The organism is Escherichia sp. E10V5, from assembly GCF_004212315.1.
Lineage (GTDB): Bacteria > Pseudomonadota > Gammaproteobacteria > Enterobacterales > Enterobacteriaceae > Escherichia.
Genome location: NZ_RHJM01000034.1, coordinates 57672 through 114559, shown reverse-complemented (window position 1 = coordinate 114559; position 56888 = coordinate 57672). Strand labels below are relative to the sequence as shown.

The 56888-nt window shown below is 50.0% G+C and carries 59 protein-coding genes and 1 other annotated feature (1 of these 60 only partly in view); of the genes, 40 read left to right on the top strand and 19 right to left on the bottom strand.

All coding sequences use genetic code 11. The features are described from left to right. The 18 genes from mnmG to phoU form a co-directional block, all read left to right on the top strand. Positions 1-436: the 3' portion of a tRNA uridine-5-carboxymethylaminomethyl(34) synthesis enzyme MnmG gene (gene mnmG / locus D9738_RS21365; protein ID WP_130206830.1), read on the top strand. The gene continues 1454 nt to the left of window position 1, outside the view; the window shows 436 of its 1890 coding nt (coding positions 1455-1890); the start codon falls outside the window, past its left edge; the stop codon is at positions 434-436. A gap of 63 nt (positions 437-499) precedes the next feature. Beyond that, entirely contained in the window at positions 500-1123 is a 624-nt protein-coding gene (rsmG, locus tag D9738_RS21360; protein ID WP_130206828.1) for a 16S rRNA (guanine(527)-N(7))-methyltransferase RsmG, read from the top strand. 616 nt (positions 1124-1739) lie between these two features. Beyond that, positions 1740-2120 carry a F0F1 ATP synthase subunit I gene (gene atpI / locus D9738_RS21355; protein WP_130206826.1) on the top strand — a complete coding sequence of 127 codons (381 nt, stop codon included), beginning with the start codon at positions 1740-1742 and terminating at the stop codon, positions 2118-2120. Between the two features lie 8 nt (positions 2121-2128). Continuing rightward, a complete protein-coding gene (atpB, locus tag D9738_RS21350; protein WP_000135618.1) occupies positions 2129-2944 on the top strand; it encodes a F0F1 ATP synthase subunit A in 816 nt (271 codons plus the stop codon). 46 nt (positions 2945-2990) lie between these two features. Further along, positions 2991-3230: a F0F1 ATP synthase subunit C gene (gene atpE, locus D9738_RS21345; protein WP_000429386.1), complete on the top strand. Its 240-nt coding sequence runs from the start codon at positions 2991-2993 to the stop codon at positions 3228-3230. A gap of 61 nt (positions 3231-3291) precedes the next feature. Beyond that, positions 3292-3762, top strand: coding sequence for a F0F1 ATP synthase subunit B (atpF, locus tag D9738_RS21340; RefSeq protein WP_001052219.1), 471 nt, complete (start codon positions 3292-3294; stop codon positions 3760-3762). Between the two features lie 14 nt (positions 3763-3776). Beyond that, entirely contained in the window at positions 3777-4310 is a 534-nt protein-coding gene (atpH, locus tag D9738_RS21335; RefSeq protein ID WP_001288587.1) for a F0F1 ATP synthase subunit delta, read from the top strand. A 12-nt stretch (positions 4311-4322) separates the two neighbouring features. After that, entirely contained in the window at positions 4323-5864 is a 1542-nt protein-coding gene (gene atpA / locus D9738_RS21330; RefSeq protein ID WP_001176745.1) for a F0F1 ATP synthase subunit alpha, read from the top strand. A gap of 50 nt (positions 5865-5914) precedes the next feature. Then, entirely contained in the window at positions 5915-6778 is an 864-nt protein-coding gene (atpG, locus tag D9738_RS21325; RefSeq protein ID WP_000896501.1) for a F0F1 ATP synthase subunit gamma, read from the top strand. A 26-nt stretch (positions 6779-6804) separates the two neighbouring features. Next, complete coding sequence (gene atpD, locus D9738_RS21320) at positions 6805-8187, top strand: F0F1 ATP synthase subunit beta (protein WP_000190506.1); 1383 nt, start codon at positions 6805-6807, stop codon at positions 8185-8187. 20 nt (positions 8188-8207) lie between these two features. Then, positions 8208-8627 (top strand): F0F1 ATP synthase subunit epsilon, encoded by a 420-nt coding sequence (locus tag D9738_RS21315; protein ID WP_001251965.1) that lies wholly within the window; start codon positions 8208-8210, stop codon positions 8625-8627. 387 nt (positions 8628-9014) lie between these two features. Continuing rightward, positions 9015-10385, top strand: coding sequence for a bifunctional UDP-N-acetylglucosamine diphosphorylase/glucosamine-1-phosphate N-acetyltransferase GlmU (glmU, locus tag D9738_RS21310; protein ID WP_130261122.1), 1371 nt, complete (start codon positions 9015-9017; stop codon positions 10383-10385). Between the two features lie 162 nt (positions 10386-10547). Further along, positions 10548-12377: a glutamine--fructose-6-phosphate transaminase (isomerizing) gene (gene glmS / locus D9738_RS21305; RefSeq protein WP_130261121.1), complete on the top strand. Its 1830-nt coding sequence runs from the start codon at positions 10548-10550 to the stop codon at positions 12375-12377. Positions 12378-12821: 444 nt separating this feature from the next. Beyond that, entirely contained in the window at positions 12822-13862 is a 1041-nt protein-coding gene (gene pstS / locus D9738_RS21300) for a phosphate ABC transporter substrate-binding protein PstS (RefSeq protein WP_130261120.1), read from the top strand. A gap of 85 nt (positions 13863-13947) precedes the next feature. Beyond that, the gene (pstC, locus tag D9738_RS21295) at positions 13948-14907 is read left to right on the top strand and encodes a phosphate ABC transporter permease PstC (RefSeq protein WP_000741620.1); all 960 of its coding nucleotides are present in this window, start codon (positions 13948-13950) and stop codon (positions 14905-14907) included. Then, entirely contained in the window at positions 14907-15797 is an 891-nt protein-coding gene (pstA, locus tag D9738_RS21290; RefSeq protein WP_001251991.1) for a phosphate ABC transporter permease PstA, read from the top strand. The genes pstC and pstA overlap by 1 nt, the downstream gene beginning before the upstream one ends. Before the next feature lie 90 nt (positions 15798-15887). Next, positions 15888-16661, top strand: coding sequence for a phosphate ABC transporter ATP-binding protein PstB (gene pstB, locus D9738_RS21285; RefSeq protein WP_000063126.1), 774 nt, complete (start codon positions 15888-15890; stop codon positions 16659-16661). 14 nt (positions 16662-16675) lie between these two features. Continuing rightward, positions 16676-17401, top strand: coding sequence for a phosphate signaling complex protein PhoU (phoU, locus tag D9738_RS21280; RefSeq protein ID WP_130206818.1), 726 nt, complete (start codon positions 16676-16678; stop codon positions 17399-17401). Positions 17402-17494: 93 nt separating this feature from the next. Here the strand turns inward: phoU and yieH are convergent, their stop codons facing one another. After that, entirely contained in the window at positions 17495-18160 is a 666-nt protein-coding gene (gene yieH, locus D9738_RS21275; protein ID WP_130261119.1) for a 6-phosphogluconate phosphatase, read from the bottom strand. 166 nt (positions 18161-18326) lie between these two features. Between yieH and adeP the strand changes: the two genes are divergently transcribed. Beyond that, positions 18327-19664: an adenine permease AdeP gene (gene adeP / locus D9738_RS21270; RefSeq protein ID WP_064525932.1), complete on the top strand. Its 1338-nt coding sequence runs from the start codon at positions 18327-18329 to the stop codon at positions 19662-19664. Between the two features lie 53 nt (positions 19665-19717). On the opposite strand, the gene yieF is transcribed toward adeP, so the two are convergent. From yieF to rpmH, 12 genes are all read right to left on the bottom strand, one after another. Beyond that, the gene (yieF, locus tag D9738_RS21265; RefSeq protein WP_130235770.1) at positions 19718-20284 is read right to left on the bottom strand and encodes a class I chromate reductase YieF; all 567 of its coding nucleotides are present in this window, start codon (positions 20282-20284) and stop codon (positions 19718-19720) included. A gap of 21 nt (positions 20285-20305) precedes the next feature. Beyond that, complete coding sequence (locus tag D9738_RS21260) at positions 20306-21055, bottom strand: 4'-phosphopantetheinyl transferase superfamily protein (protein ID WP_130206812.1); 750 nt, start codon at positions 21053-21055, stop codon at positions 20306-20308. Between the two features lie 155 nt (positions 21056-21210). Further along, a complete protein-coding gene (gene yidZ, locus D9738_RS21255; RefSeq protein WP_130261118.1) occupies positions 21211-22170 on the bottom strand; it encodes an HTH-type transcriptional regulator YidZ in 960 nt (319 codons plus the stop codon). Then, positions 22145-23320, bottom strand: a complete 1176-nt coding sequence (gene mdtL / locus D9738_RS21250) for a multidrug efflux MFS transporter MdtL (RefSeq protein ID WP_130261117.1) — start codon at positions 23318-23320, stop codon at positions 22145-22147. Before mdtL ends, yidZ begins: the two co-directional genes overlap by 26 nt. Before the next feature lie 307 nt (positions 23321-23627). Continuing rightward, positions 23628-24875, bottom strand: coding sequence for a low affinity tryptophan permease TnaB (gene tnaB, locus D9738_RS21245; RefSeq protein WP_130261116.1), 1248 nt, complete (start codon positions 24873-24875; stop codon positions 23628-23630). Positions 24876-24966: 91 nt separating this feature from the next. After that, positions 24967-26382 (bottom strand): tryptophanase, encoded by a 1416-nt coding sequence (tnaA, locus tag D9738_RS21240; RefSeq protein WP_130206804.1) that lies wholly within the window; start codon positions 26380-26382, stop codon positions 24967-24969. Between the two features lie 222 nt (positions 26383-26604). Then, entirely contained in the window at positions 26605-26679 is a 75-nt protein-coding gene (gene tnaC / locus D9738_RS21235) for a tryptophanase leader peptide (RefSeq protein WP_001364348.1), read from the bottom strand. Between the two features lie 243 nt (positions 26680-26922). Beyond that, entirely contained in the window at positions 26923-28287 is a 1365-nt protein-coding gene (mnmE, locus tag D9738_RS21230) for a tRNA uridine-5-carboxymethylaminomethyl(34) synthesis GTPase MnmE (protein WP_001282361.1), read from the bottom strand. Positions 28288-28392: 105 nt separating this feature from the next. After that, positions 28393-30039: a membrane protein insertase YidC gene (gene yidC / locus D9738_RS21225; protein WP_064525945.1), complete on the bottom strand. Its 1647-nt coding sequence runs from the start codon at positions 30037-30039 to the stop codon at positions 28393-28395. A gap of 2 nt (positions 30040-30041) precedes the next feature. Beyond that, positions 30042-30299 (bottom strand): membrane protein insertion efficiency factor YidD, encoded by a 258-nt coding sequence (gene yidD, locus D9738_RS21220; protein WP_001307474.1) that lies wholly within the window; start codon positions 30297-30299, stop codon positions 30042-30044. Further along, positions 30263-30622, bottom strand: coding sequence for a ribonuclease P protein component (rnpA, locus tag D9738_RS21215; RefSeq protein WP_000239730.1), 360 nt, complete (start codon positions 30620-30622; stop codon positions 30263-30265). The genes yidD and rnpA overlap by 37 nt, the downstream gene beginning before the upstream one ends. A gap of 16 nt (positions 30623-30638) precedes the next feature. Further along, positions 30639-30779, bottom strand: a complete 141-nt coding sequence (gene rpmH / locus D9738_RS21210; protein ID WP_000831330.1) for a 50S ribosomal protein L34 — start codon at positions 30777-30779, stop codon at positions 30639-30641. Positions 30780-31385: 606 nt separating this feature from the next. Between rpmH and dnaA the strand changes: the two genes are divergently transcribed. From dnaA to yidA, 6 genes are all read left to right on the top strand, one after another. Then, complete coding sequence (gene dnaA, locus D9738_RS21200) at positions 31386-32786, top strand: chromosomal replication initiator protein DnaA (RefSeq protein ID WP_000059100.1); 1401 nt, start codon at positions 31386-31388, stop codon at positions 32784-32786. Positions 32787-32790: 4 nt separating this feature from the next. Beyond that, positions 32791-33891, top strand: a complete 1101-nt coding sequence (gene dnaN / locus D9738_RS21195) for a DNA polymerase III subunit beta (protein ID WP_000673464.1) — start codon at positions 32791-32793, stop codon at positions 33889-33891. Next, positions 33891-34964, top strand: a complete 1074-nt coding sequence (gene recF / locus D9738_RS21190) for a DNA replication/repair protein RecF (RefSeq protein ID WP_130261115.1) — start codon at positions 33891-33893, stop codon at positions 34962-34964. The genes dnaN and recF overlap by 1 nt, the downstream gene beginning before the upstream one ends. Positions 34965-34992: 28 nt before the next feature. Beyond that, positions 34993-37407, top strand: coding sequence for a DNA topoisomerase (ATP-hydrolyzing) subunit B (gene gyrB / locus D9738_RS21185; RefSeq protein WP_130206798.1), 2415 nt, complete (start codon positions 34993-34995; stop codon positions 37405-37407). Positions 37408-37646: 239 nt separating this feature from the next. Continuing rightward, complete coding sequence (locus D9738_RS21180; RefSeq protein ID WP_205712815.1) at positions 37647-38045, top strand: YidB family protein; 399 nt, start codon at positions 37647-37649, stop codon at positions 38043-38045. Positions 38046-38159: 114 nt separating this feature from the next. After that, positions 38160-38972 carry a sugar-phosphatase gene (yidA, locus tag D9738_RS21175; protein ID WP_130206794.1) on the top strand — a complete coding sequence of 271 codons (813 nt, stop codon included), beginning with the start codon at positions 38160-38162 and terminating at the stop codon, positions 38970-38972. Positions 38973-39015: 43 nt separating this feature from the next. Here the strand turns inward: yidA and D9738_RS21170 are convergent, their stop codons facing one another. Then, the gene (locus D9738_RS21170) at positions 39016-39672 is read right to left on the bottom strand and encodes a hypothetical protein (protein ID WP_130261134.1); all 657 of its coding nucleotides are present in this window, start codon (positions 39670-39672) and stop codon (positions 39016-39018) included. A gap of 277 nt (positions 39673-39949) precedes the next feature. Here D9738_RS21170 and dgoR point away from each other — a divergent pair, with 277 nt between their 5' ends. From dgoR to D9738_RS21135, 7 genes are all read left to right on the top strand, one after another. Next, positions 39950-40639 (top strand): D-galactonate utilization transcriptional regulator DgoR, encoded by a 690-nt coding sequence (gene dgoR / locus D9738_RS21165; protein WP_130261114.1) that lies wholly within the window; start codon positions 39950-39952, stop codon positions 40637-40639. 75 nt (positions 40640-40714) lie between these two features. Then, entirely contained in the window at positions 40715-41863 is a 1149-nt protein-coding gene (gene dgoD / locus D9738_RS21160) for a galactonate dehydratase (protein ID WP_130261113.1), read from the top strand. A 57-nt stretch (positions 41864-41920) separates the two neighbouring features. Beyond that, entirely contained in the window at positions 41921-42976 is a 1056-nt protein-coding gene (locus tag D9738_RS21155) for an alcohol dehydrogenase catalytic domain-containing protein (protein WP_130261112.1), read from the top strand. Between the two features lie 10 nt (positions 42977-42986). Then, entirely contained in the window at positions 42987-43754 is a 768-nt protein-coding gene (idnO, locus tag D9738_RS21150) for a gluconate 5-dehydrogenase (RefSeq protein ID WP_130261111.1), read from the top strand. 64 nt (positions 43755-43818) lie between these two features. After that, the gene (locus D9738_RS21145) at positions 43819-44838 is read left to right on the top strand and encodes a TRAP transporter substrate-binding protein (RefSeq protein ID WP_130261110.1); all 1020 of its coding nucleotides are present in this window, start codon (positions 43819-43821) and stop codon (positions 44836-44838) included. An 89-nt stretch (positions 44839-44927) separates the two neighbouring features. Further along, entirely contained in the window at positions 44928-45434 is a 507-nt protein-coding gene (locus D9738_RS21140) for a TRAP transporter small permease (protein WP_130261109.1), read from the top strand. A gap of 177 nt (positions 45435-45611) precedes the next feature. Beyond that, entirely contained in the window at positions 45612-46892 is a 1281-nt protein-coding gene (locus tag D9738_RS21135; RefSeq protein WP_130261108.1) for a TRAP transporter large permease subunit, read from the top strand. A gap of 2 nt (positions 46893-46894) precedes the next feature. On the opposite strand, the gene cbrA is transcribed toward D9738_RS21135, so the two are convergent. Then, positions 46895-47965, bottom strand: coding sequence for a colicin M resistance lipid reductase CbrA (cbrA, locus tag D9738_RS21130; RefSeq protein ID WP_130261107.1), 1071 nt, complete (start codon positions 47963-47965; stop codon positions 46895-46897). 100 nt (positions 47966-48065) lie between these two features. Between cbrA and D9738_RS21125 the strand changes: the two genes are divergently transcribed. Then, on the top strand, positions 48066-49280 hold the full coding sequence (locus tag D9738_RS21125; RefSeq protein ID WP_205712961.1) for a DUF3748 domain-containing protein: 1215 nt from the start codon (positions 48066-48068) through the stop codon (positions 49278-49280). Position 49281: 1 nt separating this feature from the next. Here the strand turns inward: D9738_RS21125 and D9738_RS21120 are convergent, their stop codons facing one another. Continuing rightward, positions 49282-49614 (bottom strand): YceK/YidQ family lipoprotein, encoded by a 333-nt coding sequence (locus tag D9738_RS21120; RefSeq protein ID WP_130206784.1) that lies wholly within the window; start codon positions 49612-49614, stop codon positions 49282-49284. Between the two features lie 238 nt (positions 49615-49852). Then, positions 49853-49925: a sequence feature (ROSE (Repression Of Heat Shock gene Expression) occurs in the 5'-region of heat shock genes and acts as an RNA thermometer to modulate expression.), on the top strand. On the opposite strand from D9738_RS21120, the gene ibpA reads away from it, so the two are divergent. From ibpA to D9738_RS21105, 3 genes are all read left to right on the top strand, one after another. Then, complete coding sequence (ibpA, locus tag D9738_RS21115; RefSeq protein WP_001243437.1) at positions 49919-50332, top strand: small heat shock chaperone IbpA; 414 nt, start codon at positions 49919-49921, stop codon at positions 50330-50332. Its footprint overlaps the feature before it by 7 nt. Positions 50333-50442: 110 nt before the next feature. After that, positions 50443-50871: a small heat shock chaperone IbpB gene (gene ibpB / locus D9738_RS21110; RefSeq protein ID WP_001243426.1), complete on the top strand. Its 429-nt coding sequence runs from the start codon at positions 50443-50445 to the stop codon at positions 50869-50871. 195 nt (positions 50872-51066) lie between these two features. Beyond that, positions 51067-52728: a putative transporter gene (locus D9738_RS21105; protein WP_130206782.1), complete on the top strand. Its 1662-nt coding sequence runs from the start codon at positions 51067-51069 to the stop codon at positions 52726-52728. 77 nt (positions 52729-52805) lie between these two features. On the opposite strand, the gene yidI is transcribed toward D9738_RS21105, so the two are convergent. Continuing rightward, on the bottom strand, positions 52806-53255 hold the full coding sequence (yidI, locus tag D9738_RS21100) for a protein YidI (protein ID WP_130261106.1): 450 nt from the start codon (positions 53253-53255) through the stop codon (positions 52806-52808). A 108-nt stretch (positions 53256-53363) separates the two neighbouring features. Between yidI and D9738_RS21095 the strand changes: the two genes are divergently transcribed. From D9738_RS21095 to D9738_RS21085, 3 genes are read left to right on the top strand one after another with little or no spacing between them, the layout of a single operon-like run. After that, positions 53364-53711 (top strand): YidH family protein, encoded by a 348-nt coding sequence (locus D9738_RS21095; protein WP_000703955.1) that lies wholly within the window; start codon positions 53364-53366, stop codon positions 53709-53711. Beyond that, positions 53701-54063, top strand: a complete 363-nt coding sequence (locus D9738_RS21090) for a DUF202 domain-containing protein (RefSeq protein WP_130206779.1) — start codon at positions 53701-53703, stop codon at positions 54061-54063. The genes D9738_RS21095 and D9738_RS21090 overlap by 11 nt, the downstream gene beginning before the upstream one ends. Then, entirely contained in the window at positions 54060-54557 is a 498-nt protein-coding gene (locus D9738_RS21085) for a radical SAM protein (protein ID WP_130261105.1), read from the top strand. Before D9738_RS21090 ends, D9738_RS21085 begins: the two co-directional genes overlap by 4 nt. A gap of 7 nt (positions 54558-54564) precedes the next feature. On the opposite strand, the gene emrD is transcribed toward D9738_RS21085, so the two are convergent. Both emrD and tisB read right to left on the bottom strand, forming a co-directional pair. Next, positions 54565-55749 carry a multidrug efflux MFS transporter EmrD gene (emrD, locus tag D9738_RS21080; RefSeq protein ID WP_130261104.1) on the bottom strand — a complete coding sequence of 395 codons (1185 nt, stop codon included), beginning with the start codon at positions 55747-55749 and terminating at the stop codon, positions 54565-54567. Between the two features lie 296 nt (positions 55750-56045). Next, entirely contained in the window at positions 56046-56135 is a 90-nt protein-coding gene (tisB, locus tag D9738_RS21075) for a type I toxin-antitoxin system toxin TisB (RefSeq protein WP_130261103.1), read from the bottom strand. 563 nt (positions 56136-56698) lie between these two features. Here tisB and ivbL point away from each other — a divergent pair. Then, a complete protein-coding gene (ivbL, locus tag D9738_RS21070; RefSeq protein WP_001300753.1) occupies positions 56699-56797 on the top strand; it encodes an ilvB operon leader peptide IvbL in 99 nt (32 codons plus the stop codon). Positions 56798-56888 lie beyond the last annotated feature (91 nt).

The window sequence follows — 56888 nt, the reverse complement described above, 5'->3', positions numbered from 1 at the left end:
AACGCCGTCAGCGGAAGCTGCAGCCGAAGTGAATGCTCACCTGACTGCGCCGCTTTCCCGTGAAGCCAGCGGTGAAGATCTGCTGCGTCGTCCGGAAATGACTTATGAAAAATTAACCACGCTGACGCCGTTTTCCCCTGCGTTGACAGACGAACAGGCGGCGGAACAGGTTGAGATTCAGGTTAAATACGAAGGTTATATTGCGCGCCAGCAAGATGAGATCGAAAAGCAACAGCGTAACGAGAACACGCTGCTGCCTGCGACGCTGGATTACCGCCAGGTATCCGGTCTGTCTAACGAAGTGATCGCCAAACTTAACGATCACAAACCGGCCTCTATCGGTCAGGCTTCGCGTATTTCTGGCGTTACGCCTGCGGCCATCTCCATTCTTCTGGTGTGGCTGAAAAAACAGGGTATGCTGCGTCGTAGCGCATAACGCATTAAAAATGCCAGGTAAGCACCCGCTTACCTGGCAACGCATCAAGAACAGGTAATCACCGTGCTCAACAAACTCTCTTCACTGCTGAAAGACGCAGGAATTTCGCTTACCGATCACCAGAAAAATCAGCTTATTGCCTACGTAAATATGCTGCATAAATGGAATAAAGCGTACAACCTGACCTCGGTCCGCGATCCTAACGAGATGCTGGTACGCCATATTCTCGACAGCATTGTTGTTGCTCCATATCTGCAAGGTGAGCGTTTTATCGATGTGGGAACCGGACCGGGGTTGCCTGGCATACCGCTTTCCATCGTGCGTCCTGAAGCCCATTTCACATTGCTGGATAGCCTTGGTAAACGCGTTCGTTTCCTCCGTCAGGTGCAACATGAGCTTAAACTGGAGAATATTGAGCCAGTACAGAGCAGGGTAGAAGAGTTTCCGTCAGAGCCGCCATTTGATGGCGTAATTAGCCGCGCTTTTGCCTCTCTGAACGATATGGTGAGCTGGTGCCATCATCTTCCTGGTGAGCAAGGCCGTTTCTACGCGCTGAAAGGGCAAATGCCGGAAGATGAAATCGCTTTGTTGCCCGAAGAATATCAGGTTGAATCAGTGATTAAACTTCAGGTTCCAGCCCTGGATGGCGAACGTCATCTGGTGGTTATTAAAGCAAATAAAATTTAATTTTTATCAAAAAAATAATAAAAAATTGACCGGTTAGACTGTTAACAACAACCAGGTTTTCTACTGATATAACTGGTTACATTTAACGCCACGTTCACTATTTTGTATCAACAAAGTAACGTGGCTTTTTTTGGTAAGCAGAAAATAAGTCATTAGTGAAAATATCAGGCTGCTAAAAATCGGCGCTAAGAACCATAACTGCCTGTTAAAATTTTATTAAGAATGTCAATGGGTGGTTTTTGTTGTGTAAATGCTATTTTTGAAAAGAGTATCTGTTTTTAGAGTTAAATATCAGAAGCTTGCAAAGGCATCATTTGCCAAGTAAATAAATATGCTACGGGTGAACATGCTCGATATGTGATCTGAAGCACGCTTTACCACTAGTGTTTACGCGTTATTTACAGTTTTTCATGATCCACCACGGTTAGCAGAAAAGTCGCAATTGTATGCACTGGAAAAATATTTAAACATTTATTCACCTTTTGGCTACTTATTGTTTGAAATCACGGGGGCGCACCGTATAATTTGACCGCTTTTTGATGCTTGACTCTAAGCCTTAAAGAAAGTTTTATACGACACGCGGCATACCTCGAAGGGAGCAGGAGTGAAAAACGTGATGTCTGTGTCGCTCTTGAGTCGAAACGTTGCTCGGAAGCTTCTGCTCGTTCAGTTACTGGTGGTGATAGCAAGTGGATTGCTGTTCAGCCTCAAAGACCCCTTCTGGGGCGTCTCTGCGTTAAGTGGAGGCCTGGCAGTCTTTCTGCCTAACGTTTTTTTTATGATATTTGCCTGGCGTCACCAGGCGCATACACCAGCGAAAGGCCGGGTGGCCTGGACGTTCGCATTTGGCGAAGCTTTCAAAGTTCTGGCTATGTTGGTGTTACTGGTGGTGGCGTTGGCTGTTTTAAAGGCGGTATTCTTGCCGCTGATCGTTACGTGGGTTTTGGTGCTGGTGGTTCAGATACTGGCACCGGCTGTAATTAACAACAAAGGGTAAAAGGCATCATGGCTTCAGAAAATATGACGCCGCAGGATTACATAGGACACCACCTGAATAACCTTCAGCTGGACCTGCGTACATTCTCGCTGGTGGATCCGCATAACCCCCCAGCCACCTTCTGGACAATTAATATTGACTCCATGTTCTTCTCGGTGGTGCTGGGTCTGTTGTTCCTGGTTTTATTCCGTAGCGTAGCCAAAAAGGCAACCAGCGGCGTGCCAGGTAAGTTTCAGACCGCGATTGAGCTGGTGATCGGCTTTGTTAATGGTAGCGTGAAAGACATGTACCATGGCAAAAGCAAGCTGATTGCTCCGCTGGCCCTGACGATCTTCGTCTGGGTGTTCCTGATGAACCTGATGGATTTACTGCCTATCGACCTGCTGCCGTACATTGCTGAACATGTACTGGGTCTGCCTGCACTGCGTGTGGTTCCGTCTGCGGACGTGAACGTAACACTGTCTATGGCTCTGGGCGTATTTATCCTGATTCTGTTCTACAGCATCAAAATGAAAGGCATCGGCGGCTTCACGAAAGAGTTGACGCTGCAGCCGTTCAATCACTGGGCGTTCATTCCTGTCAACTTAATCCTTGAAGGGGTAAGCCTGCTGTCCAAACCAGTTTCACTCGGTTTGCGACTGTTCGGTAACATGTATGCCGGTGAGCTGATTTTCATTCTGATTGCTGGTCTGTTGCCGTGGTGGTCACAGTGGATCCTGAATGTGCCGTGGGCCATTTTCCACATCCTGATCATTACGCTGCAAGCCTTCATCTTCATGGTTCTGACGATCGTCTATCTGTCGATGGCGTCTGAAGAGCATTAATTTACCAACACTACTACGTTTTAACTGAAACAAACTGGAGACTGTCATGGAAAACCTGAATATGGATCTGCTGTACATGGCTGCCGCTGTGATGATGGGTCTGGCGGCAATCGGTGCTGCGATCGGTATCGGCATCCTCGGGGGTAAATTCCTGGAAGGCGCAGCGCGTCAACCTGATCTGATTCCTCTGCTGCGTACTCAGTTCTTTATCGTTATGGGTCTGGTGGATGCTATCCCGATGATCGCTGTAGGTCTGGGTCTGTACGTGATGTTCGCTGTCGCGTAGTAAGCGTTGCTTTTATTTAAAGAGCAATATCAGAACGTTAACTAAATAGAGGCATTGTGCTGTGAATCTTAACGCAACAATCCTCGGCCAGGCCATCGCGTTTGTCCTGTTCGTTCTGTTCTGCATGAAGTACGTATGGCCGCCATTAATGGCAGCCATCGAAAAACGTCAAAAAGAAATTGCTGACGGTCTTGCTTCCGCAGAACGAGCACATAAGGACCTTGACCTTGCAAAGGCCAGCGCGACCGACCAGCTGAAAAAAGCGAAAGCGGAAGCCCAGGTAATCATCGAGCAGGCGAACAAACGCCGCTCGCAGATTCTGGACGAAGCGAAAGCTGAGGCAGAACAGGAACGTACTAAAATCGTGGCCCAGGCGCAGGCGGAAATTGAAGCCGAGCGTAAACGTGCCCGTGAAGAGCTGCGTAAGCAAGTTGCTATCCTGGCTGTTGCTGGCGCCGAGAAGATCATCGAACGTTCCGTGGATGAAGCTGCTAACAGCGACATCGTGGATAAACTTGTCGCTGAACTGTAAGGAGGGAGGGGCTGATGTCTGAATTTATTACGGTAGCTCGCCCCTACGCCAAAGCAGCTTTTGACTTTGCCGTCGAACACCAAAGTGTAGAACGCTGGCAGGACATGCTGGCGTTTGCCGCCGAGGTAACCAAAAACGAACAGATGGCAGAGCTTCTCTCTGGTGCACTGGCGCCAGAAACGCTCGCCGAGTCGTTTATCGCAGTTTGTGGTGAGCAACTGGACGAAAACGGTCAGAACCTGATTCGGGTTATGGCTGAAAATGGTCGTCTTAACGCGCTCCCGGATGTTCTGGAGCAGTTTATTCACCTGCGTGCCGTGAGTGAGGCTACCGCTGAGGTAGACGTCATTTCCGCTGCTGCATTGAGTGAACAACAGCTCGCGAAAATTTCTGCTGCGATGGAAAAACGTCTGTCACGCAAAGTTAAGCTGAATTGCAAAATCGATAAGTCTGTAATGGCAGGCGTTATCATCCGAGCGGGTGATATGGTCATTGATGGCAGCGTACGCGGTCGTCTTGAGCGCCTTGCAGACGTCTTGCAGTCTTAAGGGGACTGGAGCATGCAACTGAATTCCACCGAAATCAGCGAACTGATCAAGCAGCGCATTGCTCAGTTCAATGTTGTGAGTGAAGCTCACAACGAAGGTACTATTGTTTCTGTAAGTGACGGTGTTATCCGCATTCACGGCCTGGCCGATTGTATGCAGGGTGAAATGATCTCCCTGCCGGGTAACCGTTACGCTATCGCACTGAACCTCGAGCGCGACTCTGTAGGTGCGGTTGTTATGGGTCCGTACGCTGACCTTGCCGAAGGCATGAAAGTTAAGTGTACTGGCCGTATCCTGGAAGTTCCGGTTGGCCGTGGCCTGCTGGGCCGTGTGGTTAACACTCTGGGTGCACCAATCGACGGTAAAGGTCCGCTGGATCACGACGGCTTCTCTGCTGTAGAAGCAATCGCTCCGGGCGTTATCGAACGTCAGTCCGTAGATCAGCCGGTACAGACCGGTTATAAAGCCGTTGACTCCATGATCCCAATCGGTCGTGGTCAGCGTGAATTGATCATCGGTGACCGTCAGACCGGTAAAACCGCACTGGCAATCGATGCCATCATCAACCAGCGCGATTCCGGTATCAAATGTATCTATGTCGCTATCGGCCAGAAAGCGTCCACCATTTCTAACGTGGTACGTAAACTGGAAGAGCACGGCGCTCTGGCTAACACCATTGTTGTGGTAGCAACCGCGTCTGAATCCGCTGCACTGCAATACCTGGCGCCATATGCCGGTTGCGCAATGGGCGAATACTTCCGTGACCGCGGTGAAGATGCGCTGATCATTTACGATGACCTGTCTAAACAGGCTGTTGCTTACCGTCAGATCTCCCTGCTGCTCCGTCGTCCGCCAGGACGTGAAGCATTCCCGGGCGACGTATTCTACCTCCACTCTCGTCTGCTGGAGCGTGCTGCGCGTGTTAACGCCGAATACGTTGAAGCCTTCACCAAAGGTGAAGTGAAAGGGAAAACCGGTTCTCTGACCGCACTGCCGATTATCGAAACTCAGGCGGGTGACGTTTCTGCGTTCGTTCCGACCAACGTAATCTCCATTACCGATGGTCAGATCTTCCTGGAAACCAACCTGTTCAACGCCGGTATTCGTCCTGCGGTTAACCCGGGTATCTCCGTATCCCGTGTTGGTGGTGCAGCACAGACCAAGATCATGAAAAAACTGTCCGGTGGTATCCGTACCGCTCTGGCGCAGTATCGTGAACTGGCAGCGTTCTCTCAGTTTGCATCCGACCTTGACGATGCAACTCGTAAGCAGCTTGACCACGGTCAGAAAGTGACCGAACTGTTGAAACAGAAACAGTATGCGCCGATGTCCGTTGCGCAGCAGTCTCTGGTTCTGTTCGCAGCAGAACGTGGTTACCTGGCGGATGTTGAACTGTCGAAAATCGGCAGCTTCGAAGCCGCTCTGCTGGCTTACGTCGACCGTGATCACGCTCCGTTGATGCAAGAGATCAACCAGACCGGTGGCTACAACGACGAAATCGAAGGCAAGCTGAAAGGCATCCTCGATTCCTTCAAAGCAACCCAATCCTGGTAACGTCTGGCGGCTTGCCTTAGGGCAGGCCGCAAGGCATTGAGGAGAAGCTCATGGCCGGCGCAAAAGAGATACGTAGTAAGATCGCAAGCGTCCAGAACACGCAAAAGATCACTAAAGCGATGGAGATGGTCGCCGCTTCCAAAATGCGTAAATCGCAGGATCGCATGGCGGCCAGCCGTCCTTATGCAGAAACCATGCGCAAAGTGATTGGTCACCTTGCGCACGGTAATCTGGAATATAAGCACCCATACCTGGAAGAACGCGACGTTAAACGCGTGGGCTACCTGGTGGTGTCGACCGACCGTGGTTTGTGCGGTGGTTTGAACATTAACCTGTTCAAAAAACTGCTGGCGGAAATGAAGACCTGGACCGATAAAGGCGTTCAATGCGACCTCGCAATGATCGGCTCGAAAGGTGTGTCGTTCTTCAACTCCGTGGGCGGCAATGTTGTTGCCCAGGTTACAGGCATGGGGGATAACCCTTCCCTGTCCGAACTGATCGGTCCGGTAAAAGTGATGTTGCAGGCCTACGACGAAGGCCGTCTGGACAAGCTTTACATTGTCAGCAACAAATTTATTAACACCATGTCTCAGGTTCCGACCATCAGCCAGCTGCTGCCGTTACCGGCGTCAGATGATGATGATCTGAAACACAAATCCTGGGATTACCTGTACGAACCCGATCCGAAGGCGTTGCTGGATACCCTGCTGCGTCGTTATGTCGAATCTCAGGTTTATCAGGGCGTGGTTGAAAACCTGGCCAGCGAGCAGGCCGCCCGTATGGTGGCGATGAAAGCCGCGACCGACAATGGCGGCAGCCTGATTAAAGAGCTGCAGTTGGTATACAACAAAGCTCGTCAGGCCAGCATTACTCAGGAACTCACCGAGATCGTCTCGGGGGCCGCCGCGGTTTAAACAGGTTATTTCGTAGAGGATTTAAGATGGCTACTGGAAAGATTGTCCAGGTAATCGGCGCCGTAGTTGACGTCGAATTCCCTCAGGATGCCGTACCGCGCGTGTACGATGCTCTTGAGGTGCAAAATGGTAATGAGCGTCTGGTGCTGGAAGTTCAGCAGCAGCTCGGCGGCGGTATCGTGCGTACCATCGCAATGGGTTCCTCCGACGGTCTGCGTCGCGGTCTGGATGTAAAAGACCTCGAACACCCGATCGAAGTCCCGGTAGGTAAAGCGACTCTGGGCCGTATCATGAACGTACTGGGCGAACCGGTCGACATGAAAGGCGAGATCGGTGAAGAAGAGCGTTGGGCGATTCACCGCGCAGCACCTTCCTACGAAGAGCTGTCAAACTCTCAGGAACTGCTGGAAACCGGTATCAAAGTTATCGACCTGATGTGTCCGTTCGCTAAGGGCGGTAAAGTTGGTCTGTTCGGTGGTGCGGGTGTAGGTAAAACCGTAAACATGATGGAGCTTATTCGTAACATCGCGATCGAGCACTCCGGTTACTCTGTGTTTGCGGGCGTAGGTGAACGTACTCGTGAGGGTAACGACTTCTACCACGAAATGACCGACTCCAACGTTATCGACAAAGTATCCCTGGTGTATGGCCAGATGAACGAGCCGCCGGGAAACCGTCTGCGCGTTGCTCTGACCGGTCTGACCATGGCTGAGAAATTCCGTGACGAAGGTCGTGACGTACTGCTGTTCGTTGACAACATCTATCGTTACACCCTGGCCGGTACGGAAGTATCCGCACTGCTGGGCCGTATGCCTTCAGCGGTAGGTTATCAGCCGACCCTGGCGGAAGAGATGGGCGTTCTGCAAGAACGTATCACCTCCACCAAAACCGGTTCTATCACCTCCGTACAGGCAGTATACGTACCTGCGGATGACTTGACTGACCCGTCTCCGGCAACCACCTTTGCGCACCTTGACGCAACCGTGGTACTGAGCCGTCAGATCGCGTCTCTGGGTATTTACCCGGCCGTTGACCCGCTGGACTCCACCAGCCGTCAGCTGGACCCGCTGGTGGTTGGCCAGGAACACTACGACACTGCGCGTGGCGTTCAGTCCATCCTGCAACGTTATCAGGAACTGAAAGACATTATCGCCATCCTGGGTATGGATGAACTGTCTGAAGAAGACAAACTGGTGGTAGCGCGCGCTCGTAAGATCCAGCGCTTCCTGTCCCAGCCGTTCTTCGTGGCAGAAGTATTCACCGGTTCTCCGGGTAAATACGTCTCCCTGAAAGACACCATCCGTGGCTTTAAAGGCATCATGGAAGGCGAATACGATCACCTGCCGGAGCAGGCGTTCTACATGGTCGGTTCCATCGAAGAAGCTGTGGAAAAAGCCAAAAAACTTTAACGCCTTAATCGGAGGGTGATATGGCAATGACTTACCACCTGGACGTCGTCAGCGCAGAGCAACAAATGTTCTCTGGTCTGGTCGAGAAAATCCAGGTAACGGGTAGCGAAGGTGAACTGGGAATTTACCCGGGCCACGCACCGCTGCTCACCGCCATTAAGCCTGGTATGATTCGCATCGTGAAACAGCACGGTCACGAAGAGTTTATCTATCTGTCTGGCGGCATTCTTGAAGTGCAGCCTGGCAACGTGACCGTTCTGGCCGACACCGCAATTCGCGGCCAGGATCTCGACGAAGCGCGAGCCATGGAAGCGAAACGTAAGGCTGAAGAGCACATTAGCAGCTCTCACGGCGACGTAGATTACGCTCAGGCGTCTGCGGAACTGGCCAAAGCGATCGCGCAGCTGCGCGTTATCGAGTTGACCAAAAAAGCGATGTAACACCGGCTTGAAAAGCACAAAAGCCAGTCTGGAAACAGGCTGGCTTTTTTTTCGCGCGCCGCAGCGAGATTGGTTCTGCTATATCCTGCGCATTTTTATATCCCGCAATTAAACTCATTTTTATAATTACGCGAAATCCTTCGCTGATTTTCCTGTTTATTCATTGATCGAAATAAGAGCAAAAACATCAGCCTGACGCTTAAATGAAGGTGGTGTCTTACATTTATGAAGACAAAAGGCGTGACGATGGTCGAAAATGGCTCTTTCGCCAGCGGGGATAATCCGTTATTGAGCAATTTATCCCCTGTCCATTTCACGATGAAAAAAATGTAGTTTTTTCAATGTGAAGCGGTTTAAATTCGTTCTCAAATTACAGTCAGGACGCGTATGTTGAATAATGCTATGAGCGTAGTGATCCTTGCAGCAGGCAAAGGCACTCGCATGTATTCCGATCTTCCGAAAGTGCTGCATACCCTTGCCGGGAAAGCGATGGTTCAGCATGTCATTGATGCCGCGAATGAATTAGGTGCAGCGCACGTTCACCTGGTTTACGGCCACGGCGGCGATCTGCTTAAACAGGCGCTGAAAGATGACAACCTTAACTGGGTGCTTCAGGCAGAACAGCTGGGTACGGGTCATGCAATGCAGCAGGCCGCACCTTTCTTTGCCGATGATGAAGACATTTTAATGCTCTATGGCGACGTGCCGCTGATCTCTGTTGAAACACTCCAGCGCCTGCGTGATGCTAAACCGCAGGGCGGCATTGGCCTGCTGACAGTGAAACTGGATGATCCGACCGGTTATGGACGTATCACCCGTGAAAACGGCAAAGTTACCGGCATTGTTGAGCACAAAGATGCCACCGACGAGCAGCGTCAGATTCAGGAAATCAACACCGGCATTCTGATCGCCAACGGCGCAGATATGAAACGCTGGCTGGCGAAGCTGACCAACAATAACGCTCAGGGCGAATACTACATCACCGATATTATTTCGCTGGCGTATCAGGAAGGACGTGAAATCGTTGCCGTTCACCCGCAACGTTTAAGCGAAGTTGAAGGCGTGAATAACCGCCTGCAACTCTCTCGTCTGGAGCGCGTTTACCAGTCCGAACAGGCTGAAAAACTGTTGTTAGCAGGCGTTATGTTGCGCGATCCAGCCCGTTTTGATCTGCGCGGTACGCTAACTCACGGGCGCGATGTTGAAATTGATACTAACGTTATCATCGAGGGCAACGTTACTCTCGGTAATCGCGTGAAAATCGGCACCGGATGCGTGATTAAAAATAGCGTGATTGGCGATGATTGCGAAATTAGCCCGTATACCGTAGTGGAAGATGCTAATCTGGCAGCAGCCTGTACCATCGGCCCGTTTGCCCGTCTGCGCCCCGGTGCTGAGTTGCTGGAAGGCGCACACGTCGGTAACTTCGTTGAGATGAAAAAAGCGCGTCTGGGTAAAGGTTCGAAAGCCGGTCATCTGACTTACCTGGGCGATGCGGAGATCGGCGATAACGTTAACATCGGTGCGGGAACCATTACCTGCAACTATGATGGAGCGAATAAATTCAAAACCATTATCGGCGATGATGTCTTTGTCGGTTCCGACACCCAGCTGGTGGCTCCTGTAACGGTGGGTAAAGGTGCGACGATTGCTGCCGGTACAACTGTGACGCGTAATGTTGGCGAAAACGCCCTGGCGATCAGCCGCGTGCCGCAGTCGCAAAAAGAAGGCTGGCGTCGTCCGGTAAAGAAAAAGTAATTCTGGCTGGGTAAATCCGGCCTCCAGGGATGAGGAGATAACATAATCTCCCTCCCACAAGCAGTAACTATAAAAATAACCCCACTCTCTACAAGGCTCGGGGCGCCCGAAAAAACGGGCATACAGGTTGACCGACAACGATATAAACCGGAATCAAAAACTATGTGTGGAATTGTTGGCGCGATCGCGCAACGTGATGTAGCAGAAATCCTTCTTGAAGGTTTACGTCGTCTGGAATACCGCGGTTATGACTCTGCTGGTCTGGCCGTTGTTGACGCAGAAGGTCATATGACCCGTCTGCGTCGTCTCGGTAAAGTCCAGATGCTGGCTCAGGCAGCGGAAGAACATCCTCTGCATGGCGGTACGGGTATTGCTCATACTCGCTGGGCGACGCACGGCGAACCTTCAGAAGTGAATGCGCATCCGCATGTTTCTGAACACATTGTGGTGGTGCATAACGGCATTATCGAAAATTATGAACCGCTGCGTGAAGAGTTAAAAGCGCGTGGTTATACCTTCGTGTCTGAAACCGACACCGAAGTTATTGCTCATCTGGTGAACTGGGAACTGAAACAGGGCGGCACTCTGCGTGAAGCTGTTCTGCGCGCTATTCCGCAGCTGCGTGGCGCTTATGGCACGGTAATTATGGATACCCGTCACCCGGATACCCTGCTGGCGGCGCGTTCTGGTAGTCCGTTGGTGATTGGCCTCGGTATGGGCGAAAACTTTATCGCTTCTGACCAGCTGGCGCTGCTGCCAGTGACTCGTCGCTTTATCTTCCTCGAAGAAGGCGATATTGCCGAAGTGACTCGCCGTTCGGTAACCATCTTCGATAAATCAGGCGCGGAAGTGAAACGTCAGGATATCGAATCCAATCTGCAATATGACGCGGGCGATAAAGGTATTTACCGTCACTACATGCAGAAAGAGATCTACGAACAGCCGAACGCGATCAAAAACACCCTTACCGGGCGTATCAGCCACGGCCAGGTGGATTTAAGCGAGCTGGGGCCGAATGCGGATGAACTGCTGTCGAAGGTTGAGCATATTCAGATCCTCGCCTGCGGTACTTCTTATAACTCCGGTATGGTTTCCCGCTACTGGTTTGAATCGCTGGCAGGTATTCCGTGCGACGTCGAAATCGCCTCTGAATTCCGCTATCGCAAATCTGCAGTACGCCGCAATAGCCTGATGATCACCCTGTCGCAGTCTGGCGAAACCGCGGATACCCTGGCTGGCCTGCGTCTGTCGAAAGAGCTGGGTTACCTTGGTTCGCTGGCAATCTGTAACGTTCCGGGTTCTTCTCTGGTACGTGAATCCGATCTGGCGCTGATGACTAATGCGGGTACTGAAATTGGCGTGGCGTCCACCAAAGCATTCACCACTCAGTTAACCGTGCTGTTGATGCTGGTGGCGAAACTGTCTCGCCTGAAAGGTCTGGATGCCTCCATTGAGCATGATATCGTGCATGGTCTGCAGGCGCTGCCGAACCGTATTGAGCAGATGCTGTCTCAGGACAAACGAATTGAAGCCCTGGCGGAAGATTTCTCTGACAAACATCACGCGCTGTTCCTGGGCCGTGGCGATCAGTACCCGATCGCGCTGGAAGGCGCATTGAAGCTGAAAGAGATCTCTTACATTCACGCTGAAGCCTACGCTGCAGGCGAACTGAAACACGGTCCGCTGGCGCTGATTGACGCGAATATGCCGGTTATCGTCGTTGCACCGAACAACGAACTGTTGGAAAAACTGAAATCCAACATTGAAGAAGTTCGTGCGCGTGGCGGTCAGTTGTACGTCTTCGCCGATGAGGATGCAGGTTTTGTCGGTAGCGATAACATGCACATCATCGAGATGCCGCATGTGGAAGAGGTTATTGCACCGATCTTCTACACCGTTCCGCTGCAGCTACTGGCTTACCACGTCGCGCTGATCAAAGGCACCGACGTTGACCAGCCGCGTAACCTGGCAAAATCGGTTACGGTTGAGTAATTAATGGATGCCCTGCGTAAGCAGGGCATGTGACTGCTGACAAACGCAAAACTGCCTGATGCGCTACGCTTATCAGGCCTACGTGGTTACTGCAATATATTGAATTTGCACTATTTTGTAGACCGAATAAGAGGTTCACGCCGCATCCGGCATGAACAACGCGCACTTTGTCAATAATCTGATGCCCTGCTTTCGCAGGGCATTTTTCGATCCCCTCTCTCATCGTCTCATCTTCAGCTATTTTTAAACTGTCACAGAAAGAAAATTTTTCTGCCAAGCTATTGTCACTTTCACTTCTAACTTATTGATTTTTCACCAGCCAAAAAGAGTTTTCTTTCGTGTCATAAAACTGTCATAAACCTTACATATAACTGTCACCTGTTTGTCCTATTTTGCTTCTCGTAGCCAACAAACAATGCTTTATGAATCCTCCCAGGAGACATTATGAAAGTTATGCGTACCACCGTCGCAACTGTTGTCGCCGCGACCTTATCGATGAGCGCTTTCTCTGTATTTGCAGAAGCAAGCCTGACAGGCGCAGGTGCAACCTTCCCTGCGCCGGTGTATGCCAAATGGGCTGACACTTACCAAAAAGAAACCGGTAATAAAGTTAACTACCAGGGCATTGGTTCTTCCGGTGGCGTAAAACAGATTATCGCCAATACCGTTGATTTCGGTGCTTCTGACGCGCCGCTGTCTGACGAAAAACTGGCTCAGGAAGGTCTGTTCCAGTTTCCGACCGTAATTGGCGGCGTGGTGCTGGCGGTTAACCTGCCTGGTCTGAAATCTGGTGAACTGGTTCTGGATGGTAAAACCCTCGGTGACATCTACCTGGGTAAAATTAAAAAGTGGGATGACGAAGCGATCGTCAAACTGAATCCGGGTCTGAAACTGCCTTCACAGAACATCGCCGTGGTGCGCCGCGCAGATGGCTCCGGGACTTCCTTCGTCTTCACCAGCTACCTGGCAAAAGTGAACGAAGAGTGGAAAAACAAAATTGGTTCTGGCTCTACCGTAAACTGGCCAACCGGTCTGGGCGGCAAAGGTAATGACGGTATTGCTGCGTTCGTTCAGCGTCTGCCGGGTGCGATTGGTTACGTTGAATATGCTTACGCTAAACAGAACAACCTGGCGTACACCAAACTGATCTCCGCTGATGGTAAACCGGTTAGTCCGACCGAAGAAAACTTCGCCAATGCGGCAAAAGGCGCAGACTGGAGCAAAACATTCGCTCAGGATCTGACCAACCAGAAAGGCGAAGATGCGTGGCCTATTACCTCTACCACGTTCATTCTGATCCACAAAGATCAGAAGAAACCAGAACAAGGCACAGAAGTGCTGAAGTTCTTCGACTGGGCGTACAAAACCGGGGCTAAACAGGCGAACGACCTGGATTATGCCAGCCTGCCGGATAGCGTAGTTGAACAGGTTCGCGCTGCGTGGAAGACCAATATTAAAGACAGTAGCGGTAAGCCGCTGTACTAATAAAACTCCAGGCCGGATGAGGCGTTAACGCCGCATCCGGCATTACAAAATGACTTTGTAAACGCGTTTAACTGAAGAGTAACTTATGGCTGCAACCAAGCCTGCTTTTAACCCACCGGGTAAAAAGGGCGACATAATTTTCAGCGTGCTGGTAAAACTGGCGGCGCTGATTGTGCTATTGATGTTGGGTGGCATTATTGTCTCTCTGATCATCTCCTCCTGGCCGAGCATTCAGAAATTTGGTCTGGCTTTCCTGTGGACCAAAGAGTGGGATGCACCGAACGATATCTACGGGGCGCTGGTGCCGATCTACGGTACGCTGGTGACTTCGTTTATCGCGCTGCTGATCGCCGTTCCGGTGAGTTTCGGTATCGCCCTGTTCCTGACTGAGCTTGCGCCTGGCTGGCTGAAACGCCCGCTGGGTATCGCCATTGAGTTGCTGGCAGCCATTCCAAGTATCGTTTACGGCATGTGGGGCCTGTTTATCTTCGCGCCGCTGTTTGCTGTTTACTTCCAGGAGCCGGTCGGCAATATCATGTCGAATATCCCGATTGTCGGCGCGCTGTTCTCCGGCCCGGCCTTTGGTATCGGTATCCTCGCAGCAGGCGTGATCCTCGCCATCATGATCATTCCGTACATTGCGGCAGTTATGCGCGATGTGTTTGAACAAACCCCGGTGATGATGAAAGAGTCGGCCTACGGTATCGGCTGCACCACCTGGGAAGTTATCTGGCGTATCGTTCTTCCGTTCACCAAAAATGGGGTCATCGGCGGCATTATGCTGGGTCTGGGGCGCGCGCTCGGTGAAACTATGGCGGTGACCTTTATCATCGGTAACACCTACCAGCTCGACAGCGCCTCTCTGTACATGCCGGGCAACAGTATCACCTCTGCGCTGGCCAACGAATTTGCGGAAGCGGAATCCGGTCTGCACGTTGCCGCACTGATGGAACTGGGCCTGATCCTGTTTGTGATTACCTTCATCGTCCTCGCTGCATCGAAATTTATGATTATGCGCCTGGCTAAGAATGAGGGGGCTCGCTAATGGCTATGGTTGAAATGCAAACCACTGCGGCGCTGGCAGAATCCCGCCGCAAAATGCAGGCGCGTCGCCGTCTCAAAAATCGTATTGCACTGACGCTCTCGATGGCGACGATGGCCTTCGGTCTGTTCTGGCTGATCTGGATTTTAATGTCCACCATCACTCGCGGTATCGATGGTATGTCGCTGGCGCTGTTCACTGAAATGACGCCGCCGCCAAATACGGAAGGCGGTGGTCTGGCGAACGCCCTGGCGGGTAGCGGGCTGTTAATTTTGTGGGCCACGGTATTCGGTACGCCGCTGGGCATTATGGCGGGGATTTATCTGGCGGAATATGGTCGTAAATCCTGGCTGGCAGAAGTGATTCGCTTTATTAACGACATTCTGCTCTCCGCGCCGTCGATTGTGGTTGGTCTGTTTGTTTACACCATCGTGGTGGCGCAGATGGAGCACTTCTCCGGCTGGGCGGGTGTGATTGCACTGGCGCTGTTACAGGTGCCGATTGTTATCCGCACCACCGAGAACATGCTGAAACTGGTGCCGGACAGCCTGCGTGAAGCGGCTTATGCGCTGGGTACGCCGAAGTGGAAGATGATCTCCGCGATTACGCTGAAAGCGTCGGTGTCCGGGATTATGACCGGTATCCTGCTGGCGATTGCCCGTATTGCTGGTGAAACCGCGCCGCTGCTGTTTACCGCGCTCTCCAACCAGTTCTGGAGCACGGACATGATGCAACCGATCGCCAACCTGCCGGTAACGATCTTTAAGTTTGCGATGAGTCCGTTTGCGGAATGGCAGCAACTGGCCTGGGCCGGGGTGTTGATCATTACCCTGTGCGTACTGCTGCTGAACATTCTGGCGCGCGTTGTATTTGCGAAGAATAAACACGGTTAACACTTTGCCGGATGCGGCGTGAACGCCTTATCCGGCCTACGGTAAGCCTGATTAGCGAAGTGCATCAGGCACGATGAGGAAAAGATTGCAATGAGTATGGTTGAAACTGCCCCGAGTAAAATTCAGGTTCGTAATTTGAACTTCTACTACGGCAAATTCCATGCCCTGAAAAACATCAACCTGGATATCGCTAAAAACCAGGTTACGGCGTTTATCGGGCCGTCCGGCTGCGGTAAATCGACGCTGCTGCGTACCTTCAACAAAATGTTTGAACTGTATCCAGAGCAGCGCGCGGAAGGTGAAATTCTGCTCGATGGCGACAACATCCTGACCAACACTCAGGATATCGCTCTGCTGCGTGCGAAAGTGGGCATGGTGTTCCAGAAACCGACGCCGTTCCCGATGTCCATTTACGACAATATCGCCTTTGGCGTGCGTCTGTTTGAGAAGCTCTCCCGTGCTGACATGGACGAGCGCGTGCAGTGGGCATTGACCAAAGCCGCATTGTGGAACGAAACCAAAGATAAATTGCACCAGAGCGGTTACTCTCTCTCTGGCGGTCAGCAACAGCGTCTGTGTATTGCGCGTGGTATCGCCATTCGCCCGGAAGTGCTGCTGCTCGACGAACCGTGTTCGGCGCTCGACCCCATCTCTACCGGGCGTATTGAAGAGCTGATCACCGAACTGAAGCAGGATTACACCGTGGTGATCGTAACCCACAACATGCAGCAGGCCGCGCGTTGTTCCGACCACACGGCGTTTATGTATCTGGGCGAATTGATTGAGTTCAGCAACACGGACGATCTGTTCACCAAGCCAGCGAAGAAACAAACAGAAGACTACATCACCGGTCGTTACGGTTGATTCAGGAGTGCGTTATGGACAGTCTCAATCTTAATAAACATATTTCCGGCCAGTTCAACGCCGAACTGGAAAGCATCCGCACGCAGGTGATGACCATGGGCGGCATGGTGGAGCAGCAACTTTCTGATGCAATCACCGCGATGCACAACCAGGACAGCGATCTGGCGAAGCGGGTCATCGAAGGCGATAAAAACGTCAACATGATGGAAGTGGCAATCGATGAAGCCTGCGTGCGCATTATTGCCAAACGTCAGCCGACGGCGAGCGACCTGCGTCTGGTTATGGTTATCAGTAAAACCATTTCCGAACTGGAGCGTATTGGCGACGTGGCGGATAAAATCTGTCGCACTGCACTGGAGAAATTCTCCCAGCAGCATCAGCCGTTGCTGGTAAGCCTGGAATCACTGGGGCGTCACACTATCCAGATGTTGCATGACGTGCTGGACGCGTTTGCGCGCATGGATATTGACGAAGCGGTGCGTATTTATCGTGAAGATAAAAAAGTCGATCAGGAGTACGAAGGGATTGTTCGTCAGTTGATGACCTACATGATGGAAGATTCGCGCACCATTCCGAGCGTACTTACTGCGTTGTTCTGCGCACGTTCAATCGAACGTATTGGCGACCGCTGCCAGAATATCTGCGAGTACATCTTCTACTACGTGAAGGGGCAGGATTTCCGCCACGTCGGTGGTGATGAGCTGGATAAATTGCTGGCAGAGAAAGATTCGAAAGCGTAACGCAAACTGTAGGCCGGATAAGGCGTTTACGCCGCATCCGGCAATCTGCGAGTACGAAATCAGCCCGGAGAAATGCTCACCGGGTTTCTTTATTTATCGCGTAATATCCCATCCCCTGGCCTTCCAGAGTGCAGGTAACTGCGCCAACTCGGTAAAAGTGGTGACTTTCGGATGAACGATCGGCTTATTGTGCGGGTCAGCGCAGAAGTAAAACACCTCCATACCGGCATCGATTCCTGACTGCGCATCGGCGCTGGAGTCATCGACCAGAATGCAGTTTTCAACGTTCACATTCATCGCTTTTGCCGCATGGAACATTAACGCCGGGTCGGGCTTCCAGCGTTGGATGTCATAGCCACTGAACAACTTTTCCGGGAAATAGTGCAGCATATTGAGCTTACCAAGCGAATGCTGCATCTTGCTGACCGGACCGTTAGAGACGACGCACATCGGCACTTTCACACTAGCCAGCAATTCGTTCGCTCCTGCAATCACCTCAAGCTCGCTATCAAACAGGCGCGCCACTTCCGCACGGTAAACGTGTTCGGCATCGGCACGGACTATTTCTACGCCCTGTTCTTTGCTAATGATGTCGATGATTTCGTAGAGTTTTACGCCTTTAAAGCGGGTAAAAATTTCTTCAAGGTCAACGTTAATGCCAAATTCCCTGAACATCGTGACATAGGCTCGAGAGCAAATAACCTCACTGTCGACCAGCGTACCGTCGCAGTCGAAAAATACCGCTTCTATCTGGGACATGTCTTTCCTTTATCGTTAGTTTAACGTTTTCGTCAGGCATATTCGCATGACGCAATCGTTGCCGTATAAGCAAATACAATGAAAAAAAGTTATCTTCAGCCGTCCATATTGTCTCATTTTGGTATACGATAGCGACGTATTTTCCCTCCTTGTTCGGAAATAGATAATGAGTCAACAACACACAACCCAGGCTTCTGGCCAGGGGATGCTGGAACGCGTGTTTAAACTGCGCGAACATGGCACGACGGCACGGACCGAAGTGATCGCCGGTTTTACCACCTTCCTGACGATGGTTTACATCGTTTTTGTTAACCCGCAAATTCTCGGCGTTGCTGGCATGGACACCAGCGCCGTCTTCGTCACCACCTGTCTGATTGCTGCGTTCGGCAGTATTCTGATGGGGCTGTTTGCTAATCTTCCAGTTGCGCTAGCACCAGCTATGGGCCTGAACGCATTCTTCGCCTTTGTCGTTGTGCAGGCGATGGGCTTACCGTGGCAGGTCGGGATGGGTGCAATCTTCTGGGGCGCAATTGGTCTGCTGTTACTGACAATCTTCCGTGTTCGCTACTGGATGATTGCCAACATTCCGGTGAGTCTGCGTGTGGGGATCACCAGCGGTATCGGCCTGTTCATTGGCATGATGGGGCTGAAAAACGCAGGTGTGATTGTCGCTAATCCGGAAACGCTGGTGAGTATCGGTAATCTGACTTCTCACAGTGTGCTGCTGGGTATCCTCGGCTTCTTCATCATCGCCATTCTGGCTTCACGTAACATTCACGCAGCGGTGCTGGTTTCTATCGTGGTGACAACGCTGCTGGGCTGGATGTTGGGTGATGTGCACTACAACGGCATTGTCTCCGCGCCGCCGAGCGTGATGACCGTGGTGGGGCATGTGGATTTAGCTGGTTCATTCAACCTCGGACTGGCTGGCGTGATTTTCTCTTTCATGCTGGTTAACCTGTTTGACTCCTCCGGTACGCTGATTGGCGTGACTGATAAAGCAGGTCTGGCGGATGAGAAAGGTAAATTCCCGCGCATGAAGCAGGCGCTGTATGTCGATAGTATCTCTTCCGTGACCGGTTCGTTTATCGGCACTTCTTCTGTTACGGCGTATATTGAATCTTCTTCCGGCGTTTCCGTTGGTGGACGTACTGGTCTGACGGCAGTGGTTGTTGGTTTGCTGTTCCTGCTGGTTATCTTCCTGTCGCCGCTGGCGGGGATGGTGCCTGGCTACGCCGCGGCTGGCGCGCTGATTTACGTTGGCGTACTGATGACATCAAGTCTTGCGCGTGTGAAATGGCAGGATCTCACCGAATCCGTTCCGGCGTTTATTACTGCCGTGATGATGCCGTTTAGCTTCTCGATTACCGAAGGTATTGCGCTGGGCTTTATCTCCTACTGCGTGATGAAAATCGGTACAGGCCGTCTGCGCGACCTTAGCCCGTGCGTGATTATCGTGGCGCTGCTGTTTGTGCTGAAAATTGTCTTTATCGACGCCCACTAAAATCGATAGCGCCTTAAAAACCCGCCATGCATGATTGCTGGCGGGTTTTTTATTTAGATCTTAACGCGTTGAATAAACTCTCCAAATGCGGTCAACTGCCCGGTCAGGTGGTCTAGCGTTCCCTGATCAATCACTTCTCCTGTCTGCGGATCGACTTTGTTCTGAATCACACCGCCCATAAACTCTGGTTTGTTCATCACCATTGCATCCAGGAAGACCAGAATCTGGCGCAGATGATACTGACAGCGTGCGCCGCCAATTACGCCCATTGAGCTGGTCTGAATCAACACCGGTTTACCGGCCAATGGCTGATCGGGCAGGCGGGAAAGCCAGTCGATGGCATTTTTCAGTCCACCCGGCACCGAGTAGTTATATTCCGGCGTCACGATCACCACACCATCTGCCTGACGAATCTGTTCCGCCAGAGCTTCAACCGTTGCTGGAAAACCGTCTTCCTGCTGTACGTCTGCGTCATATAAGGGAATGTCAGCAATAGATGGCAACGCGTTAACTTCCATACCCGCTGGGGCAATTTTCGGCAGCGTACGTGCAACCATGCCATTAAATGAACCTTTGCGCAGGCTTCCCAATAACGTAACCACCTTCAATTTTTCAGACATGATGACTCCTGTGGTTGTCTATCAATTTGGCAAAAATGACTTCACGGTAGAGAGCTGGGCAAAACGCATCATCCGGCTGGTTGGATTATTGGCGCGGCTGTGAATATCCGGCAGGCTTTTCCAGCCTTGCTTGCCATCAAACTCCCAGACATTGAGCTTTTCAATCGCTGGGCTGACCGCCACGGACCATACCAGCACTTCCTCTGCGTCGCATATCGCTTCTACATGATTTACATGGGCACATTTCAGGCGTCCCGCAATGGGCATCAACTGCAGATTTCGCGGGTCGTCATTCAAAACATCACCGGTAAGTTTTAGCACGCTTCGGCGCAGCGTGATGAGCTGCGCTCGCGCTTCGTTAGGATCGTTTTGCTTACTGATCCATAGTGATTCATTGCTGGAAAAAGCATGGTTATCGGGCGCGTGAGGGCTATGAAACCCGCGAGTCGCGCGCTGTAGTTCCATATCGAGGCCACATTCACCTTCAGTTGTTAACGCCACTCCGACCATGTTTCCGGCATAGGCTATTGAAAATGATGGTAAATTTTTATCGTGGAAAACCGGTTTTCCTTTAGCCTGGGTGACGATTTCCGGCAATTCACTAATGCCGTACAGCAAGAACATCAGTTCTGCGAGTAAACCTCTGGACGCCAGGAAACGGCTTTGACGATGAGGGGGAAGATTTAGGGCTTCTTGATGACACTGGGAGGGTAGACGAACAGATATCAGGTGTCCTTCCGTTAAAATCCCTCGGGCAAAGTGAGTCGCCATTTTTCGCTCCATGCTTAATGGTCCATTATGAATACAGAGTAATCATTTACTAAAATTATGGACAGACTAAAGCGGCGAAAAGTTCGATTCAGACAAATTTATTACATGTTTTTTACATTTTATCGCGAAATGTGGTCGCATTTTATACGATTTAATTATGCCATCGAGGCGTAAAGATTTTTAATGGTTTCCCGTAACCAGACGATCTTCGGGTTATGGCTGTTCCGTTTGTGCCACAGCAGAGTAAACGGCACTTCCAGCTTTTTTTGCTGGATTTCGTCAAACGGGAGAGGGAGTGCAACCAGTGGAAGCTGGTGGAGTTGGTTGTAGTACTGACAGTAGCGCGGTGCGGTCGCCAGTAGCAGATTGTCGGGCTGCGCCGCCATAAATAGTGACAGCTCGAATTCCGGCAGACTCATGGCAATCGTGCGTTCGCGTCCTGATTCCTGCAACACATTGTCCAGCGCCCAGGTATCGCTCAGTTCCCAGCAAATGCTGATATGTGGATAACGTAAAAAAGTATCCAGATCCCATTCTTCACGCAGCGCCGGATGATCTTTGCGCAACCAGACGCACGGTAAGTCTGTAAATAATACGTCATAATCAATAGACAACGGCAGAAGACTAAGCTGTTCTCGCGAGCGGGGGTGGCTTTCTCGTCCGGTAAAGCCGATATCCACTTCGCCACGAATAATTGCATCCAACGAGTCATAATCCCAGTTGCGCAGTTTAATCGTCGCCTGTGGGTAACGCTGGTAAATATGTTTCGACAGCGCATTAAACATAATCATCATCAGCGGCGATTCTGCTGCCAGCTCAAACTTCAGACCACGTGGCGTTTGGTGGTGCGGTTTATCCAGCAGCAGATTGCTCATTTGCATCCACTCCGCCAGATTTTGCTCCATGCTGACCATCAGCGGCGTTGGCGTCAGGCCCAGCGGTGAGTTCACAAAGAGCAGGTCATCAAACCATATCCGAAGCTTTGCCAGAGATTTGCTCACCGCCGAAGGCGTCACGTTCATCCGTTTCGCCGCTTTGGTCACGCTGCGCTCCTGCATCAGCAGTTGCAGGCAGAGCAGCAAATTCAAATCAAGTGTGGTGATGGATTTCTTCATGAGCGGTAACGGGGCGTCCAGGCGCGACGAGCATAATCAGCAACAGGCTCACTATGCTACAGGCAATCAGAATCCCGATCAGCATATTCCATGCGCCTACGCCGACTACCGCCGCTAGCCAAATCCACAGTGATGAACCGCAAACCTGTGCAATCCCTAATGTCGAACTGGCTACGCCCGCGCGTAATGAAAACGGCCCTAATGCCTGACTCATTGCCACGCCGAATCCCACCGAAAAACCAGCGCAAATCAACGTGATGCCAAACAGCGAAACTGCATGGGAAGGCGAAACCGCAAGGATGATTCCCGCCGCCAGAAATAACACCTGCGAGGTGATCATCAACGTACGTGGCTTAAAAATTCCCAGCGCAAATGGCGTAGAAAATGAAACGGTCATGCTGACGCCAGCGGTCAACGCCATAATGGTGGCGTATTCTCCGCGCGCAAAGCCCATGATTTCCATCAGCAATACTGGCGACGTATTCACGAAGGTAAGGATGACTGAGACGCTGAGGGTGGTGATAAGCACTCGGCTGAGGAAAAAGCGGTTAAGCAACGACTCGGTATTTTCTCGTGTTTTGCCCGAAGCGGCAGGTGCCGCAGGGCGGGTTTCTTTTAAAATAAACAATGACAACATGAGTACCGCGACACCCATCAGCGCCATTACCCAGAACAGGCTCTGCCACGGGTACTTAAGCATAATCAGGTGGCCAAGCACTGGCGCTAACACCGGAATGATGCAGGTAATGCCGTTGAGTAATGACAGCACTTTTGCCCGACGTCGATCGTCCAGCGTGTCGCGTAAAATCGCGAATGCCACTACGTAACAACAGCCCGCGCCGAGTCCCTGCAGAAAGCGTCCTGCAAGAAATAACGCACTGGTTTCAGCCAGTGAACAGAGCACAGAGGCGATAATAAATAGCGCCGCTCCGGGGATGGCGACAGGTTTTCTCCCTGAACGGTCGGCCACTTTACCGGCAAATAACATTGCTGCTGCCATCCCCGCAAGGTAAACGGAGAACGCAATATGCAACTGCGCTTCGCTGGCATTGAGATCGGCGGCGATGCGCGGTAAGCCGACCAGGTACATATCAATACCTGCGGGATAGAGTAAAACCAGGGCAAAACTACAAATTAAAAAGCGGGACATGGGATAAAGCGTCCTGACGGGAAGGTGACGCAAAGCATACGTGGTGAAGGAGAATCAGGCGAGTTGCCATTTGGACAAAAGAGATTTCCTTTCAGGCAAGAACCCCGTGGATGGCTGGCTTCAGGTTGTTGATAAAGTGCACTTTATTCATGCCGGATGCGGCGTGGACGCCCTATCCGGCCTACGAAAATACGCAAATTCAAAACATTACAGAGATAAGGTAGGCCTGATAAGCGTAGCGCATCAGGCAATTTTACGTTTGCCATCAGTCTTAAGCCAGCGAATGACCGCTGGCTTCTTTAAGGGCTTAGCCAAATTTAGGTAACACGTTAAAGACGTTGCCGAACCAGCACAAAATCACGGTGATACCAAAGATAATGACAATCGCCGGAATAAGATTGCCGCCCCAGACCGTGAATATCTGATTGGGAAACTTCTTGCGAGCTTTGATTGCCAGTACCGCAGGGATAATGACCGCCCAGATGGTGGCGCACAGTCCGGCACCGCCAATCCCGTAAATAAAGCCATTCGGGAAGACGAGATACAACAAAGCGGGTGGCAGGAAGGTTAACAGCACGGTTTTGAAACGTCCGCCGTGGGAGTTATCAATCTTAAACAGATCCGCCAGGTAATCGAACAGCCCAAGCGTGACGCCAAAAAACGAACTGGCGACAGCTAAATTGGAGAACACCAGCAGGCAAAATTCGATAATGCCATGCTGTTTGGTGCCGAGGAACGTTTTTACCAGTGAATCAACGTTGCCGCCCGAGGAGATGATCGCTTTAAAACTTTCTCGCGAGATATTCCCCATCGTGCAATAAAGCCAGAAGAGATAAATCACCAGTGCCAGCAGCGAGCCGAAAACCACGCTTTTGATTAGTTTATCTTTCTTTTTGCCATAGCAAATAATCAGACTGGGAATATTGCCGTGGAAACCAAATGACGCCAGACACACCGGCAAAGCCATAAAGATATACGGGAAGTAAGACGTCCCCGCCGTCGTGCTGGTGGAATCGCGCAGAATGGAATAATCGACCTGGAAGAAGAAAGAACCAAACACGATCACAAAGGAGATAATCTTCAGCCCGAGGAACAACGAGGTAATACGACTGGCGGCTAAAGAGCTTATCCACAATACGCTGGCAACGAAAATGGCCGTACAGATCCCGACAATGCGTGGATTAGCGTGATAACCCAAATTCATCGATATCGTTTCGCTAATGATTGCGCCGTTAGCAGAGATATAAGCATAAGTGAGAATATAGAGAACGAAGGCAACGGTAATACCGCTAATAATGTTCCAGGTGTTGCCAATTAAATCTTTGGTGATGGTGTTAAAACTGGAGCCGACGGGATAATTTAAGTTTGCTTCTAATAATAATAGCCCTGAATGTAACATTGAAAACCAGGCGATAATAAGAATAAAAGCGCCCCAAAAAAACCAGGCACCGGCAAGGTCAACAGGTAAAGCAAACATCCCACCGCCAATTACTGTACCGGCTATAACCATAACACCCCAAAATGCAGAGTGCTTTTTTTCTGATTGATCAGTCATGATGCCACCTTTAGAGGAAGGCTATTTTTGTTATTGAGGATGTAGGGGAAATAGAGTGGCTAACATCCTTATAGCCACTCTGTAGTGTTAATTAAACTTCTTTCAGTTTTGCGGTGAAGTGACGCAATACTTTTGGTTCGTAGGTAAAGGTTAATCCTTTAATATTTGTCGCGTTCTCTTTCACATGTTTGAAGGCTTCAATAATGAAGTCCATATGTGTTTGGGTATATGTTGCGCGTGGAATGGTTAAACGCAGCAGTTCTGCCGGGCAAGGCAGTTGTTTACCGGTTTTCGGATCGCGACCTAACAGGAAGGAACCAATTTCTACCGCACGGATACCGGCAACTTTATACAGCTCGCACGCCAGTGCCTGTGCCGGGAATTGATCTGCCGGGATATGTGGCAACAGTTTACCGGCATCAACGAACGCCGCATGACCGCCCGCCTGCTGGCATACTACGCCAATCTCTTCCAGACCATCGACCAGATACTGCACCTGCGCAATACGATAAGCCAGCCAGTCATGGTTCATGCCGTCATACAGCCCCACCGCCAGACGCTCCATCGCACCGCCTTCCAGACCACCATAAGTCGGGAAGCCTTCCTGCACTACGCACAGCGTTCTGCATTCGGTGTAGACATCGAAGAAGCTGTCGTCTTTCACGCACAGCAGGCCGCCCATCGGCACCATCGCATCTTTCTTGGCGGACATCGCCAGCATATCGGCATATTTATAGGTTTCGCGAGTGATCTGCTCGATAGTCCAGTCTTTATATTCCGCTTCACGCTGTTTGATGAAATAGGCGTTTTCGGCAAAGCGTGCGGAGTCCATTACCACCGGAATATCGTATTTCTTCGCAATGCTGTACATCGCTTTCATATTTGCCAGTGAAACCGGCTGGCCGCCTGCGGAGTTGCTGGTAATGGTCGCAACGATATACGGCACGTTATTCGGGCCAACTTCTTCAATACCGCGTTCTAATCCTTCGAGGTCAAAGTTGCCTTTAAAGTCGTAACGTACGCCAGTATCGAAGGCTTCTTTGATATAGACGTTACGCACGGTACAGCCGTTAATCTGGCTATGGCCCTGAGTGGTATCGAAGAAATAGTTAGAGAACGCCACCATTTTGCTGCGATCCAGACCTTTTTCCTGCTCGCGTTTTTTAATCAGTACTGGAATATAGATTTGCTCTGCGCCACGGCCCTGGTGGGTCGGAATAGTATATTGATAACCAAAGATATTTTTTACTGACTCGGCTAACGCATAGTAGCTGCGGCTGCCACTGTAGGCTTCGTCGCCGCGCATCATCGCAGCCTGCATACTCTGCGTTACCGCCCCGGTGCCGCTGTCGGTCAGTAAATCGATAAACACATCTTCGCTATCCAGCAGGAACGGATTCATACCAGATTTAATAATCGCTTCTTCACGGTAAGCGCGAGTCGTACGTTTTACTGGCTCAATAACACGAATGCGGAACGGTTCAGGGAGATGTTTAAAGTTTTCCATTGCATAATCCTTCATTTATTTTAATTACAGTGACCCCTGTGAATATTGCGTCTGCAATAACCATTAATTCACCATAATTATGTATACGAGTACATTTATTTAGACGAGCAAATAGATAAAACAATAATGGCTTGTCTAAAAGGTAAAATTAAGGCATGGCAAACTAATAGATCACATTGAATCTAATTGGTTTGGCTCTGGTGATGGCTACAGAAGGGCAAATTAAGGGCGGTGATCGACAATCTTGTTGTCAATATTGAACCACTTTGAGGTCACACATATATGTAAGATATTCATAATGCACTTATCCTCGAAAGACATGTTGCTACACTATTACATTAAGATTTTTATATCTATTCCTAAGTTTATTAAATGTGAATCGAATCACAATCGTTCGAGATGCATTATTAAATGTTTTTTTTCAGAAAAATACGCGGCATTAAAATTTTAATGTTTATAAGATGAATTGATTAATAAAAAGAATGCAAACAGGAAAACAAAGCCGCATCCTGACTACCAGATGCGGCTTCGTAAGTGCGGTTACTTACCGATACAGAAGCTGGAGAAAATCCGCCCCAGTAGGTCGTCAGAGGTAAACTCCCCGGTAATCTCGCTCAAGTTCTGCTGCGCCAGGCGCAGCTCTTCCGCCAGCAATTCGCCCGCCCATGCGCCCAACAGCTGTGCTTTACCTTGCTGCAAATGCTCCGCTGCCTGTTCCAGTGCCTGTAGGTGGCGACGACGCGCCAGGAAGCCGCCTTCCATGTTGGTGTCAAAGCCCATGCTCTGTTTGAGATGGTTACGCAGCACGTCCACACCTTCACCAGTTCTTGCCGAGAGACGAATTAACGCGTGACCGTTCACTTCGCTCATTCCCAGCGTTTCGCCGGTGATATCGGCTTTATTGCGCACGACGGTGATCGGTAGTTTCGCAGGCAGACGGGCGATAAATTCCGGCCAGATCTCTGCCGGATCCACGGCGTCTGTCGTGGTGCCATCGACCATAAACAGCACGCGGTCGGCCTGTTCAATTTCCTGCCACGCACGCTCGATACCAATACGTTCCACTTCGTCACTGGCTTCACGTAGCCCGGCGGTGTCGATGATATGCAGCGGCATTCCGTCAATGTGGATATGCTCACGCAGCACGTCACGCGTGGTTCCGGCGATATCAGTTACGATCGCCGCTTCACGGCCCGCCAGCGCGTTTAACAGGCTCGATTTACCGGCGTTAGGACGTCCGGCAATCACCACTTTCATCCCTTCGCGCAACAGGCTGCCCTGACGAGCTTCGGCGCGTACCGCGTCAAGATCGGCAATCACGTCATTGAGCTGGGCTTCAATTTTGCCGTCGGAGAGGAAATCGATCTCTTCATCGGGGAAATCAATCGCCGCTTCGACGTAAATACGCAGGTGGGTAAGGGCTTCTACCAGATGATTAACCCGTGCGGAGAACGCGCCTTGCAGCGAATTAAGCGCCGAACGGGCTGCCTGTTCCGAGCTGGCATCGATCAGATCGGCAATCGCTTCTGCCTGGGCTAAATCAAGTTTATCGTTAAGAAACGCGCGTTCTGAAAACTCGCCAGGGCGGGCAATTCGCAGGCCGGGAATGGTCAGAATACGTTTTAACAGCAGGTCGAGGATCACCGGACCGCCATGACCCTGCAGTTCCAGCACATCTTCGCCGGTGAACGAGTTCGGGCCAGGGAACCATAGCGCAATCCCCTGATCGAGCACGCTGCCGTCGGCGTCTTTAAACGGAAGATAATCGGCGTAGCGCGGCTTAGGCAGTTTACCCAGCACGGTTTCGGCAACTTCACGGGCTTTGAGGCCGGAGATGCGCAGGATGCCAACGCCGCCACGTCCCGGAGGCGTGGCCTGGGCTACGATAGTGTCATTATCGCTCATGATGTTCCTGTTGCTTTGTGTGGCGGATGCGCGGTGCTTATCCGCCCTACGAAAAGAAAAAAGGCGGTCAACTGACCGCCCTTATTTTAGCGAAAACTCACCGAATCAGGATTTTTTCTTCTCGCGGCTATGCAGGCCACGTTTTTCCAGACCACGGTAAATCAGCTGCTGCTGAATAATGGTAACCAGGTTGCTGACGATATAGTACAGCACCAGACCTGACGGGAACCACAGGAAGAACACGGTGAAGATGACCGGCATAAAGGTCATGATCTTCTGCTGCATCGGGTCGGTCACAGTGGTCGGCGACATCTTCTGAATGAAGAACATCGTTACGCCCATCAGGATCGGCAGGATGTAGTACGGGTCCTGTGCAGACAGGTCATGGATCCACAGTGCAAACGGCGCCTGACGCAGTTCAACGGAACCCATCAGCATGTAGTACAACGCCAGGAAGATTGGCATCTGGATAATCAGCGGGAAGCAGCCGCCCAGCGGGTTAACCTTCTCAGCTTTGTACAGCGCCATCATTTCCTGGCTGATACGCTGTTTGTCATCGCCCAGACGCTCACGCATAGCCTGAATCTTCGGCTGCAGCATACGCATCTTCGCCATGGAGGTGTACTGCGCTTTGGTCAGCGGGTACATGATGCCACGAACGATAAAGGTGATGATGATAATGGAGAAGCCCCAGTTACCCACAAAGCTATGGATCCATTTCAGCAGTTTGAACAGCGGCTGAGAAATGAACCACAACCAACCGTAATCAACGGTCAGATCCAGGTGCGGAGCAACAGCTGCCATTTTGTCCTGGATTTCTGGGCCAACCCACAGGGTGCTGTTCATCGCGCCAGTCTGACCAGGCTGAACCAGTACCGGCTGAGATTTATAGCCGATAGCGGCGATGCCGTTACCCAGATTAGCAGTGTAGAAGTTGTTGGTGCCGTCGTTATGCGGGATCCACGCAGTCGCGAAATACTGTTGCAGCATCGCCACCCAACCACCTTTCGAAGAGATGTTCAGGTTTTCGTTATCGGCAATGGTATCGAACTTGTATTTCTCGTACTTCTCGTCAGGCGTGGAGTACGCTGCGCCACGGAAGGTATGCAGTGCGAAGTTGCTGCTTCCAGTGTCGAGATGCGGTGGCAGATTGATGGATTGCTTCAACTGACCAAAGGTGGAGATCTCCAGCGGTTTTTCGCCAGCGTTCTGCACGTTGTAGTTGACGTTGACAGCGTAATCACCACGTTTCAGGACAAACGTTTTGGTAAACGTGTTGCCTGCCGCGTCGGTATACGTCATCGGCACCTGCAGTTCGTTTTGGCCTTCAGCCAGCACATAAGCGTCTTTTTCAACGTTATACAGCGGACGCGGGCCGTTAGCCGGGTTATCCGGGCCATCACGACCGGTCAGACCGCTCTGTGCCTGATAAATAAACTGCGGTGAAGTTTCCAGCAGCTGGAACGGCTGGGTAGAGTTCAGCTCTTTCGGGTAAGCCGGGAGCAGAGCCTGTTCAACATCACCACCACGGGTGTTGATGGTCAGATCAAGCACGTCGGTCTTAACCGAAATCAGTTTCCCCTGGCCACTGGCCGGTACGCCCTGGTCGGCGGCGCTACCCGCTGCGGTGGTCGTTGTCTGCGTGGTCTGTTGGGCCTGAGGTTGCGGGTTTTTATCCTGCTCCCAAGCTTGCCAGATCATGAAAGACACGAACAGCAAAGCGATGACTAAAAGATTGCGTTGCGAATCCATCGTTAGTGTTCTCTGGTATCAAATGGTCCGGGCGGGACGGGATCGTCACCACCAGGGTGTAAAGGGTGGCATTTTAATACGCGTTTCACCGTCAACCAACTGCCTTTTATCACTCCAAACCTGCGCAATGCCTCAATTCCGTAGCTTGAACAGGTTGGAGTGAAACGACAATGCGGCCCGAGTAGCGGACTAATCAGGCGTTGATAGACCCGAATGAGGGCTATCAGGACCCGCGAGCCAGGCGACAGTGGCGGCGCCATAATTTTTCCAACGCTTCCGAGAGAGCACGGTTATCGAGGTCGGCAACCCCTTTTTTCGCCACCACCACGAAATCCATAGCCGGGAGTTCATGTTGGCGCAGACGGAAGCTTTCACGCGTCAGACGTTTAATCCGATTGCGTTCATGCGCGCGTCGAACGTTTTTCTTGGCGACAGTAAGACCGATACGGGGATGCCCCAGCGAATTCAGGCGGCCGAGAATGGTAATTTGCGGCGTGCCAGCCCGTTGTGGCTGCTGGAAGACGAATGTGAATTGACTGGGAGTTAACAAACGTAACTCCCTGGGAAATGCGAGCTTAACCACGCAGGGGTTAGCTATATTACTTAGAAACGGTCAGACGAGCGCGGCCTTTAGCACGACGACGTGCCAGAACCTGACGACCATTTTTAGTAGCCATACGAGCACGGAAGCCGTGAGAACGGTTGCGCTTCAGTACAGACGGTTGAAAAGTGCGTTTCATGGCGATTTCTACCTAAACTTGAATAAATTCAATGGCTTTATTGGATATCCGCCGAAAAATGAAACGATGGACACCGAAGCCATGGGTGATTAAAGAGGCCGGATTGTAATAATTGTACACTCCGGAGTCAATTCTCTTTCCTTATTTACCGCGCTTTTCCGCACCTTTTCGCTGGGAAAATGTACGGCCTCACACCAGTGAAAACCAGCATGGCGCGCCGGGGCGAGGATTATACGGGCTACCGGATAAAGCGCAAGGATCGTCCAGGATCTTTCTTAGATCGATTAAGCCTAATTTTGTCTAAGGTCATTAAATTTTCCAATATGCGGCGTAAATCGTGCCCGCCTTGCGGCAGGATCGTTTACACTTAGCGAGTTCTGGAAAGCCCTGTGGATAAATCGGGAAAATCTGTGAGAAACAGAAGATCTCTTGCGCAGTTTAGGCTATGATCCGCGGTCCCGATCGTTTTGCAGGATCTTGATCGGGCATATAACCGCAGACAGCGGTTCGTGCGTCACCCTCATGCAGGGTCTTTTCGACGTGCGTCAACAATCATGAATGTTTCAGCCTTAGTCATAATCGACTTTTGTTCGAGTGGAGTCCGCCGTGTCACTTTCGCTTTGGCAGCAGTGTCTTGCCCGATTGCAGGATGAGTTACCAGCCACAGAATTCAGTATGTGGATACGCCCATTGCAGGCGGAACTGAGCGATAACACGCTGGCCTTGTACGCGCCAAACCGTTTTGTCCTCGATTGGGTAAGGGACAAGTACCTCAATAATATCAATGGACTGCTAACCAGTTTCTGCGGAGCGGATGCCCCACAGCTGCGTTTTGAAGTGGGCACAAAGCCCGTGACACAAACGCTGAAAGTCCCTGCCAGCAATACAGTTGCACCCGCTCAGGCAGCGCAGGTGCAGCCGCAACGTGCTGCGCCTTCTACGCGCTCAGGCTGGGATAACGTTCCGGCTCCGGCAGAACCGACCTATCGTTCCAACGTCAACGTTAAACATACGTTTGATAACTTCGTCGAAGGTAAATCTAACCAGCTGGCGCGCGCGGCGGCTCGCCAGGTGGCAGACAACCCGGGCGGCGCCTATAACCCGCTGTTCCTTTATGGCGGCACGGGGCTGGGTAAAACCCACCTGCTTCATGCGGTGGGTAATGGCATTATGGCGCGCAAGCCGAATGCCAAAGTGGTTTATATGCACTCCGAACGCTTTGTTCAGGACATGGTAAAAGCCCTGCAAAACAATGCGATCGAAGAGTTTAAACGCTACTACCGTTCCGTTGATGCGCTGCTGATCGACGATATTCAGTTTTTCGCCAATAAAGAACGATCCCAGGAAGAGTTTTTCCATACCTTTAACGCCCTGCTGGAAGGTAATCAGCAGATCATCCTCACGTCGGATCGCTATCCGAAAGAGATCAACGGTGTTGAGGATCGTTTGAAATCTCGCTTCGGCTGGGGGCTGACTGTAGCGATCGAACCGCCAGAGCTGGAAACCCGCGTGGCGATCCTGATGAAAAAGGCCGACGAAAACGACATTCGTTTGCCGGGCGAAGTCGCGTTCTTTATTGCCAAGCGTCTACGATCTAACGTACGTGAGCTGGAAGGGGCGCTGAACCGCGTCATTGCTAACGCCAACTTTACCGGACGGGCGATCACGATTGACTTCGTACGTGAGGCGCTGCGCGACTTACTGGCTTTGCAGGAAAAACTGGTCACCATCGACAATATTCAGAAGACGGTGGCAGAGTACTACAAGATCAAAGTCGCGGATCTCCTTTCCAAACGTCGATCCCGCTCGGTAGCGCGTCCACGTCAGATGGCGATGGCGCTGGCGAAAGAGCTGACTAACCACAGTCTGCCGGAGATTGGCGATGCGTTTGGTGGTCGTGACCACACGACGGTGCTTCATGCCTGCCGTAAGATCGAGCAATTGCGTGAAGAGAGTCACGATATCAAAGAAGATTTCTCTAATTTAATCAGAACATTGTCATCGTAAACCTATGAAATTTACCGTAGAACGTGAGCATTTATTAAAACCGCTACAACAGGTGAGCGGTCCGTTAGGTGGTCGTCCTACGCTACCGATTCTCGGTAATCTGCTGTTACAGGTTGCTGACGGTACGTTGTCGCTGACCGGTACTGATCTCGAGATGGAAATGGTGGCACGCGTTGCGCTGGTTCAGCCGCACGAACCAGGGGCGACGACCGTTCCGGCGCGCAAATTCTTTGATATCTGCCGTGGTCTGCCTGAAGGCGCGGAAATTGCCGTGCAGCTGGAAGGTGAGCGAATGTTGGTGCGCTCCGGGCGTAGCCGTTTTTCGCTTTCCACTCTGCCTGCGGCGGATTTCCCGAACCTCGATGACTGGCAGAGCGAAGTCGAATTTACCCTGCCACAGGCGACGATGAAGCGTCTGATTGAAGCGACCCAGTTTTCTATGGCGCATCAGGACGTTCGCTATTACTTAAACGGTATGCTGTTTGAAACCGAAGGTGAAGAACTGCGCACCGTGGCGACCGACGGCCACCGTCTGGCGGTCTGTTCAATGCCAATTGGTCAGTCTTTGCCGAGCCATTCGGTGATCGTGCCGCGTAAAGGTGTGATTGAACTGATGCGTATGCTCGACGGCGGCGACAATCCGCTGCGCGTGCAGATTGGTAGCAACAATATTCGCGCCCACGTTGGTGACTTTATCTTCACCTCGAAACTGGTGGATGGTCGCTTCCCGGATTACCGCCGCGTTCTGCCGAAGAACCCGGACAAACATCTGGAAGCAGGCTGCGATCTGCTCAAGCAGGCGTTTGCTCGCGCGGCAATTCTCTCTAACGAGAAATTCCGCGGTGTGCGCCTGTATGTCAGCGAAAACCAGCTGAAAATCACCGCCAACAACCCGGAACAGGAAGAAGCGGAAGAGATCCTCGACGTTACCTATAGCGGTGCGGAGATGGAAATCGGCTTCAACGTCAGCTATGTGCTGGATGTCCTGAACGCACTGAAATGCGAAAACGTCCGCATGATGCTGACCGATTCGGTTTCCAGCGTGCAGATTGAAGATGCGGCTAGCCAGAGCGCGGCTTATGTTGTCATGCCAATGAGACTGTAATGTCCCTCACCCGCTTGTTGATCCGCGATTTCCGCAATATCGAAACCGCGGATCTCGCTTTATCTCCTGGCTTTAACTTTCTGGTAGGTGCCAACGGCAGTGGCAAAACCAGCGTGCTGGAAGCCATCTATACGCTCGGCCACGGTCGGGCGTTTCGCAGTTTGCAGATTGGTCGCGTTATTCGCCATGAGCAGGAAGCGTTTGTGCTCCACGGGCGTTTGCAGGGCGAAGAGCGCGAGACGGCAATTGGCTTAACCAAAGACAAACAGGGCGACAGCAAAGTCCGCATCGACGGTACTGACGGGCATAAAGTCGCGGAGCTGGCGCATCTGATGCCGATGCAACTGATAACGCCAGAAGGGTTTACTTTACTCAACGGCGGCCCCAAATACAGAAGAGCATTCCTCGACTGGGGATGCTTTCACAACGAACCTGGATTTTTCACCGCCTGGAGCAATCTCAAGCGGTTGCTCAAGCAGCGTAATGCGGCGCTGCGCCAGGTGACACGTTACGAACAGCTACGCCCGTGGGATAAAGAATTGATCCCGCTGGCGGAGCAAATCAGCACCTGGCGCGCGGAGTATAGCGCCGGTATCGCGGCCGATATGGCTGATACCTGTAAGCAATTTCTCCCTGAGTTTTCTCTGACTTTCTCTTTTCAGCGCGGCTGGGAGAAAGAGACAGAGTACGCTGAGGTGCTGGAACGTAATTTTGACCGCGATCGCCAGCTAACCTACACCGCGCACGGCCCGCATAAAGCGGACTTACGCATTCGCGCCGACGGTGCGCCGGTGGAAGATACCTTATCGCGTGGGCAGCTCAAGCTGCTGATGTGCGCCTTACGTCTGGCGCAAGGAGAGTTCCTCACCCGTGAAAGCGGGCGGCGGTGTCTCTACCTGATAGATGATTTTGCCTCTGAGCTTGATGATGAGCGTCGCGGGCTGCTTGCCAGCCGCTTAAAAGCGACGCAATCACAGGTCTTTGTCAGCGCGATCAGTGCTGAACACGTTATAGACATGTCGGACGAAAATTCGAAGATGTTTACCGTGGAAAAGGGTAAAATAACGGATTAACCCAAGTATAAATGAGCGAGAAACGTTGATGTCGAATTCTTATGACTCCTCCAGTATCAAAGTCCTGAAAGGGCTGGATGCGGTGCGTAAGCGCCCGGGTATGTATATCGGCGACACGGATGACGGCACCGGTCTGCACCACATGGTATTCGAGGTGGTAGATAACGCTATCGACGAAGCGCTCGCGGGTCACTGTAAAGAAATTATCGTCACCATTCACGCCGATAACTCTGTCTCTGTACAGGACGACGGGCGCGGTATTCCGACCGGTATTCACCCGGAAGAGGGCGTATCGGCGGCGGAAGTGATCATGACCGTCCTGCACGCAGGCGGTAAATTTGACGATAACTCCTATAAAGTGTCCGGCGGTCTGCACGGCGTTGGTGTTTCGGTAGTAAACGCCCTGTCGCAAAAACTGGAGCTGGTTATCCAGCGCGAGGGTAAAATTCACCGTCAGATCTACGAACACGGTGTACCGCAGGCTCCGCTGGCGGTTACTGGCGACACAGATAAAACCGGTACGATGGTGCGTTTCTGGCCCAGCCTCGAAACCTTCACCAATGTGACCGAGTTCGAATATGAAATTCTGGCGAAACGTCTGCGTGAGTTGTCGTTCCTCAACTCCGGCGTTTCCATTCGTCTGAAAGACAAGCGTGATGGTAAAGAAGACCACTTCCACTATGAAGGCGGTATCAAGGCGTTCGTTGAGTATCTGAACAAGAACAAAACGCCGATCCACCCAAATATCTTCTATTTCTCAACCGAAAAAGACGGTATCGGCGTTGAAGTGGCGCTGCAGTGGAACGATGGCTTCCAGGAAAACATCTACTGCTTTACCAACAACATTCCGCAGCGTGACGGCGGTACTCACCTGGCAGGCTTCCGTGCGGCGATGACCCGTACTCTGAACGCCTACATGGACAAAGAAGGCTACAGCAAAAAAGCCAAAGTCAGCGCCACCGGTGACGATGCGCGTGAAGGCCTGATTGCGGTCGTTTCCGTGAAAGTGCCGGACCCGAAATTCTCATCCCAGACCAAAGACAAACTGGTTTCTTCTGAGGTGAAATCGGCGGTTGAACAGCAGATGAACGAACTGCTGGCGGAATACCTGCTGGAAAATCCGACCGACGCGAAAATCGTGGTTGGCAAAATTATCGATGCTGCCCGCGCCCGTGAAGCTGCGCGTCGCGCTCGTGAAATGACCCGTCGTAAAGGTGCGCTGGATTTAGCTGGCCTGCCGGGCAAACTGGCGGACTGTCAGGAACGCGATCCGGCGCTTTCTGAACTGTACCTTGTGGAAGGGGACTCTGCGGGCGGCTCTGCAAAACAGGGGCGTAACCGCAAGAACCAGGCGATTCTGCCGTTGAAAGGTAAAATCCTCAACGTCGAGAAAGCCCGCTTCGATAAGATGCTAGCTTCCCAGGAAGTGGCGACGCTGATCACCGCGCTTGGCTGCGGGATTGGTCGTGACGAGTACAACCCGGACAAACTGCGTTATCACAGCATCATCATCATGACCGATGCGGACGTCGACGGCTCGCACATTCGTACGCTGCTGTTGACCTTCTTCTATCGTCAGATGCCAGAAATCATCGAACGTGGTCACGTTTACATTGCCCAACCGCCGCTGTACAAAGTGAAGAAAGGTAAGCAGGAACAGTACATTAAAGACGATGAAGCGATGGATCAGTACCAAATCTCCATCGCACTGGATGGTGCTTCCTTACATACCAACGCCAGCGCACCAGCTTTAGCGGGCGAAGCGTTAGAAAAACTGGTGTCTGAGTACAATGCGGCGCAGAAAATGATCGTGCGTATGGAGCGTCGTTATCCGAAAGCAATGCTGAAAGAGCTTATTTATCAGCCGACGCTGACGGAAGCCGACCTCTCTGATGAGCAGACCGTTACCCGTTGGGTGAATGCGTTGGTCAGCGAACTGAACGACAAAGAGCAGCACGGCAGCCAGTGGAAGTTTGATGTCCACACCAATGCCGAGAAAAACCTGTTCGAGCCGATTGTTCGCGTGCGTACCCACGGCGTGGATACTGACTACCCGCTGGATCACGAGTTCATCACCGGTGGCGAATATCGTCGTATCTGCACTCTGGGCGAGAAACTGCGTGGCTTGCTGGAAGAAGATGCGTTTATAGAACGTGGTGAGCGTCGTCAGCCGGTAGCCAGCTTCGAGCAGGCGCTGGACTGGCTGGTGAAAGAGTCCCGTCGCGGCCTCTCCATCCAGCGTTATAAAGGTCTGGGCGAGATGAACCCGGAACAGCTGTGGGAAACCACTATGGACCCGGAAAGCCGTCGTATGCTGCGCGTTACCGTTAAGGATGCGATTGCCGCCGACCAGCTGTTCACCACGCTGATGGGCGACGCCGTTGAACCGCGTCGTGCATTTATCGAAGAGAACGCACTGAAAGCGGCGAATATCGATATTTAATGGCGTTAACAATGCGAGCGTGCCTGATGCGCTACGCTTATCAGGCCTACAAGACTCATGCAATATATTGAATTTTCATGATTTTGTAGGCCGGAGAAGGCGTTAACGCCTTCTCCGGCAAGAAGCTATAAGAAAAGGGCGGAGATCATCTCCGCCCTTTTTATTTCTGTAATCCGCAATTATCATCCCGCAGAACTATACTTTTTGAGTCAACACGTAACGCTTTACAGGTGATTATCATGGGGCTTTTTGATGAAGTTGTAGGTGCCTTTTTGAAAGGCGATGCGGGGAAATATCAGGCGATTTTAAGTTGGGTCGAGGAGCAGGGCGGCGTTCAGGTACTGCTGGAAAAACTGCAAAGTGGCGGCTTAGGTGCCATTCTCACAACCTGGTTGAGTAATCAACAAAGCAATCAACCGGTGAGCGGCGAACAACTGGAATCGGCACTTGGCACAAATGCGGTGTCCGATCTTGGACAAAAACTCGGTGTTGATACCAGTGCTGCTTCCAACATGCTGGCGGAACAATTACCGAAGATTATTGATGCTCTATCGCCGCAGGGCGAAGTTTCGCCGCAAGCCAATAACGATCTGCTTTCCGCAGGCATGGAGTTGCTAAAAGGAAAACTTTTCAGCTAAGCAAAAGGGGGACACGCAACGCGCGTTGCATCCCCCTTTTCCCTCGGGTGTTGTACTGATTTTTGAGCGCAATCGCGTTAGCATGGGTCAGGAATCAATCTACCTGGGGAACTCATGGCTATCAAACTCATTGCTATCGATATGGATGGCACCCTTCTGCTGCCCGATCACACCATTTCACCCGCCGTTAAAAATGCGATTGCCGCAGCTCGCGCCCGTGGCGTGAATGTTGTGCTAACGACGGGCCGCCCTTATGCAGGCGTTCACAACTACCTGAAAGAACTGCACATGGAACAGCCAGGCGACTACTGCATTACTTACAACGGCGCGCTGGTACAGAAGGCTGCTGATGGCAGCACCGTAGCGCAAACCGCTCTCAGCTATGACGACTACCGTTTCCTGGAAAAACTCTCTCGCGAAGTCGGTTCCCATTTCCACGCGCTGGACCGCACCACGCTGTACACCGCTAACCGTGATATCAGCTATTACACGGTGCATGAATCATTTGTGGCTACCATTCCGCTGGTATTCTGCGAAGCGGAAAAAATGGACCCCAATATACAGCTCCTGAAAGTGATGATGATTGATGAACCCGCCATCCTCGACCAGGCCATTGCGCGTATTCCGCAGGAAGTGAAAGAGAAATATACCGTGCTGAAAAGTGCGCCGTACTTCCTCGAAATCCTCGATAAACGCGTTAACAAAGGTACGGGTGTGAAATCATTGGCCGACGTGTTAGGTATTAAACCGGAAGAAATCATGGCGATTGGCGATCAGGAAAACGACATCGCAATGATTGAATATGCAGGCGTCGGTGTGGCGATGGATAACGCTATTCCTTCGGTGAAGGAAGTGGCGAACTTTGTCACCAAATCCAACCTTGAAGATGGCGTGGCGTTTGCTATTGAAAAGTATGTGCTGAATTAATCAGTGGACGGGCAAACTGCATAAACGCGTTTGCCCGCTACGATTAACAATTTCTGGTCGTGCATAAAATCAGGAACTGAAGTGGTGACGTTACTATATCCAGAGTAAGAGTGACTGGCAGCAGAGCATTAGCGAGGCCGCGCGGAACTCCATCTGTTGTTTTGTACGCATAAAATCCCACCGTAAAGGGTTGGTGGAAAACCATCATATTTGAGTAATCTGCTTTTTTATTTTTCTGGTGGATAGAGCCTTTCAGGCTGTCCAGCATCCATGTACAACGCCGGGTATCACAAATAAAACCATATTGTGTCGCCAGTGCTTTATCTTCCTCACCGTTCCAGTCGTAATAGAGCGTAATAGCACCAGAAAAATTCTTATGACCGCTGCTTAAAATAAATTTCGCATTATCGGAAACGGTGATTCTTGCGCCATGAATTGCCGGATCGTTCAGCATTTTAACCACCTCATCGCCGCCGTTGGTCAACAGGTAGTCCAGCGATTCTCCTACAAAAACATAGCCTTTCGTACCATTACTATCCTCTGCCAGCGATAAACCCTTAATTGAGTCTGACCGCCATTGTTCGGCATGTGGAGGGCTTGCGGTATTGAAAAGCAGTCCTGCTGTTAGACATCCGGTCAACGCGAATGCCAAAGAACACAAACCGGCAGCCTTAAAAAATCCCTTAAAATTCAACTTCATAATTAATCCTTTAAACGAGTTGCTAAGCCGTTGAAAGCATACTCTTATTTCCCTCCTGTTTAGCGACTGATATCCCTTTTCAGATTTCTGCCTGAGGCAGGACATTTTCTTATCCGTTGTTCTTTTTGTGATCTAAATTGTAGTACAACAATATTAACCTGTACTACATTACACACACGGCAAACTCGAATGTCATCACGCTGGTACTACAAAGTTGCCGCGTTATGCATCGATCGGGGTAAAGTAGAGAAGAACATACAGAGCACAAGGACTCTCCATGACTCTCAATAAAACCGATCGCATCGTCATTACACTGGGTAAACAGATCGTTCACGGCAAATACGTGCCTGGCTCACCGCTTCCGGCCGAGGCGGAACTCTGTGAGGAGTTTGCAACCTCGCGCAACATCATCCGTGAAGTGTTCCGTTCGCTGATGGCGAAGCGGCTGATTGAAATGAAACGTTATCGCGGGGCGTTTGTGACAGCGCGTAACCAGTGGAATTACCTCGACACTGACGTACTGCAATGGGTGCTGGAAAACGACTACGACCCACGGCTTATCAGTGCAATGAGCGAAGTGCGAAATCTGGTGGAACCGGCGATTGCCCGCTGGGCGGCGGAACGCGCGACCTCCAGCGATCTGGCGCAGATTGAGTCCGCGCTGAACGAGATGATTGCCAACAATCAGGATCGCGAGGCGTTTAACGAAGCGGATATTCGCTATCACGAGGCGGTGTTGCAGTCGGTGCATAACCCGGTGTTACAGCAACTTAGCATTGCGATCAGTTCGTTGCAGCGAGCGGTTTTTGAACGAACCTGGCGAGGGGATGAGGCCAACATGCCACAAACTCTCCTGGAACATAAAGTGTTATTCGATGCGATACGGCATCAGGACGGCGATGCGGCAGAGCAGGCAGCACTCAGCATGATTGCCAGTTCGACACGCAGGCTGAAAGAGATTACGTAATAGCGTGTTGCACTGCCTCTAACCAGGGCGCGTCCTTGCCGCGTTATTTATCACGGTGTATTGAGAGGCAGTGCAATGAAAATAACTAATATCACCACATATCGTTTACCTCCCCGCTGGATGTTCCTCAAAGTTGAAACAGACGAAGGGGTAGTAGGTTGGGGGGAACCGGTCATTGAAGGCCGTGCCCGCACGGTTGAAGCGGCGGTACATGAACTGAGTGATTATCTGATAGGTCAGGATCCATCCCGCCTCAACGATTTATGGCAAGTGATGTACCGCGGCGGATTTTATCGCGGTGGCCCCATTTTAATGAGTGCCATCGCCGGAATTGACCAGGCGCTGTGGGATATTAAAGGTAAGGTACTGAACGCCCCGGTTTCACAACTTTTAGGTGGCCCGGTTCGTGACAAAATTAAAGCCTATAGCTGGGTAGGCGGCGATCGTCCGGCAGATGTTATCTCCGGTATCCAGACTCTGCGTGAGATTGGCTTTGATACCTTCAAACTGAATGGCTGTGAAGAACTGGCGCAGGTTGATAATTCCCGTGCGATTGATGCCGCGGTGAACACCGTAGCGCAAATCCATGAAGCATTTGGCAATGAAATTGAATTTGGTCTTGATTTTCATGGTCGCGTTAGCGCACCGATGGCGAAAGTGTTGATCAAAGAACTGGAACCGTATCGCCCACTGTTTATTGAAGAACCTGTTCTGGCAGAACAAGCCGAGTATTATCCCAAACTGGCAGCGGCAACGCATATTCCGATTGCTGCAGGGGAACGTATGTTCTCGCGTTTCGATTTCAAACGCGTTCTGGAAGCAGGTGGTATTTCTATTCTGCAACCAGACCTGTCCCACGCCGGTGGTATTTCCGAGTGCTACAAAATTGCCAGTATGGCGGAAGCCTATGACGTAATGATTGCGCCACATTGTCCTCTGGGACCCATTGCACTGGCAGCCTGCCTGCATATCGATTTTGTCTCCTGGAATGCAGTATTTCAGGAGCAGAGTATGGGGATTCACTACAATAAAGGCGCGGAATTACTCGATTTTGTGAAAAACAAAGAGGATTTTAATATGGTTGGCGGTTATTTTAAGTTGCTAACCAAACCAGGGCTTGGTGTGGACATTGACGAAGAAAAAGTCATTAACTTTAGTAAAAATGCCCCAGACTGGCGTAATCCATTGTGGCGTCATAACGATGGTAGTGTTGCCGAATGGTAATATTCTAAACCATATTAATAATATAATTAATATGAATATATCACTAAGGAATGGTTTATGTCTTATCAGGAAAAAACATTTACTGGACTGGCATGTTATATCAAAGGTGAACAGGATCTGGTTGTTGAACAAAAAATAACATCAATTGAAAAAGGTCATGTTGCTATTAAAATTAACCGTGGCGGAATTTGCGGTTCAGATATTCATTATTTTTATCATGGTGGTGTTGGTGATATAAAATTACAGCACCCGATGTTATTAGGTCATGAGATTATTGGTACGGTAATTGATTCTGGTGAATCACAAACCTTGATGGTTGGACAAAAGGTAGCAATTAATCCGTCTCTATCTTGTGGTCACTGTAATTATTGCCTGGAAGGTAAAGGTAATCACTGTACAGATATGCTTTTCTTTGGAAGTGCAATGCGCACTCCCCATATTCATGGGGGCTTTGCTGACTATTTATCTGTGGCTCCTATGCGCTGTGTACCCTATGATTGTAACTGCTCTGACAAGGTTATGGTTTTTGCTGAACCTCTTGCGGTTGCTTTACATGCGATTAATCAAGCCGGAAGTCTTGTGGGGAAAAATATATTAGTAAGTGGGGCCGGCCCCATCGGATGTCTCATTATTGCAGCAGCTAAAGCGTGCGGCGCACTTTCTGTTACTGCATTTGATGTAAGTGAAAAGAGTTGCGGTCTGGCCAGTACTATGGGGGCAGATGAAGTAATTAACCCTGTTGATGAGGAATTGTTGTCGCCATATCTGAATAATAAAGGTTTCTTTGATATTTCCTTTGAGGCATCAGGTGTGGAGTCTGCACTACAGGGCGTTATTCATGTCACTAAACCAACAGGTATTATTGTACAGGTAGGTAATAGTCGGGGATTGCCAGGTGTTCCGGTAATGCAAATTGTTGCAAAGGAGTTAACGCTTAAGGGTACTTTTCGTTTTTGTAGTGAGTTTAATAACGCTGTACGTTGGCTTGAAACTGGGCGTATTGATCCCTCCCCGTTAATATCAGCTGAATTACCGGCATTACAGATTCATGAGGCAATCAGATTAGCTGCTGATAAAACACGCTCTGCAAAAGTCCAGATTATCTTTAATTAAGGATACGAAAATGGAAAAGGATATTTTTGACCTGACAGGAAAAAGAGCATTGATTACTGGTTCAGCGCAAGGAATCGGTTATCTACTGGCGAAGGGGCTTGGTAAGCGTGGCGCAGAAATTATTATTAATGATTGCAGTGCTGAAAAAGCTGAAAAAACGGCATTAGAGTTATGCTCTATGGGGATTTCTGCTCATTCCTTTCCCTTTGATGTGACGAATTTTTCGCAAATAGAAACTGAGATAGCACGTATAGAGGATGAAATCGGTCCTGTTGATATTCTTATTAATAATGCCGGAATTCAGCGTCGCCACCCATTTATAGAGTTCCCTGAGTCAGATTGGGATAGCATAATTAATGTAAATCAAAAAGCTGTTTTTATGCTTTCTAAATACGTTGCCAGATATATGATACAACGTAAATCAGGGAAGATAATAAATATCTGTTCGATGCAAAGTGAATTAGGACGAGCAACCATTATCCCATATGCAGCATCGAAAGGTGCGGTAAAAATGCTTACCAGAGGGATGTGTGCTGAGCTGGCTAAATATAACATTCAGGTTAATGGTATTGCGCCGGGATATTTTGATACTGAAATGAATAAGGCGCTGGTGAATAATCATGAATTTACTCAGTGGTTATGTCAAAGAACACCTGCAGGGCGTTGGGGTAAACCAGATGAACTCATTGGCGCAGCAGTATTTCTGGCAGCGGATGCGTCAAATTTTGTTAATGGTCATATGATTTTTGTTGATGGTGGAATGTTGGCTGTTGTTTGACGATGTACTGAGATTACTCAGATGTAATTAGAGGAAGTTAACGATATCTAAAGGAGAGTATCTAATGAATTTTATGCAAAGTATTAAAGCTATTGCTTGTTCTTGCCTGTTAGTTTCCAGTTTTTCCAGTACATCGTGGGCTGCAGAATTTGTAGCTAAAATGGGGCATTCAATGCCAAATGAGCATCCGCAATCCAGAACGGTGGAAAGGTTTGCAGAGTTGGTTAAAAAAGGAACGGATGGTCGAGTTAATATTCAGGTTTATTCCGGTGGTGTGCTTGGTGGCGATGAAAAAATGCTGCGTGCGACTCAGGCCGGAACACAGGAAATTTATTATGGTTCTTTAGCCCCAATCTCTGGTCGAGTTAAAGAACTTCAAATTTTTGATTTCCCTTTTGTTTTTAATGATATGGATGAAGTTGACTATGTTTTCCAGGGCGCTATGGGGCAAAGGCTGTTCAAACTTCTTGAACCGTTGGGATTAGTTGGCCTTGCATGGGTAGAAACCGGTTTCCGGCAAGTATCAAATAATAAACGACCTATTAATAAAGTCGAAGATATGAAGGGACTGAAAATTCGCGTTATGCAAAACCAGGTCGCCCTTGAGACGTTTAAAGCAATGGGGATTAATGCGTTGCCTATGGATTTCGCCGAAGTCTTCACTGCTCTTGAAACGGGGGTGATTGATGGTCAGGAAAACCCGCTTATCCATATGTACGCAAATAAAATGCAAGAAGTACAGAAATACGTCACCATTACTAATCACGTTTATACTTCAAGTATTATCATAGTTTCAAAGAAATTCTGGGATAAATTATCTCCTGTAGATCAACAGGTTATTGAAAAATCTGCGAAAGAAGTACAACAATTTCATCGTAATATTATGAGTGAAGCTGATAAAGATGTTGTCAAGAAATTAACTGACGCGGGCGTTCAGGTTGTAACACTACCACCGGAGGAAGTAGATAAGTTGCGTATAGCAGTAAAACCGGTAGTGGCAAAATATACTCCAATGGTTGGAGAAACCTTTGTTAAAGAGTTTTACGCTGAAGTTGAGAAAGCTCGGGCACAAAAAAATCATTAACGATCCGATATCCAGGTAATTTTCTGACGAAATTACCTGGGTGTATATATTTCATTGCTGAATAAGTTAATGATATTCATGGAGGATTTATGTTATCAGTGCTAAAAAAACTCAATAATTTTTTTTATGCCTTTATGGATTTTATTCTTGTTGCTTGTATGGTTGTGATGTTTCTTCTTATTTTTATAAATGTCATGATGCGTTTCATTTTTAATGATTCTATTGATATTGCTGAGGAATTGCCCCGTTTTCTTTTTGTCTGGATGACATTTATTGGTGCCGTAATTGCATTGAGAGAAAAAACACATATCAATGTAAACATCATTACTGCAAGGTTATCTCTTTTGGGAAAAATGACGTGTTGGGTCATTTGTCAGATAATAATAATAATCTGTGCTGGATATATGTTCTACAGTACGTTACTGCAGCATGAGATATTGTTTTTTAATTTATCTCCAGTAATGATGATTAGTATGATTTTTGTCTATGGCGTTAGCTATATTTCAGGTCTTGCCATGCTGTTTAATGCTGCTGGTAATCTGATGCAATTTTTTTCTGGAAAATTAACAGAAAAAGATATAGATGTAAGTCTATAACGTGTTTTTAATAATTATGAGCAACTTGCGCCAACGACACTTAATGTTATATGTATGTTGGCAAATTTTATTCACCCTAATAATTTGCATCGGTAAATTAATCTGCGCACTTGTATCTGTCGCTTTATCGGAATGTAAATTCACCGGGATGAAAATTATATCATGTGAGAGAATAATATGACTATTTTGATATTTGTCGGTTCTCTGCTGAGTTTGATAGCACTCGGATTACCTATTGCATTTGCGTTAATGGCCTGTGGTATTATTCTAATGTACTGGCTCGGCTTTACCGACCCACAAATTGTTATGCAAAATATGTGGGATGGTGCCAATAGTTTCCCGTTACTGGCTGTACCCTTTTTTATGTTAGCTGGCGAGTTTATGAACCATGGAGGAATAACTCGGAGAATTATTGAAATAGCCAGTGCTTGTGTTGGTCATATTCGTGGTGGATTAGGATATGTTGTTATTTTTACCGGCTTAATCATGGGCGCATTATCAGGGTCAGCAGTTGCAGATACGGCAGCATTGACAGCAATGCTATTACCCCTGATGAAATCATCTGGTTATAACACAAATCGCTCAGGTGGATTAATTGGTTGTAGTGGTATTATTGCGACTATTGTTCCACCATCAATACCTATGATTTTGTATGGTGTAAGTGGGCAGGTTTCTATTACAAAACTTTTTATGGCAGGAATTGTCCCTGGTATCTTAATGGCGGTTGCATTAGTGTTAACCTGGAAATTTTTTGGGGTTAAAAATGAAAATGTAGAGCCTGCCGCCAGAGTTCCGATGAAAAAAAGGTGGCGTATTATTGCTAAAGGATTTTGGGCATTATTATTACCTGTTATTATCATCGGTGGATTACGCTTGGGAGTTTTTTCTCCAACTGAGGCAGCAATAATAGCGGCAGCGTACTCCTTATTTGTTGGAATGGTCATTTATCGTGAGATCACAATCAAAGATCTCTACGCCTTATTTTTAAATGCAGCAAAAACAACATCGATTGTTATGTTCCTTGTTTGTGCAGCATCTCTCTCAGCCTGGCTTATTACGGCGGCCAATATTCCTCTTCAATTGATAGAGATTCTTGAGCCGGTAATGGACAATCGAATACTACTCACATTCACCCTAATGTTGCTGATTCTGGCGATTGGTTCTGCTATGGATTTAACACCAACTGTTCTGGTGCTAACACCCATTTTAATGCCAGTATTGAAAATGGCACATATTGATCCCGTATATTTCGGGGTGTTATTTATCATGAACGTGTCAATTGGATTATTAACACCGCCAGTTGGTTCAATTCTCAATGTTGTTAGTGGTGTTGGTAAAATACCGATTGAGAAATTAATAAAAGGTGTTTTACCTTTTTTACTGGCAGAAGCTGCAGTGATGTTTTTACTGGTATTGTTCCCTGATATCGTCTTAATGCCACTAAAATGGATGATGTGATTTTATCCATTATTCAAATTAGACGGAATATGCGCCACACCACTGCGCATAATCCACTTTCTTAAAGCCGGTGCGGTCAGGCATCGGCTTTTGACTATCTTGCCGAAGAGTTTTAAACGCAGTTTGCGGGTGGCGCGCCAGTAGGCGGCGTTGCTCTTCTCCGGCTGCTTCAGTAACACCGAACGCAGAATGTCTGCACTATCCAGCGCATAGCTAATCCCCTCCAGCGAGCTGGCGCTGATAAATCCCGCCGCTTCACCAATCAGAAAGGCGTTGTCCTTACCGCAGACAAAATCCTGCCAGCGTGAGGGAAACAGCACCGTGCATTTTTCGCTTTTCACCGCCTTACCAAACTGGAACTGAAAGGCGCTCATTTTCTCTTTCAGCGCCGTGAAACGTGTCTGACCGTCTTTCATCGGATAGGCACCGCCAAAGATAAAATAACCGTCTTTGCTGATACTCCATGAGTAACAGTCAGTTATTGCATTATCAAAGATGCAGGAGTAGAACGGCACCGGATGTTTCTCTGCGAACCACTGCTGGATAGCGACATATTTACGAATTTGATGGTCCGGGTAGAGATGTCGCCGCACCATCGAGTTGGCACCATCGGCACCGACCAGATAGCGGGCAGCAATATGCTGCTCCCAGCCGTCTGCACGAAAAATGACATGCCATTTGTCATCCTCACGCCAGATTTTCCGGCACAGGCTATCGTGATAAACCTCAACGCTGGCGGGGATCAGCGATTTCATCCACAAGTCGAAAGCGTGGCGATTAATATTGATATAGCTTCGCTGGTAGTTACGCGTGAGCGATGCGGCGACGTCGACGGTTTTGACGCTGAAAATCTGCGGGTTGGCGATCACATCGACAGGAAGCGTCAGTCCATCGCGAATAAAAGATCGCTGCGCGTCCGGTGCCAGCAGACCGCCACAAGGTTTGCTGAAACCTTCTGTACCATGCTGGTGCTTTTTATCCAGCGCGATCACCTGCATTTTGCCTGCTAACTTTCGCGCCAACGCCGACCCTGCCGGGCCGAGGCCAATAATCGCCACGTCAAAATGTTCCATCTTTTCACTCACATTCATCACGATGGCAAAAGACTAATGTCTGAAAGTGAAGTCCTTGTGAAGTATGATGGCGGGAACCGTTTTGTATCAGGACCGCGCCATGAAACAGATAACCTTTGCTCCCCGTAATCACCTGCTCACCAATACTAATACCTGGACGCCCGACAGCCAGTGGCTGGTATTTGACGTGCGTCCTTCTGGCGCGTCGTTTACCGGTGAGACTATTGAGCGTGTGAATATCCATACCGGCGAGGTCGAGGTTATCTACCGCGCGTCACAGGGCGCGCACGTCGGCGTGGTGACCGTTCATCCGAAGTCAGAGAAGTATATCTTCATCCACGGCCCTGAAAATCCTGATGAAACATGGCATTACGATTTCCATCACCGGCGCGGAGTGATTGCTGAAAGCGGCAAGGTGAGCAATATCGATGCAATGGATATTACCGCGCCGTATACGCCAGGAGCGCTGCGCGGCGGCAGTCATGTACATGTCTTTAGCCCAAACGGTGAAATGGTGAGTTTTACCTATAACGACCACGTGCTGCATGAACGCGATCCAGCGCTGGATTTGCGAAACGTCGGGGTGGCAGCGCCGTTTGGTCCGGTCAATGTGCAAAAACAGCATCCGCGTGAATACAGCGGTAGCCACTGGTGCGTGCTGGTGAGTAAAACAACGCCCACGCCGCAGCCTGGCAGTGATGAAATCAATCGTGCTTATGAAGAAGGATGGGTAGGAAACCACGCTCTGGCGTTTATTGGCGATACGCTTTCGCAAAAGGGCGAGAAAGTGCCGGAGCTGTTTATTGTTGAATTGCCGCAAGATGAAAACGGCTGGAAATTGCCGGGCGACGCGCCGTTAAGCGGAACGGAATCAACTCTGCCCGCGCCACCGCGTGGCGTCGTGCAGCGACGTTTAACCTTTACGCACCATCGTAATTACCCGGGGTTAGTCAACGTCCCGCGCCACTGGGTGCGGTGTAACCCACAAGGAACGCAAATCGCGTTTTTAATGCGTGATGATAACGGCATTGTGCAACTGTGGCTTATCTCGCCACAGGGGGGCGAACCGCGCCAGTTAACACATAACAAAACGGATATTCAGTCAGCATTCAACTGGCATCCATCGGGAGAATGGCTGGGCGTTGTGCTGGATAACCGTATTACCTGCGTACACGCGCAAAGCGGCGAAGTTGAGTATTTAACCGAAAATCACGCCAACTCACCTTCAGCGGACGCGGTGGTCTTCTCGCCGGATGGTCAATGGCTGGCGTGGATGGAAGCCGGCCAGTTGTGGATAACCAAAACTGGCCGCTAAATCAGTTCACGGGCATTCTGGCTGGTGGAATGACGGCATTGATGGCTTGCGCGTCGGCTTCGCTTTTTTCCACGCGCGAGCGCACTGAACTGTCTTTGCGGAACGCATCCCATGGCAGAAGTAGCGTATCCATGACTGCGGTAAATGGCATATCGAGAATTGCCAGCGATTTGGTTCCCCAGTTTGTTGTGTCATCACCAATCATGGTGGCACTGGCGCGGGTGCCGGGATACGTTCCCTCCTTCCCCCCGGTATGGGACATTACGCTGGAGCATCCTCCGAGTAACGTCATTCCGCTGCATATCATGAGCGCTAACAACACATTTCTTATCATAATAAATTCATCTGTTGATCGTGGGTGTTGGCATGATGTGTTATAGCGATCCCTTGCTGAAAATAACATCATCATCATGTCGCACTGTGGCGGCTATCGCACTTTAACGTTTCGTGCTGCCCCCCAGTCTATGCAATAGACCACAAACTGCAAAAAAAAGTCCGTCGAAAAGACTTGAAAAGTGCATATCCAGACCCATTTTTATACCGTAGCCAATGAGAACACGCCTGATGGGTGTTCTGGCTATCCGACCTGTCCATTGTGGAAGGTCTTACATTCTCGCTGATTTCAGGAGCTATTAATTATGCGTAACTTTGATTTATCCCCGCTTTACCGTTCTGCTATTGGATTTGATCGTTTGTTTAACCACTTAGAAAACAACCAGAGCCAGAGTAATGGCGGCTACCCTCCGTACAATGTTGAACTGGTAGACGAAAACCATTACCGCATTGCTATCGCGGTGGCTGGCTTTGCCGAAAGTGAACTGGAAATTACCGCCCAGGACAATCTGCTGGTAGTGAAAGGTGCTCACGCCGACGAACAAAAAGAGCGCACCTACCTGTACCAGGGCATCGCTGAACGCAACTTTGAACGTAAATTCCAGTTAGCTGAGAACATTCATGTTCGTGGCGCTAACCTGGTGAACGGTCTGCTGTATATCGATCTCGAACGCGTGATTCCTGAAGCGAAAAAACCGCGCCGTATCGAAATCAACTAATTCTCTAAGGCCGCAGTGCGCGGCCTGACATTTGATGCTCGCCGTCAGGGAGCATATGCGAATCTTCGGATTTGCAGGTACTTACTCGCTTCTTAGAAGGAGAAATGACTATGCGTAACTTCGATTTATCCCCACTGATGCGTCAATGGATCGGTTTTGACAAACTGGCCAACGCACTGCAAAACGCCGGTGAAAGCCAGAGTTTCCCGCCGTACAACATTGAGAAAAGCGACGATAACCACTACCGCATTACCCTTGCGCTGGCAGGTTTTCGTCAGGAAGATTTAGATATTCAACTGGAAGGAACGCGCCTGAGCGTAAAAGGCACGCCGGAGCAGCCAAAAGAAGAGAAGAAATGGCTGCATCAAGGGCTTATGAATCAGCCGTTTAGCCTGAGCTTTACGCTGGCTGAAAATATGGAAGTCTCTGGCGCAACCTTCGTTAATGGTTTACTGCATATTGATTTAATTCGTAATGAGCCTGAACCCATCGCAGCGCAGCGTATCGCTATCAGCGAACGTCCCGCGTTAAATAGCTAATTAGCTATTCTCTTTGCCCCGCCAGTTTGGTGGGGCTTTTTTTGCCTGCAATCTTCAACAATGTTTTAATTTTCGCCAATTTAAGATGTTCCGGCACTTTCTTTACCGTGATAATGTGCGCCATAAGGCAAATCTGCTTCACCGATTCAGCCATAATCCGTAGCAATTAAAATGTTATTTCAAGAGAAATGGACGATGAGTGATATAGCATTAACGGTCAGTATTCTGGCTTTGGTGGCGGTCGTCGGGTTGTTTATCGGCAACGTCAAGTTTCGCGGTGTTGGATTGGGCATTGGCGGCGTGCTGTTCGGTGGGATCATCGTCGGCCATTTTGTTTCACAGGCGGGGATGACATTAAGCAGCGACATGCTGCATGTTATCCAGGAATTTGGTCTGATCCTGTTCGTTTATACTATCGGTATTCAGGTGGGGCCGGGCTTCTTTGCCTCGTTGCGTGTCTCCGGATTACGCCTCAATTTGTTTGCTGTTTTGGTTGTCATCCTCGGTGGTCTGGTCACCGCCATCCTGCATAAACTTTTCGATATTCCACTTCCCGTGGTACTGGGGATTTTCTCCGGCGCGGTCACCAATACACCAGCGCTGGGTGCAGGTCAGCAGATCTTACGCGACCTGGGGACACCGATGGAGATGGTCGATCAGATGGGGATGAGCTATGCGATGGCGTATCCATTTGGGATTTGCGGCATTTTGTTCACTATGTGGATGCTGCGGGTTATTTTCCGCGTCAATGTTGAGACTGAGGCGTTGCAACACGAGTCCACGCGGACTAACGGTAGCGTGCTGATCAGGACCATTAACATCCGTGTTGATAACCCTAACTTACATAATTTAGCGATTAAAGATGTACCGATTCTCAATGGCGATAAAGTTATCTGCTCGCGATTGAAACGAGAGGAAACCCTCAAAGTACCTTCTCCGGAAACCATTATTCAGTTGGGCGATTTGCTTCATCTGGTGGGGCAGCCTGCGGATTTACATAATGCGCAATTGGTGATTGGTCAGGAAGTGGATACCTCGCTGTCGACGAAAGGCACCGATCTGCGCGTCGAACGCGTGGTGGTCACCAATGAGAATGTGCTTGGTAAACGTATTCGCGACCTGCACTTTAAGGAGCGCTATGACGTCGTTATTTCGCGCCTGAACCGTGCTGGCGTTGAATTAGTTGCAAGTAGCGATATTAGCCTGCAATTTGGCGATATTCTCAACCTGGTTGGACGCCCGTCCGCGATTGATGCCGTTGCTAATGTATTAGGTAATGCGCAGCAAAAATTGCAACAGGTACAAATGTTACCGGTGTTTATTGGTATTGGGCTTGGCGTATTGTTGGGTTCCATTCCGGTGTTTGTGCCTGGATTCCCGGCTGCGTTGAAGTTGGGGCTGGCGGGCGGTCCGCTGATTATGGCGCTGATCCTCGGGCGTATCGGCAGCATTGGTAAGCTTTACTGGTTTATGCCGCCAAGTGCCAACCTGGCGCTGCGCGAACTGGGTATCGTACTGTTTCTCTCGGTAGTTGGCCTGAAATCCGGCGGCGATTTTATCCATACACTGGTGGATGGCGAAGGGTTAAGCTGGATAGGCTATGGCGCATTGATTACTGCAATTCCGCTGATCACGGCTGGCATTCTGGCGCGGATGTTAGTCAAAATGAATTATCTCACGATGTGCGGGATGCTCGCGGGTTCAATGACCGATCCTCCGGCACTGGCGTTTGCCAATAATCTTCATCCTACCAGTGGCGCGGCAGCGCTCTCTTACGCCACGGTGTATCCGTTAGTTATGTTCCTGCGCATTATCACACCACAGTTACTGGCGGTGCTTTTCTGGAGTATCGGCTAACGCTTTTCCGGGTGGAGTCGCCATAAATGGTTCTCCACCTGGCATTCACAATGCATTTCTGAACATTACCGCGTTGCTTAAACCAGTGAACCGCCGGTCAGGAAGGAAAAGATAAGGAATATCAGCAAAATGCTGCACACGATGCCGATACCAAAAAGCAAGGTATGGAAAGCCAGCGTCCCGCCGCCAAATACCAGTGCGCCTCGAATGCCCCAGCGATTTTCCTTACGCATACCGCCAACAAATGCGCAGAGTAGCGCGGCAATGGCCAGTGCGATACCGCCTTGATCGAGGATTTTATCGACATCCACGTCCTCTTTTTTCTCCACGGTGGTAATTTTTTCACCTTTTATTCCGGCGAGAAGACCTCTTTTAATTTCAGCCGTTTTGTCCGCCACGATGCTTTCCAGCGTTGGTGGTGGCGCGGCAAAAGGGCCGAATGAAAAGTGGATAATACCCATCAATAAAGCGATAGCACCGAACAGCATGCCCAGTGAACTGCTTTTATTTTGCGCTATGATACCCATCAGACCTCCTTGTAGTGGATGGCAAAAGCATATCAGGAAACGGGTGGACGAAATTCTTAAAAATAACCGCTAAAGGCAGAGCGTTAGTGAAAGTGCAAAGGAGCAACAATGAAAATTTCCCGCCTTGGAGAAGCGCCTGATTACCGCTTTTCGTTGGCTAATGAACGTACATTTCTGGCATGGATCCGTACCGCGTTGGGATTTCTGGCGGCGGGCGTCGGGTTGGATCAACTTGCGCCAGACTTCGCCACGCCCGTCATTCGTGAGCTGCTGGCGTTATTGTTATGCCTGTTTTCCGGCGGATTAGCGATGTATGGCTATCTGCGCTGGTTACGCAATGAAAAAGCGATGCGTCTGAAAGAGGACTTACCCTATACCAACAGCTTATTAATCATCAGCTTAATATTGATGATCGTAGCGGTAATAGTCATGGGGCTGGTGCTGTATGCCGGATAGTCGCAAAGCCAGACGCATTGCTGATCCCGGACTTCAGCCAGAACGGACATCGTTGGCGTGGTTTCGCACCATGCTGGGTTATGGCGCGCTGATGGCGCTGGCAATTAAACACAACTGGCATCAGGCCGGCGCGTTGTTCTGGATTTCTATTGGCATCCTCGCCATTGTGGCATTAATACTTTGGCGCTATACCCGTAATCGTAATTTAATGGATGTGACTAATAGTGATTTTTCTCAATTTAACGTCATCCGTGACAAATTTATGATCTCCCTCGCGGTGTTATCTCTTGCAATACTGTTTGCTGTAACGCATATACATCAACTAATCGTATTGATTGAGAGAGTCGCATGACAGGAAGTCAGGTTGTAAATGCTGAAGAGGACAGGCATAAACTGGTTGTAGAGTATAAAGATGCGCTACAACCTGCCGATTTTTATCAGAATTTCAAACAGCGGGGTCTTCGCTCCGTGCAACTTATTCCCCATATAGAATTTGATGACCGGGGCGAGCTGACAGCTTCTTCGGTGACGGCTGAACTGTGGGGGCAATTTTTAATCGCTCTGTTCGAGCGTTGGGTGCGTGCAGATATTGGTCGTATATCAGTCGAACTTTTTGACGCCACGCTGCAAAAATGGTGCGGGAGCGAAAACGTACAACTTCGGCGGGAGTGTCAGGTGTGCGACTGGCGTCGCTTGTGCCGACATTCCCAGGAGGATTCTCCTGGCAACGTGCTTTGTGTTGGCTATCAAGCTTTTTATTCCCACTCTGCGCCGCACATGCGGGTGATGCGTGACCTGATAAAGCAGCATCGTTCTCCTATGGAGTTGATGACGATGCTGCGGTGACGTGAGCTTAAACAGGCTGCCCCTGATGCGACATCCGCGTCGCCAGCGGTAGCCAGCACAGCACGATCAACAATCCCATTAAGGTCATCAACAACCCCAGGCTGCCCTGACCGGTTTGCGGCAGCATCGCGGAGAGCGACGCCAGCACGCCGGAACCAATGTTTTGCAGGCCGCCGACCAGCGCACCAGCCGTGCCAGCAAGGAAGGGGAATGGCTCCATTGCGCCGCTGGTTGCCAGCGGAAACAGCATCCCGGCACCGAAAAAGAACAGCGCGGCGGGAACGAGCAACGTCCAGACATTCATCACGCTAAACCAGCCGGGGATCCACATCATCATTCCTGCCAACAGGCAACAGATAACCGACTGCCACATTAACGTAGAGAAACGTTTATTCGGTCGACCAGCAAACCATGCGCCGAAGAATGCCGCTGGAATTGGCAGAATAAACAAAATACTGACTGTCATGCTGCTCAACCCTAACACTGCCCCCATCAACACACCGGAACAGGCTTCGAAAGCGGCAATCCCTGCCAGACCACCAATTAACATCAGCAAATAGCAGTTAAAGCTACCATTGCCAAAGAGTGTTTTATAACTGGTGAGCAGGCGCGTACGCGGCGCATCGGCAGGGCGTGTTTCCGGCATCCAGCGCGCCATGCTGAACGTCACACTGGCACAAAGCACCAGTAAAAACAGATAACAGGCCCGCCAGCTCCACAGGGTATTCAGCAGGCCGCCAATGAGTGGTGCGAGCAACGGACTTACGAGAATCCCCATATTTAACATGCTATTAGCGTGACGAAGCTGTGTCCGTTCATATAAATCACGCGGCAATGTACGCGCCATTACGCCGCCGACCCCGGTCCCCATCCCCTGAATCGCACTGGCGGCAATTAACACCGTCAGGCTGGAAGTGGTGACTGCCACCAGTGTCGCCAACATAAAAATGGACATTCCGACGAGGATCACCGGGCGGCGTCCCACTCTGTCGGAAATTGGGCCATAAAATAGTTGTGAGATACCGTAGGTCAGCAGATAAGCGCCCATTACGCTCTGCACCGCCCCTTCACGGACGTTGAGATCTTGTGCCATATCGGCAATAGCAGGAATATAAATAGTTTGTGCCATCTGACCGACGGCCACGAGTAATACCAACATCAATAATAAATTGACGTTTCTATGCCTTTTCATTATCACGGACGCTTTTAAAAATATATTTAGAATAAGTTACTACGCATTCGAATAAATGCAGGAGAGGAATCTATCACATTGATAAATGTTAGCCAGATATATATACGGAATGATGAATAACAAAACGGCAGAAAATATAAACAACAGCGGCAATAAATGTTGCCGGAAGGGACTTTAGCTTAAATAAATACTGTAGGTCGGAAAGATGTGTCAGCATCGCATACGACACCAATCTGCCAGCAGAATATGAAAGGGGAGCGGTTTCCCGCTCCCCTTTGGTGCGACTTGAATCTGAATTACTTCAAGTCTTTCAGAACAGCATCAAGCAGTTGCAGTGCAGCAACAATGAGTTTGAGGATAAGAATGGCAATATCCACCAGGCTCATACGCGTCTCCTGTGGTTCAGGAGCACTGCCAGCTGACGTACCTTTCCGCTGCCTGTTGCCAGCTGTTGCGCACGCAGCTTCTTCAGAAGAAACGTTGTGCTTGTTGACATAACACAGTGTGCTCACGCGGGGTTAAGGCGCTGACGGCACCACCCGTTTCAGCCAGGACTTATTGCGCCGGGTAACGATGCGGCCCCGCATAACACATTGCGTACAGTGATATTATAGAATTATACTGTACAAATAAACAGTAAAAATTAGACAAAATCCAAACTGTGATCGATACTCAATTATGCGCTAAATAAGTCAAAATTCGTGCCGAAATTGCGCGTTCTACGCGGAACACGTATACTTTCAGTGTTGACATAACACAGTGTGCTTTGCGGTTACCAGCCGCGGGCGGCTGACAAAACCTCGCTCCGGCGGGGTTTTTTGTTACCTGCATTTCAGTACAAAACGTGATCAACCCCCCAATTATTCCTTGATGAAAAATTTTCCATTGTCTCCCCTGTAAAGCTGTGCTTGTATAAATATTGTTAAACACAAAACCAACAAGGTCCCCAATGACTACTTCCATGCTCAACGCAAAACTACTACCAACTGCGCCATCCGCCGCAGTGGTCGTCGTGCGTGTGGTGGTGGTCGTCGGCAATGCGCCGTAGGGACTGGAACAACACACGATTCCAAAACCCGCCGGCGCAAACCGGGCGGGGTTTTTCGTTTAAACACCTCCCGGAAAGTCGGCCCAGAAGA

Excerpts from the sequence above, each read along its gene's own strand:
- atpG (WP_000896501.1), top strand. The coding sequence starts at position 5,915 with ATGGCCGGCGCAAAAGAGATACGTAGTAAGATCGCAAGCGTCCAGAAC.
- glmU (WP_130261122.1), top strand. The coding sequence starts at position 9,015 with ATGTTGAATAATGCTATGAGCGTAGTGATCCTTGCAGCAGGCAAAGGC.
- dgoD (WP_130261113.1), top strand. The coding sequence starts at position 40,715 with ATGAAAATAACTAATATCACCACATATCGTTTACCTCCCCGCTGGATG.
- atpH (WP_001288587.1), top strand. The coding sequence starts at position 3,777 with ATGTCTGAATTTATTACGGTAGCTCGCCCCTACGCCAAAGCAGCTTTT.
- recF (WP_130261115.1), top strand. The coding sequence starts at position 33,891 with ATGTCCCTCACCCGCTTGTTGATCCGCGATTTCCGCAATATCGAAACC.
- atpB (WP_000135618.1), top strand. The coding sequence starts at position 2,129 with ATGGCTTCAGAAAATATGACGCCGCAGGATTACATAGGACACCACCTG.
- pstS (WP_130261120.1), top strand. The coding sequence starts at position 12,822 with ATGAAAGTTATGCGTACCACCGTCGCAACTGTTGTCGCCGCGACCTTA.
- D9738_RS21125 (WP_205712961.1), top strand. The coding sequence starts at position 48,066 with ATGAAACAGATAACCTTTGCTCCCCGTAATCACCTGCTCACCAATACT.
- D9738_RS21260 (WP_130206812.1), bottom strand. The coding sequence starts at position 21,055 with ATGGCGACTCACTTTGCCCGAGGGATTTTAACGGAAGGACACCTGATA.
- rpmH (WP_000831330.1), bottom strand. The coding sequence starts at position 30,779 with ATGAAACGCACTTTTCAACCGTCTGTACTGAAGCGCAACCGTTCTCAC.
- cbrA (WP_130261107.1), bottom strand. The coding sequence starts at position 47,965 with ATGGAACATTTTGACGTGGCGATTATTGGCCTCGGCCCGGCAGGGTCG.
- atpI (WP_130206826.1), top strand. The coding sequence starts at position 1,740 with ATGTCTGTGTCGCTCTTGAGTCGAAACGTTGCTCGGAAGCTTCTGCTC.
- idnO (WP_130261111.1), top strand. The coding sequence starts at position 42,987 with ATGGAAAAGGATATTTTTGACCTGACAGGAAAAAGAGCATTGATTACT.
- atpA (WP_001176745.1), top strand. The coding sequence starts at position 4,323 with ATGCAACTGAATTCCACCGAAATCAGCGAACTGATCAAGCAGCGCATT.
- glmS (WP_130261121.1), top strand. The coding sequence starts at position 10,548 with ATGTGTGGAATTGTTGGCGCGATCGCGCAACGTGATGTAGCAGAAATC.
- D9738_RS21090 (WP_130206779.1), top strand. The coding sequence starts at position 53,701 with ATGCCGGATAGTCGCAAAGCCAGACGCATTGCTGATCCCGGACTTCAG.
- D9738_RS21135 (WP_130261108.1), top strand. The coding sequence starts at position 45,612 with ATGACTATTTTGATATTTGTCGGTTCTCTGCTGAGTTTGATAGCACTC.
- mnmE (WP_001282361.1), bottom strand. The coding sequence starts at position 28,287 with ATGAGCGATAATGACACTATCGTAGCCCAGGCCACGCCTCCGGGACGT.
- pstB (WP_000063126.1), top strand. The coding sequence starts at position 15,888 with ATGAGTATGGTTGAAACTGCCCCGAGTAAAATTCAGGTTCGTAATTTG.
- D9738_RS21145 (WP_130261110.1), top strand. The coding sequence starts at position 43,819 with ATGAATTTTATGCAAAGTATTAAAGCTATTGCTTGTTCTTGCCTGTTA.
- phoU (WP_130206818.1), top strand. The coding sequence starts at position 16,676 with ATGGACAGTCTCAATCTTAATAAACATATTTCCGGCCAGTTCAACGCC.
- yidA (WP_130206794.1), top strand. The coding sequence starts at position 38,160 with ATGGCTATCAAACTCATTGCTATCGATATGGATGGCACCCTTCTGCTG.
- yidZ (WP_130261118.1), bottom strand. The coding sequence starts at position 22,170 with ATGAAGAAATCCATCACCACACTTGATTTGAATTTGCTGCTCTGCCTG.
- dgoR (WP_130261114.1), top strand. The coding sequence starts at position 39,950 with ATGACTCTCAATAAAACCGATCGCATCGTCATTACACTGGGTAAACAG.
- D9738_RS21180 (WP_205712815.1), top strand. The coding sequence starts at position 37,647 with ATGGGGCTTTTTGATGAAGTTGTAGGTGCCTTTTTGAAAGGCGATGCG.
- D9738_RS21095 (WP_000703955.1), top strand. The coding sequence starts at position 53,364 with ATGAAAATTTCCCGCCTTGGAGAAGCGCCTGATTACCGCTTTTCGTTG.
- ibpA (WP_001243437.1), top strand. The coding sequence starts at position 49,919 with ATGCGTAACTTTGATTTATCCCCGCTTTACCGTTCTGCTATTGGATTT.
- D9738_RS21155 (WP_130261112.1), top strand. The coding sequence starts at position 41,921 with ATGTCTTATCAGGAAAAAACATTTACTGGACTGGCATGTTATATCAAA.
- gyrB (WP_130206798.1), top strand. The coding sequence starts at position 34,993 with ATGTCGAATTCTTATGACTCCTCCAGTATCAAAGTCCTGAAAGGGCTG.
- D9738_RS21170 (WP_130261134.1), bottom strand. The coding sequence starts at position 39,672 with ATGAAGTTGAATTTTAAGGGATTTTTTAAGGCTGCCGGTTTGTGTTCT.
- D9738_RS21140 (WP_130261109.1), top strand. The coding sequence starts at position 44,928 with ATGTTATCAGTGCTAAAAAAACTCAATAATTTTTTTTATGCCTTTATG.
- D9738_RS21315 (WP_001251965.1), top strand. The coding sequence starts at position 8,208 with ATGGCAATGACTTACCACCTGGACGTCGTCAGCGCAGAGCAACAAATG.
- pstA (WP_001251991.1), top strand. The coding sequence starts at position 14,907 with ATGGCTATGGTTGAAATGCAAACCACTGCGGCGCTGGCAGAATCCCGC.
- yidC (WP_064525945.1), bottom strand. The coding sequence starts at position 30,039 with ATGGATTCGCAACGCAATCTTTTAGTCATCGCTTTGCTGTTCGTGTCT.
- yidI (WP_130261106.1), bottom strand. The coding sequence starts at position 53,255 with ATGGGTATCATAGCGCAAAATAAAAGCAGTTCACTGGGCATGCTGTTC.
- atpD (WP_000190506.1), top strand. The coding sequence starts at position 6,805 with ATGGCTACTGGAAAGATTGTCCAGGTAATCGGCGCCGTAGTTGACGTC.
- yieH (WP_130261119.1), bottom strand. The coding sequence starts at position 18,160 with ATGTCCCAGATAGAAGCGGTATTTTTCGACTGCGACGGTACGCTGGTC.
- D9738_RS21105 (WP_130206782.1), top strand. The coding sequence starts at position 51,067 with ATGAGTGATATAGCATTAACGGTCAGTATTCTGGCTTTGGTGGCGGTC.
- tisB (WP_130261103.1), bottom strand. The coding sequence starts at position 56,135 with ATGAGCCTGGTGGATATTGCCATTCTTATCCTCAAACTCATTGTTGCT.
- dnaN (WP_000673464.1), top strand. The coding sequence starts at position 32,791 with ATGAAATTTACCGTAGAACGTGAGCATTTATTAAAACCGCTACAACAG.
- yieF (WP_130235770.1), bottom strand. The coding sequence starts at position 20,284 with ATGTCTGAAAAATTGAAGGTGGTTACGTTATTGGGAAGCCTGCGCAAA.
- emrD (WP_130261104.1), bottom strand. The coding sequence starts at position 55,749 with ATGAAAAGGCATAGAAACGTCAATTTATTATTGATGTTGGTATTACTC.
- yidD (WP_001307474.1), bottom strand. The coding sequence starts at position 30,299 with ATGGCGCCGCCACTGTCGCCTGGCTCGCGGGTCCTGATAGCCCTCATT.
- mdtL (WP_130261117.1), bottom strand. The coding sequence starts at position 23,320 with ATGTCCCGCTTTTTAATTTGTAGTTTTGCCCTGGTTTTACTCTATCCC.
- pstC (WP_000741620.1), top strand. The coding sequence starts at position 13,948 with ATGGCTGCAACCAAGCCTGCTTTTAACCCACCGGGTAAAAAGGGCGAC.
- tnaB (WP_130261116.1), bottom strand. The coding sequence starts at position 24,875 with ATGACTGATCAATCAGAAAAAAAGCACTCTGCATTTTGGGGTGTTATG.
- ivbL (WP_001300753.1), top strand. The coding sequence starts at position 56,699 with ATGACTACTTCCATGCTCAACGCAAAACTACTACCAACTGCGCCATCC.
- D9738_RS21120 (WP_130206784.1), bottom strand. The coding sequence starts at position 49,614 with ATGATAAGAAATGTGTTGTTAGCGCTCATGATATGCAGCGGAATGACG.
- atpE (WP_000429386.1), top strand. The coding sequence starts at position 2,991 with ATGGAAAACCTGAATATGGATCTGCTGTACATGGCTGCCGCTGTGATG.
- adeP (WP_064525932.1), top strand. The coding sequence starts at position 18,327 with ATGAGTCAACAACACACAACCCAGGCTTCTGGCCAGGGGATGCTGGAA.
- D9738_RS21085 (WP_130261105.1), top strand. The coding sequence starts at position 54,060 with ATGACAGGAAGTCAGGTTGTAAATGCTGAAGAGGACAGGCATAAACTG.
- tnaA (WP_130206804.1), bottom strand. The coding sequence starts at position 26,382 with ATGGAAAACTTTAAACATCTCCCTGAACCGTTCCGCATTCGTGTTATT.
- ibpB (WP_001243426.1), top strand. The coding sequence starts at position 50,443 with ATGCGTAACTTCGATTTATCCCCACTGATGCGTCAATGGATCGGTTTT.